Origin of the sequence: Veillonella sp. ICM51a (genome assembly GCF_000524355.1) — a bacterium.
GTDB lineage: Bacteria > Bacillota > Negativicutes > Veillonellales > Veillonellaceae > Veillonella > Veillonella atypica.
In genome coordinates this window covers 213-57,883 of the sequence record NZ_JAPX01000018.1, presented here as the reverse complement: position 1 = coordinate 57,883, position 57,671 = coordinate 213, and the positions used below count along the sequence as shown (strand labels likewise).

General features: G+C 40.2%; 51 protein-coding genes, 1 tRNA gene, 2 other RNA genes and 1 other annotated feature (1 of these 55 only partly in view). All 54 genes read left to right on the top strand.

Annotated features, from left to right (window positions below):
* Window positions 1-693: the 3' portion of a TIGR03960 family B12-binding radical SAM protein gene (locus HMPREF1504_RS02390; protein WP_038123132.1), read on the top strand. 1,191 nt of this gene lie to the left of the window's left edge; 693 of the gene's 1,884 nt are visible here — the last part of the coding sequence; the start codon falls outside the window, past its left edge; it ends in the stop codon at window positions 691-693.
* Complete coding sequence (locus HMPREF1504_RS02385; protein ID WP_005377342.1) at window positions 665-1,360, top strand: TIGR03936 family radical SAM-associated protein; 696 nt, start codon at window positions 665-667, stop codon at window positions 1,358-1,360. Before HMPREF1504_RS02390 ends, HMPREF1504_RS02385 begins: the two co-directional genes overlap by 29 nt.
* A gap of 58 nt (window positions 1,361-1,418) precedes the next feature.
* Window positions 1,419-2,846 (top strand): Rne/Rng family ribonuclease, encoded by a 1,428-nt coding sequence (locus tag HMPREF1504_RS02380; RefSeq protein WP_038123130.1) that lies wholly within the window; start codon window positions 1,419-1,421, stop codon window positions 2,844-2,846.
* 28 nt (window positions 2,847-2,874) lie between these two features.
* On the top strand, window positions 2,875-3,450 hold the full coding sequence (locus HMPREF1504_RS02375) for a manganese efflux pump MntP family protein (RefSeq protein WP_038123127.1): 576 nt from the start codon (window positions 2,875-2,877) through the stop codon (window positions 3,448-3,450).
* 204 nt (window positions 3,451-3,654) lie between these two features.
* The gene (gene rplU / locus HMPREF1504_RS02370) at window positions 3,655-3,966 is read left to right on the top strand and encodes a 50S ribosomal protein L21 (RefSeq protein ID WP_005377353.1); all 312 of its coding nucleotides are present in this window, start codon (window positions 3,655-3,657) and stop codon (window positions 3,964-3,966) included.
* Window positions 3,967-3,968: 2 nt separating this feature from the next.
* Window positions 3,969-4,283 (top strand): ribosomal-processing cysteine protease Prp, encoded by a 315-nt coding sequence (locus HMPREF1504_RS02365; protein ID WP_005377366.1) that lies wholly within the window; start codon window positions 3,969-3,971, stop codon window positions 4,281-4,283.
* Window positions 4,284-4,295: 12 nt separating this feature from the next.
* Window positions 4,296-4,580, top strand: coding sequence for a 50S ribosomal protein L27 (gene rpmA, locus HMPREF1504_RS02360; protein WP_004696430.1), 285 nt, complete (start codon window positions 4,296-4,298; stop codon window positions 4,578-4,580).
* A 253-nt stretch (window positions 4,581-4,833) separates the two neighbouring features.
* Complete coding sequence (gene hydG / locus HMPREF1504_RS02355; protein WP_016475799.1) at window positions 4,834-6,252, top strand: [FeFe] hydrogenase H-cluster radical SAM maturase HydG; 1,419 nt, start codon at window positions 4,834-4,836, stop codon at window positions 6,250-6,252.
* Between the two features lie 282 nt (window positions 6,253-6,534).
* Window positions 6,535-8,529 (top strand): single-stranded-DNA-specific exonuclease RecJ, encoded by a 1,995-nt coding sequence (recJ, locus tag HMPREF1504_RS02350; protein ID WP_038123123.1) that lies wholly within the window; start codon window positions 6,535-6,537, stop codon window positions 8,527-8,529.
* Window positions 8,526-10,766 carry a bifunctional (p)ppGpp synthetase/guanosine-3',5'-bis(diphosphate) 3'-pyrophosphohydrolase gene (locus HMPREF1504_RS02345; RefSeq protein WP_005376171.1) on the top strand — a complete coding sequence of 747 codons (2,241 nt, stop codon included), beginning with the start codon at window positions 8,526-8,528 and terminating at the stop codon, window positions 10,764-10,766. The genes recJ and HMPREF1504_RS02345 overlap by 4 nt, the downstream gene beginning before the upstream one ends.
* The gene (locus HMPREF1504_RS02340; protein WP_038123121.1) at window positions 10,766-11,401 is read left to right on the top strand and encodes an MBL fold metallo-hydrolase; all 636 of its coding nucleotides are present in this window, start codon (window positions 10,766-10,768) and stop codon (window positions 11,399-11,401) included. The genes HMPREF1504_RS02345 and HMPREF1504_RS02340 overlap by 1 nt, the downstream gene beginning before the upstream one ends.
* Before the next feature lie 30 nt (window positions 11,402-11,431).
* Window positions 11,432-11,920 carry a Fur family transcriptional regulator gene (locus HMPREF1504_RS02335; RefSeq protein WP_005380706.1) on the top strand — a complete coding sequence of 163 codons (489 nt, stop codon included), beginning with the start codon at window positions 11,432-11,434 and terminating at the stop codon, window positions 11,918-11,920.
* Window positions 11,913-13,340, top strand: a complete 1,428-nt coding sequence (hemZ, locus tag HMPREF1504_RS02330; protein ID WP_038123120.1) for a coproporphyrinogen dehydrogenase HemZ — start codon at window positions 11,913-11,915, stop codon at window positions 13,338-13,340. Before HMPREF1504_RS02335 ends, hemZ begins: the two co-directional genes overlap by 8 nt.
* Window positions 13,340-14,611, top strand: a complete 1,272-nt coding sequence (gene hisS, locus HMPREF1504_RS02325) for a histidine--tRNA ligase (protein WP_005376362.1) — start codon at window positions 13,340-13,342, stop codon at window positions 14,609-14,611. Before hemZ ends, hisS begins: the two co-directional genes overlap by 1 nt.
* Window positions 14,612-14,618: 7 nt before the next feature.
* Window positions 14,619-16,421, top strand: coding sequence for an aspartate--tRNA ligase (gene aspS / locus HMPREF1504_RS02320; RefSeq protein ID WP_005380601.1), 1,803 nt, complete (start codon window positions 14,619-14,621; stop codon window positions 16,419-16,421).
* A gap of 100 nt (window positions 16,422-16,521) precedes the next feature.
* Window positions 16,522-16,694: non-coding RNA, 6S RNA (gene ssrS, locus HMPREF1504_RS10185), on the top strand.
* Between the two features lie 28 nt (window positions 16,695-16,722).
* Window positions 16,723-18,027 (top strand): replication-associated recombination protein A, encoded by a 1,305-nt coding sequence (locus HMPREF1504_RS02315; RefSeq protein ID WP_051411661.1) that lies wholly within the window; start codon window positions 16,723-16,725, stop codon window positions 18,025-18,027.
* Between the two features lie 77 nt (window positions 18,028-18,104).
* A complete protein-coding gene (locus HMPREF1504_RS02310; protein WP_038123114.1) occupies window positions 18,105-20,798 on the top strand; it encodes a DNA translocase FtsK in 2,694 nt (897 codons plus the stop codon).
* 13 nt (window positions 20,799-20,811) lie between these two features.
* Window positions 20,812-21,264 carry a helix-turn-helix transcriptional regulator gene (locus HMPREF1504_RS02305; protein WP_005376169.1) on the top strand — a complete coding sequence of 151 codons (453 nt, stop codon included), beginning with the start codon at window positions 20,812-20,814 and terminating at the stop codon, window positions 21,262-21,264.
* A 34-nt stretch (window positions 21,265-21,298) separates the two neighbouring features.
* Window positions 21,299-23,227 (top strand): YgiQ family radical SAM protein, encoded by a 1,929-nt coding sequence (locus HMPREF1504_RS02300; protein ID WP_038123112.1) that lies wholly within the window; start codon window positions 21,299-21,301, stop codon window positions 23,225-23,227.
* Window positions 23,224-24,264: an ABC transporter substrate-binding protein gene (locus tag HMPREF1504_RS02295; RefSeq protein ID WP_038123109.1), complete on the top strand. Its 1,041-nt coding sequence runs from the start codon at window positions 23,224-23,226 to the stop codon at window positions 24,262-24,264. The genes HMPREF1504_RS02300 and HMPREF1504_RS02295 overlap by 4 nt, the downstream gene beginning before the upstream one ends.
* A gap of 64 nt (window positions 24,265-24,328) precedes the next feature.
* Entirely contained in the window at window positions 24,329-25,675 is a 1,347-nt protein-coding gene (gene rimO, locus HMPREF1504_RS02290; protein ID WP_038123105.1) for a 30S ribosomal protein S12 methylthiotransferase RimO, read from the top strand.
* Between the two features lie 63 nt (window positions 25,676-25,738).
* The gene (locus HMPREF1504_RS02285; protein ID WP_038123103.1) at window positions 25,739-26,989 is read left to right on the top strand and encodes a competence/damage-inducible protein A; all 1,251 of its coding nucleotides are present in this window, start codon (window positions 25,739-25,741) and stop codon (window positions 26,987-26,989) included.
* Entirely contained in the window at window positions 26,989-28,032 is a 1,044-nt protein-coding gene (gene recA, locus HMPREF1504_RS02280; RefSeq protein WP_005376148.1) for a recombinase RecA, read from the top strand. The genes HMPREF1504_RS02285 and recA overlap by 1 nt, the downstream gene beginning before the upstream one ends.
* A gap of 55 nt (window positions 28,033-28,087) precedes the next feature.
* Entirely contained in the window at window positions 28,088-28,540 is a 453-nt protein-coding gene (locus HMPREF1504_RS02275; protein WP_038123101.1) for a regulatory protein RecX, read from the top strand.
* 127 nt (window positions 28,541-28,667) lie between these two features.
* Window positions 28,668-30,212: a ribonuclease Y gene (gene rny / locus HMPREF1504_RS02270; protein ID WP_255308902.1), complete on the top strand. Its 1,545-nt coding sequence runs from the start codon at window positions 28,668-28,670 to the stop codon at window positions 30,210-30,212.
* Between the two features lie 170 nt (window positions 30,213-30,382).
* Entirely contained in the window at window positions 30,383-32,140 is a 1,758-nt protein-coding gene (dnaG, locus tag HMPREF1504_RS02265; RefSeq protein WP_038123097.1) for a DNA primase, read from the top strand.
* Window positions 32,141-32,161: 21 nt separating this feature from the next.
* Window positions 32,162-33,328 carry an RNA polymerase sigma factor RpoD gene (rpoD, locus tag HMPREF1504_RS02260; RefSeq protein WP_038123095.1) on the top strand — a complete coding sequence of 389 codons (1,167 nt, stop codon included), beginning with the start codon at window positions 32,162-32,164 and terminating at the stop codon, window positions 33,326-33,328.
* A gap of 107 nt (window positions 33,329-33,435) precedes the next feature.
* Entirely contained in the window at window positions 33,436-33,774 is a 339-nt protein-coding gene (gene queD / locus HMPREF1504_RS02255) for a 6-carboxytetrahydropterin synthase QueD (protein WP_038123093.1), read from the top strand.
* Window positions 33,749-34,411, top strand: a complete 663-nt coding sequence (locus HMPREF1504_RS02250) for a radical SAM protein (protein ID WP_038123091.1) — start codon at window positions 33,749-33,751, stop codon at window positions 34,409-34,411. Before queD ends, HMPREF1504_RS02250 begins: the two co-directional genes overlap by 26 nt.
* A 1-nt stretch (window position 34,412) precedes the next feature.
* Window positions 34,413-34,976: a GTP cyclohydrolase I gene (folE, locus tag HMPREF1504_RS02245; RefSeq protein ID WP_038123089.1), complete on the top strand. Its 564-nt coding sequence runs from the start codon at window positions 34,413-34,415 to the stop codon at window positions 34,974-34,976.
* A 293-nt stretch (window positions 34,977-35,269) separates the two neighbouring features.
* Window positions 35,270-35,344, top strand: a tRNA-Ile gene (locus HMPREF1504_RS02240).
* Between the two features lie 119 nt (window positions 35,345-35,463).
* Window positions 35,464-36,201 (top strand): class I SAM-dependent methyltransferase, encoded by a 738-nt coding sequence (locus HMPREF1504_RS02235; RefSeq protein ID WP_038123087.1) that lies wholly within the window; start codon window positions 35,464-35,466, stop codon window positions 36,199-36,201.
* A gap of 21 nt (window positions 36,202-36,222) precedes the next feature.
* Window positions 36,223-37,329 carry a Nif3-like dinuclear metal center hexameric protein gene (locus HMPREF1504_RS02230; RefSeq protein ID WP_038123084.1) on the top strand — a complete coding sequence of 369 codons (1,107 nt, stop codon included), beginning with the start codon at window positions 36,223-36,225 and terminating at the stop codon, window positions 37,327-37,329.
* Window positions 37,330-37,394: 65 nt separating this feature from the next.
* An RNA gene (gene rnpB / locus HMPREF1504_RS10050) (RNase P RNA component class A) lies at window positions 37,395-37,751 on the top strand.
* A gap of 38 nt (window positions 37,752-37,789) precedes the next feature.
* Window positions 37,790-38,128, top strand: coding sequence for a co-chaperone YbbN (locus tag HMPREF1504_RS02225; RefSeq protein ID WP_038123082.1), 339 nt, complete (start codon window positions 37,790-37,792; stop codon window positions 38,126-38,128).
* A gap of 211 nt (window positions 38,129-38,339) precedes the next feature.
* On the top strand, window positions 38,340-39,479 hold the full coding sequence (locus tag HMPREF1504_RS02220; protein ID WP_005376032.1) for a hydrogenase small subunit: 1,140 nt from the start codon (window positions 38,340-38,342) through the stop codon (window positions 39,477-39,479).
* The gene (locus HMPREF1504_RS02215) at window positions 39,479-41,380 is read left to right on the top strand and encodes a nickel-dependent hydrogenase large subunit (RefSeq protein WP_038123080.1); all 1,902 of its coding nucleotides are present in this window, start codon (window positions 39,479-39,481) and stop codon (window positions 41,378-41,380) included. The genes HMPREF1504_RS02220 and HMPREF1504_RS02215 overlap by 1 nt, the downstream gene beginning before the upstream one ends.
* 14 nt (window positions 41,381-41,394) lie before the next feature.
* A complete protein-coding gene (gene cybH, locus HMPREF1504_RS02210; protein ID WP_038123078.1) occupies window positions 41,395-42,201 on the top strand; it encodes a Ni/Fe-hydrogenase, b-type cytochrome subunit in 807 nt (268 codons plus the stop codon).
* Window positions 42,194-42,769 (top strand): HyaD/HybD family hydrogenase maturation endopeptidase, encoded by a 576-nt coding sequence (locus HMPREF1504_RS02205; RefSeq protein WP_038123076.1) that lies wholly within the window; start codon window positions 42,194-42,196, stop codon window positions 42,767-42,769. The genes cybH and HMPREF1504_RS02205 overlap by 8 nt, the downstream gene beginning before the upstream one ends.
* A 58-nt stretch (window positions 42,770-42,827) precedes the next feature.
* On the top strand, window positions 42,828-43,205 hold the full coding sequence (locus HMPREF1504_RS02200; RefSeq protein WP_005376242.1) for a hydrogenase expression/formation C-terminal domain-containing protein: 378 nt from the start codon (window positions 42,828-42,830) through the stop codon (window positions 43,203-43,205).
* A 247-nt stretch (window positions 43,206-43,452) separates the two neighbouring features.
* Window positions 43,453-44,463: a glycosyltransferase family 2 protein gene (locus tag HMPREF1504_RS02195; protein WP_038123074.1), complete on the top strand. Its 1,011-nt coding sequence runs from the start codon at window positions 43,453-43,455 to the stop codon at window positions 44,461-44,463.
* Between the two features lie 83 nt (window positions 44,464-44,546).
* Window positions 44,547-45,341, top strand: a complete 795-nt coding sequence (locus HMPREF1504_RS02190; protein ID WP_016475778.1) for an NlpC/P60 family protein — start codon at window positions 44,547-44,549, stop codon at window positions 45,339-45,341.
* 243 nt (window positions 45,342-45,584) lie between these two features.
* Complete coding sequence (gene alaS, locus HMPREF1504_RS02185; RefSeq protein ID WP_038123073.1) at window positions 45,585-48,203, top strand: alanine--tRNA ligase; 2,619 nt, start codon at window positions 45,585-45,587, stop codon at window positions 48,201-48,203.
* 99 nt (window positions 48,204-48,302) lie between these two features.
* Window positions 48,303-48,563, top strand: a complete 261-nt coding sequence (locus HMPREF1504_RS02180; RefSeq protein ID WP_005376219.1) for an IreB family regulatory phosphoprotein — start codon at window positions 48,303-48,305, stop codon at window positions 48,561-48,563.
* Entirely contained in the window at window positions 48,563-48,985 is a 423-nt protein-coding gene (gene ruvX, locus HMPREF1504_RS02175) for a Holliday junction resolvase RuvX (RefSeq protein WP_005382657.1), read from the top strand. The genes HMPREF1504_RS02180 and ruvX overlap by 1 nt, the downstream gene beginning before the upstream one ends.
* Before the next feature lie 66 nt (window positions 48,986-49,051).
* Complete coding sequence (locus HMPREF1504_RS02170; RefSeq protein ID WP_038123069.1) at window positions 49,052-49,342, top strand: DUF1292 domain-containing protein; 291 nt, start codon at window positions 49,052-49,054, stop codon at window positions 49,340-49,342.
* A 193-nt stretch (window positions 49,343-49,535) separates the two neighbouring features.
* Window positions 49,536-50,948, top strand: coding sequence for an endolytic transglycosylase MltG (gene mltG / locus HMPREF1504_RS02165; protein ID WP_038123067.1), 1,413 nt, complete (start codon window positions 49,536-49,538; stop codon window positions 50,946-50,948).
* Between the two features lie 58 nt (window positions 50,949-51,006).
* Window positions 51,007-51,612, top strand: coding sequence for an O-methyltransferase (locus tag HMPREF1504_RS02160; RefSeq protein ID WP_005382665.1), 606 nt, complete (start codon window positions 51,007-51,009; stop codon window positions 51,610-51,612).
* Complete coding sequence (locus HMPREF1504_RS02155; RefSeq protein ID WP_005382667.1) at window positions 51,612-52,853, top strand: U32 family peptidase; 1,242 nt, start codon at window positions 51,612-51,614, stop codon at window positions 52,851-52,853. Before HMPREF1504_RS02160 ends, HMPREF1504_RS02155 begins: the two co-directional genes overlap by 1 nt.
* A 1-nt stretch (window position 52,854) precedes the next feature.
* Complete coding sequence (locus tag HMPREF1504_RS02150) at window positions 52,855-53,214, top strand: DUF4911 domain-containing protein (protein WP_038123065.1); 360 nt, start codon at window positions 52,855-52,857, stop codon at window positions 53,212-53,214.
* Between the two features lie 46 nt (window positions 53,215-53,260).
* Window positions 53,261-54,253, top strand: coding sequence for a hypothetical protein (locus HMPREF1504_RS02145; protein ID WP_038123064.1), 993 nt, complete (start codon window positions 53,261-53,263; stop codon window positions 54,251-54,253).
* Window positions 54,254-54,501: 248 nt separating this feature from the next.
* Window positions 54,502-54,731 (top strand) — a binding site (T-box leader).
* Between the two features lie 73 nt (window positions 54,732-54,804).
* A complete protein-coding gene (thrS, locus tag HMPREF1504_RS02140; RefSeq protein ID WP_038123063.1) occupies window positions 54,805-56,715 on the top strand; it encodes a threonine--tRNA ligase in 1,911 nt (636 codons plus the stop codon).
* A 227-nt stretch (window positions 56,716-56,942) separates the two neighbouring features.
* A complete protein-coding gene (locus HMPREF1504_RS02135) occupies window positions 56,943-57,464 on the top strand; it encodes a winged helix DNA-binding protein (protein WP_005380696.1) in 522 nt (173 codons plus the stop codon).
* The last annotated feature ends 207 nt before the right edge of the window (window positions 57,465-57,671 follow it).

Here is a 57,671-nt window from a genome sequence, read left to right as displayed (position 1 = left end):
TTTAAATCCGGATGGAACACGGTAAAACTATACTTTATGATGGGATTGCCTACTGAGACTGATGAAGATTTAGCAGGTATTGCTAATTTGGCGTACAAGGTGCTTGATTTGCATCGCGATATTACGGGTAAGCGCAATGGTAGCGTAACCGTTAGTGTATCATTTTTCGTACCAAAAACACATTCTCCATATCAATGGTATGGTCAACAAGATGTGGAAGAAATCCATCGTAAGCAAAAATATTTAAAATCGCTTATTAATAATCGCAATATTTCCTATCATTATCATGATGGATATACCGGTTATATGGAGGCTGTATTTGCCCGTGGCGATCGTAGATTATCCAAGGTATTAGTAGAAGCATGGAAACTTGGTTGTAAATTTGATGGCTGGACTGAGTTCTTTAGCTATGAAACATGGTTACAGGCTTTTGAAAACTGCGGTGTTGATCCTGCGTATTATGCGCGTCGCACCCGTGATTTTGATGAGCCATTGCCATGGGATCATTTGGATTGTACTGTAAGCAAGGCCTTCTTAAAACGCGAATGGGAACAGGCCGTTGCTGAGAAATTAACGCCAGATTGTCGTCGTGGACCATGTAAGGGTTGTAATGTATGCCCTGAATTAGATACGGCTATTGTAGATTATAAGGAGGGTGGCAGAGTTGAAAAAATTACGTTTGGCCTTACATAAAGGCGAAGAATTACGATTCTTGTCGCATCTCGATTTTGCACAAGCCGTGGAGCGCATGATTCGTCGTGCAGAGATTAAGATGGCCTATTCTGAGGGCTTTAATCCGCACATGAAAATCAGTTTTTCTTCTGCCTTGGCATTAGGTGTAACGGCAGAAGCAGAATATATTGATATGGATGTGTTGGAAGATGATAGCTTAGAGTCTATTATGGCGCGATTAAATGCAGTGGCTCCTCGTGGACTTGAGGTTCTCGGTGGCAAGATCATGCCTGATAAGGTTAAGAAAATGATGGCCATCTGCAATTACGCAATCTACGAAGTAACAGGTCCTGTAACGGAACAGAATGTTGACTGGGATAGCTTACTTAAGCCTTTTAATGAGGCTACTGAAATTTCCTATGAAAAGGTTACCCCTAAAAAGACGCGTATTATCGATGTAAAAGAATTCGTAAAAGAACCGATTGTAGCGTCCGTGCACGATGGTATGGTGACACTAACGATGGGGATTGGTATTTATCCACAAGGTACTATAAAACCGAGTGAAGTATGGAATCTTGGCAAGGATCAATATAATTGGCCTATTACTTCTGGTTACGAAATTCACCGTAAAGCGATTATGGTAGAAAATGAAGAAGGTCGTTTTACACCATTAGAAATTAATTATTAAGGCTATGTGTTTGATTTGGCATATACTATAGTTAAACTGAACAGAAGGGAGGGATAGGATGCATAAAATTTTGGTCAATGTTATGCGCGAGGAAATTCGCATGGCTGTCATCGATGAAAAGGAACAGCTTATAGATTTTGTTTTGGAACGCACTGATGAGTCTCACATGGCGAATCATATGTACAAGGGTACTGTTAAAAATGTTTTGAATGGAATGCAAGCTGCTTTCGTTGATATTGGAGGCTCTCAAAATGCCTATTTGAACCTTCAACAAGGTAAGGAACAGAAAATATTGCCACGCCTATCTGTGGGGCAACAAATTCTCGTTCAAGTGGTGAAAGAAGAAATGCTTGGCAAGGGGGCACGCGTTACAGCAGATGTAAGTTTAGCGGGACGATTTATGGTGCTATTGCCCTATTCTGAAGGCATGCATATTTCAAAAAAGATTACCGATGAATCTATTCGTGCTCAATTACAAGAGTTGGCAGCGCCTTATGTAAAAGAAGGTTGTGGATTCATTATCCGTACGGCTGCAGCTAAGGCCAGTGCCGATGAAATCGCTCGTGATATGGACTACTTATGGCGCACATGGCAACATGTGTTAAAGCGATTTAAGGTTGCCAAAAGTGGTACAGATCTTTACAGTGATGCGGACTTTTGGTTTCGCCTCGTGCGAGATTACGCGCATCGCAATGTAGAGGAAATTATCGTCGATTCTGATATGGGCGAATCTCGACTGTTGGATCTTTTAGGACACGGACCTACCTCTCAACAAATCAAAGTAACACGCCACCGAGATAGTACTCCTATCTTTAAAGCGAACCACATTGAACCTCAATTAGAAGATCTTATCTCCCGCGATATTAATCTTCCTTCTGGTGGATCTATTCGCATTGATCATACGGAGGCCCTTACCGTATTTGATGTAAACTCGGCTCACTATACAGGGAAATCGAATAAGCTAGAAGACTTAGCTTTCACAGTTAATAAAGAGGCGGCCAAAGAAATTTGTCGCCAATTGCGCTTGCGCGATATTGGCGGTATTATCATCGTCGATTTTATTGATATGAAGGATAAAGAGCATCAACAAGAGTTATTAAAATTATTGAGTGCTCAGGCTAAACTAGATAAGATGAAAACCGTTGTCTGTGGTATTAGTTCGCTCGGTTTAGTGGAGATGACTCGAAAGCGTGCACGCCAAGGGTTACAAACCTTGATGTTTGATACATGTCCACAATGTGGCGGTACCGGATATATGTTGTCTGGTCGAACTGTATATATGCAGATTGTACGTCGGATTCGGGAACTATTTAAATCTGGTCGCATTAAATCTAATTTAGAAATTGAGGTCCACCCAGAGGTGGCACAATATCTAACCAAATCTGTACTCGATGATTTAGGTGCTTCTATTGGTCGGAGTATTTCAATCGTAGTGAATCCACAAATTAGCCGAGAAGGGTATTCTTTGATGGCTGTAGCAGAATAAGTAAGTCGTATATTGATAGGTGAGTATCGTGTCTGTTTTTGAAATCATTTTAATTAGTATTGGTCTGGCCATGGATGCCTTTGGCGTTTCTATTGGCAAAGGTTTGACTATGCCAGTAGGCGAAAATGGTCGAAAAGTGACCTTAGCCTTTTTATTCGGGCTATTTCAGTTTCTTATGCCCGTTATAGGATGGCTTATTGGTCGTCAGTTTATCGATGTTATCTCTGAATGGGATCATTGGATTATCTTTGGCCTTTTAGGATATCTTGGAATTGCTATGATTCGAGAAGGTCTTAGTGATGACGATGATGAAGATGATGATAAGCAATTCTTAGGCGCTTGGGAAATGATTATGCTCTCTGTGGCAACGAGCCTTGATGCGATGGCTGTAGGTTTAACCTTTGCCTTTTTACCAATCAATGTATGGGAGGCATCGACTATGATTGGTGTTATTACCTTTGGTACCTCTTTGATTGGTGTATATTTAGGTAAATTCATGGGCCAATTCGTAGGAAAATATGCAGACATACTCGGAGGCGGCGTCCTAATTCTTATCGGTACTAAGATACTCTTGCAACACCTTGGGATTATCGGAGAATTTTAAACGTTGTATATATATGAAAGTGTCAGAAACTGAGCGTATATAAGAGGATTTGTATTTGACATAGATGTGTAAATACGATATACTATATCAGTATTAGTTCGGTTTACTGAACTTTGCAATCCGCGTGAAGCAGGTTTAAACGCCCGACCGATGTTCGGGTCGGGATACCGAATTCAGCGAGTTCGATAACAAGGAGGTGTTCTCATGTACGCAATTATTAAAACTGGTGGTAAACAATATCGCGTTGCTGAAGGCGATGTAATTACTATCGAAAAATTGGAAGCAGCTGCTAACGATTCCGTAACATTCGAAGAAGTTTTGACTGTAGTGAATGACGGCGACGTTAAAGTTGGCGCTCCTCTTGTAAACGGTGCAAAAGTTACAGGTACAGTTCTTGAACATGGTAAAGGTAAAAAAGTTTTAGTATTCAAATACAAAGCTAAATCCAACTACCGTCGTCGTCAAGGCCATCGTCAACCGTTCACAAAAGTTCGTATTGAATCTATCCAAGCTTAATTATGGTTTCCATTGGAATCCAGCGGAACAAGGATAACCAAGTCATTGGTTGTCATATGTCCGGTCATGCAGGATATGATGAACATGGCTATGATATAGTGTGTGCAGCAGTATCTGTACTGTCTGCTACAGCTATATTAGGGCTTACCAAAATTGCTAAGCAAAAAGGTGAGTTTTCTAATAGCGAAGGCCAATGTGATATGGTCCTCTCTGGTGAAATAACCCGGAGTGGTCAGGATATATTAAATACTATGCTTCTCGGACTAGAAGAAATTAGTAAACAGTATCCAAAGTTTGTCCAAATACACGAAATATAGGAGGTGAACTTCATGTTTACTTTTGATTTGCAATTGTTCGCACATAAAAAAGGTGTGTCCAGTACTCGTAATGGTCGTGATAGTGAATCTAAACGTCTTGGTGTTAAATGCCATGATGGTTCCATTGTAAAGAGCGGTAACATCATCGTTCGTCAACGTGGTACTCACTTCCACCCTGGTACTAACGTAGGTATCGGTAAAGATGACACTTTATTCGCACTTGTGCCTGGTAAAGTAGCATTTGAACGTGCTGGTCGTTATAACCGTAAAGTTAGCGTATACCCTGTAGAAGCTTAATTTTACAAAGACTATTAATCCCTAGTGGCTTTCCACTAGGGATTTTTTGTATTATTGTTTAGGTGGATTATGGTTTATCGTATACAGTGCATTGGGAAAATGATTATTTGTTATAGTAAATTCCAATGCTTTTTAGTAGGAATAGTGGTATACTTAGTACAGTATCGGTGAAAGATTACTAAAATAGTAATGATATACTTTCACAGACCTAACTAGAGTGGCATGTCCACTGGAAAGATTTGAGGTAAGTACTATGTATGATGTAAAATCTCCTAAGGCGGAGGAATTTATTTCTCATCAAGAAATCCTTGATACTCTTGCCTATGCAGAGGAAAATAAAGAAAATCGCGAATTATTAGACCAAATTTTAGCTAAGGCGGCTACGTTTAAGGGGCTAAATCATAGAGAAGCGGCAGTTCTCTTAGAATGTCCGTTGCCTGAATACAAAGAAAAGCTATTTGCACTAGCTAAAGAAATTAAAAAAGCTATTTATGGTGACCGCATTGTATTGTTTGCGCCGCTATATTTATCTAATTATTGTATCAATGGCTGTGTATATTGCCCATATCACTCTAAGAACCGCGATATTAAACGAAAAAAATTGACTCAAGAACAAATTAAAGAGGAGGTTATCGCTCTAGAAGCGATGGGGCATAAGCGCATTGTTATCGAATCTGGCGAAGATCCTCTTAATAATCCTCTTGATTATATTTTGGAATCTATCAAGACGATTTACAGTATTAAAAATAAAAATGGTGAAATTCGTCGCGTTAATGTAAATATCGCTGCATGTTCCGTTGAAGATTATAAAAAATTGCATGATGTTGGCATTGGTACCTATACATTATTCCAAGAAACATATAATAAGGAAAATTATGAAGCTTTGCATCCAACAGGACCTAAGAGTGATTATGCGTACCATACAGAAGCGATGGACCGCGCTATGGAAGGTGGCATCGATGATGTAGGTATTGGCGTATTGTATGGTCTAGAACATTACAAATATGATTTTGTAGGCCTTTTGATGCACGCCGAGCATTTAGAAGCTGTTCATGGTGTAGGCCCTCATACGATTTCTGTACCTCGTATTTGCCCTGCTGATGACATCGATGTAGATGATTTCAGCAATGCTGTACCGGATGATATCTTTGAAAAAATCGTGGCTCTTATTCGTGTATCTACACCGTATACTGGTATGATTATGTCCACTCGTGAAAGCCAATCTATGCGTGAACGTGGTTTGGCATTAGGCATTTCCCAAATCAGCGGTGGCTCTCGCACTAGTGTAGGCGGCTATAAAGAAGAGGAAAAACCAGAAGATAACTCCGCACAATTCGACCGTAGCGATACGCGCACATTGGATGAAATTGTAGATTGGCTCTTGGGCCTTGGTTATGTACCAAGTTTCTGTACCGCTTGTTATCGTGCAGGACGTACTGGCGACCGCTTTATGGCGCTTGCTAAATCCGGCCAAATCCATAACTGTTGCCAACCTAATGCATTAATGACGTTGAATGAATACATCATGGATTACGGCGATGAAAAGACGAAAAAACATGGTGCCAAGGTTATTGAAGACCAATTGGAAAATATCAAGAATGATTTGGTAAAAGATAAGGCAAAGGCTTACATTGCTCAAATGGAAGATGGAAAACGAGATTTCCGTTTCTAGTTTTTTGCTAATATTTCATGTGTAAAAAATAGTATATAACTATATGAACAAGCACTGCTTATTATGATAATGATAATAAGCAGTGCTGTTTTGTTGAGAAAAACAAGTGAATTTTATATGAAAGATAAAGATAAAACCCTTTATTTATGTGGATGTTTATAGTATAATGTAAGAAATTGATAATGATAATACATATATTAAATTTATTGATATTGATTATAAACTTAACGAAAATATAATGATATTGTATATCTTGTAATATATTTTACCGAGGATGGAATGATGAAAAAGAAACGTTGGCATATTATGCCAAGGAATGTAGAAAAAGAGAATACATTGATCCGTGAACTCGGTGTAAATCCGATTGTAGCAAGATTGATGGTGAATCGGAATATAGATAGCGATGAAGGCCATCGCTTCTTAGAAGGTACACTTAAAGATTTGCTTGATCCCTTTACCTTAAAGGATATGGAAACGGCGGTTGCGCTCATCTTAGAAACCATAGAAGCAAAAAAATCTATAGTCGTCTATGGAGATTATGATGTGGATGGTATTACGGCTACATCGCTGTTATATCGCTTTTTAGTTAAAATGGGGGCTCGTGTAAGTTATTACATACCGGAACGGCAAAGCGAAGGATATGGATTAAATTTAGAGGCATTAGAGCATATTATCTCTGATGGCGCATCTTTAGTGATAACCGTGGACTGTGGTATTAGCTCTTATGATATTGTGGAGGCCGTTTGTGATCGCATCGATATCATTATTACAGACCATCATACGGCACCGCCTCAAATTCCACCTGCCCGTGCCGTTATCAATCACAAACAACCAGATTGTCCTTATAGGGATAAAAATTTATCCGGTGTGGGGGTTGCATTTAAACTATGCCAAGCATTATGGTTGCGTCAATGCGGAGAGTGGTATCTTGATGATTTAGATATCGTTGCACTTGGAACCGTTGCTGACGTCGTTCCGTTGGTTGGAGAAAACCGCATCATCGTTCAGGCTGGACTTAAGAAGATGAACGAGTTGCCTAATTTAGGCATCGATAAACTTATCGATGTGGCCGGCTTACATGATAAAACGATCACCGCAGGCCATATTGGATTTACCTTAGCACCGCGCCTAAATGCGGCAGGCCGCGTTACTCATGCAACGCGTGCCGTTGAGCTACTTGTTACGGACGATGTAGATTTGGCAGAGACCATTGCTCAAGAATTACAAGAAACGAATATGGAACGTCAAGAAATAGAACGCTCTATTCATGAAGAAGCCCGCGCTAATGTAGCTGCTCAAGGTCATCTAGCTGATTATGTAACAGTAGTAGCTGGAGAAAATTGGCATCCCGGTGTTATCGGTATCGTCGCATCGCGATTGGTAGAAGAGTTTTACAAGCCTACACTTGTTATTAGCATTGATAATGGCGTAGGTAAAGGCTCTTGTCGTAGCATTGAAGGGTTTAATATTTATAATGCATTAAAATCCTGTGAAGATATATTGATTCAATTTGGCGGCCATGCCGCAGCGGCTGGATTTAGTATAGATGCTAGCCGTATCGATGAATTGCGTCATCGTTTAACAGAATATTGTAAGGTTCAAGTTTCTCCTGATGAGTATATTCCCGTTGTATCCATTGATGCCACATTGCCTGTTGATGATATTGATGTAGATATCGTAGATCGTGTGTCAGCCTTAGAACCATATGGAATGGGGAATAGCACACCTATATTTGGCGTTATGGATGCAAAGGTGCAGGACATTATGCTGATGGGGCAACTCAAAAATCACTGTAAGGTGATTTTAGCCACCGCCAATGGTAGCGTTGATGCTATCGCTTGGAATCGCCCTGATTTGTTTAGACATATTTTTCAAGGCATGAATGTGAAAGTTGCCTTTACACTTCAAAAAAATGAATGGCAAGGTTTTGTATCTCCACAACTCATGATTCAAGATATAGAACCTATCATAGAAGAACCTATTCAATTAAGTGCTGAAGGTTTACGTGAAATATATACAATTGTACGCCTCGCATTAAAAGGCGGTGCTAATTCTTTATACCATGTGGAACAAGAAATTTTGCGGCGTAAACCCACCAATCAAAATGGTTCATCTGCATTGATGGCCCTTGATGTGTTTAAAGAATTAGGTATTATTAGCGAAGAAACGAACGATAATGGACAAGCGATGATCCGTTGGAATGTCATCAATGGTAAGCTTGATTTGACAACATCCGTTACGTTTATTACATATAGTCCGCAGGAGGTGATACAATGATGACCATAAATGAAGAAGGCAAAGCCTTAGTTGAACAAAAAGGCTTTAATAAAGAAGAGGCCTTAAAAGAGTTTATGGATTATGTGCATTCGTATCTAGGAGATGATGAATGCGACCAAATCATGAAGGCTTTCACCCTTGCAGATAAAGCCCATGAAGGTCAATTTAGAGCCTCTGGTGAACCGTATATCATGCACCCTCTTGCCGTGGCAGAGATTTTGGCGCATTTGCAAATCGATCATATTACATTGATTGCAGCCTTGCTCCACGATGTCGTTGAGGATACGGAGTATACAAAGGAAGATATTGAAAAATTATTTGGCTCTGAAGTAGCGTTCCTCGTTGATGGGGTAACAAAATTAAATCAGTTCCAATATGAAACTAAAGAAGATCGCCAAATGGAAAATTATCGCAAGATGATTTTAGCCATGGCGAAAGACGTGCGCGTTGTCGTTATCAAACTGGGTGACCGGTTGCATAATATGCGTACCTTAAAGCATATGCGTAGCGATAAACAAAAACGCATTGCTAAGGAAACATTGGAGATTTTTGCTCCTTTAGCTCATCGCCTTGGTATTTTCAACGTAAAATGGGAACTGGAGGATTTATCCTTCCGGTACCTAGAACCAGATAAATACTATGATCTCGTTGATCAAATGAAACAAAAGCGTCAAGCCCGTGAAGATATCGTTAACGATACGATGGAACAATTGACGAAGGCTCTTGGTGAGGCCGGTATCAAAGCGGATATCAAGGGACGACCAAAGCATTTTTATAGTATCTATAAAAAGATGAAAAAGGATAATCGCGACTTGTCTCAAATTTATGATTTATTGGCTGTACGCGTTATCGTTGATACTGTACCGGATTGTTATGCCGTTCTAGGTATTGCTCATAGCATTTGGAAACCGTTGCCTTATCGGTTTAAAGATTATATTTCCATGCCGAAATCCAACATGTATCAATCATTGCATACTACGGTTATTGGTACGATGGGGCAACCTGTAGAAATCCAAATTCGTACATGGGAAATGCATCGTGTTTCCGAATATGGCGTAGCTGCCCATTGGCGTTACAAAGAAGGTAATAAGGGCGCTGATAAAGAATTTGACCAAAAGGTTGCATGGCTTCGTCAAGTGTTAGAATGGCAAGATACGTCTAACCCTAAGGAACTTGTTAATGCTTTGAAATTAGATGTATTCTCTGGTGAGGTATTCGTATTTACACCGAAGGGTGATGTGGTTAAGTTGCCTATCGGTTCTGTACCACTCGACTTTGCTTATCGCGTTCATACCGATGTAGGTCATCGTTGTGTAGGGGCAAAGGTTAATGGTAAAATTGTGCCTCTGGATTACACATTGCAAAATGGGGATATCGTCGATATCATTACCTCTAAAACTGGTAAACCAAGCCTTGATTGGCTCAATATTGTAGGCTCTTCTGAAAGTAAGAACAAAATCCGTAATTGGTTCAAACGAGAAAATAAAGAAGAAAATATTGAAAAGGGTCTTGAAGCCCTTGAGCGCGAAGCAAAACGCCTCAATTATAGTTGGAAAGAGCTTTGCTGTGATAATCGCATTCAACAAGTTGTAAAACAGTTGAAGTCCAATACTGAAAATGAACTATATGCCGCTTGTGGCTATGGTGGGATACCGGTAAGTACCGTTCTATTGCGATTGGTTGAACTATACAAAAAATCAAAAGAGCATGAAGATGCTCGTAAAACAACGGAACAAATCATAGAAAAGTTAAAGGTACAAGGGGCCAAAAAAGCTAAGAATGGCACTGGTGTTCTCGTAAAAGGCGAACCTGGTGTTATGGTTCGTATGGCGAAATGTTGTAATCCTGTACCAGGAGACGATATTATTGGTTATATTACAAGAGGTCGTGGTGTTTCTGTACATCGCTCTGATTGTACAAGCCTTGGTCATACACCGGAAGATCTAGAGCGTATGATTGAAGTTTCGTGGGATGAAGCATCGAGTGAATCCTTCCATGTAGGCATCGATATTCAAGCCTATGATAGATCAGGAATCCTCATGGAGGTAATGGCGGTGCTTTCAGAATTGAAAATTACCATTACCAATATGAACGCCAAAGTTCTTGAAAACACGAAAAATGTAATGATCAACATCGTTGTTGAAATTCGAGATATATCGCAACTTGATTTTGTTATGACTAAATTGCGTCGTATCCGTGAAGTGTATACGGTACAACGTAGCAAAGGTGGTGCATAATGGATACATCAAATTTAGTTCTCATGCGTATGCCGTTGGGACCGCTTGGAACCAATTGTTATGTGATAGGCGATAAGGAACAGGGTGAAGCGTTCATTATCGATCCTGCTACGACAGAGGTACTCGATGCTTTAAAAAAACATAATTTAAAGCCGAAAGCAGTTCTCTTAACTCATGGTCATGGGGATCACATCGGTGGCGTACAAGGCATTGTAGATGCTTACGATGTGCCTATCTATATACATCATAATGATGTGAAATACTTAAGTGATCCGGAATTGAATCTAAGCAATTATAGCAATCCTACACCGATTACCGTAAAAGGGCGCATTATAGAGGTTCATGAAGGTGATCACATCACATGTGGTGCTATTGATTTGACAGTATACGAAACACCAGGTCACACACCTGGCGGCGTATGCTACTATATGCCGGGTTTAGTATTTGTTGGGGATACTTTATTTAATCAATCTGTGGGGCGTACTGATTTTGTAGAAGGTGATTATGATGCCCTCATCAACGCGATTAAAACAAAGTTATATACATTGCCAGACAATACAATGGTATATCCTGGACATGGTCCAGAAACACAAATTGGTTATGAAAAACAATATAATCCATTTGTAGGTGCTTAATTAATTTATTTAGTAAAGGGGATAGTAATTATGAATACAACATTAGAAAAATTAAAAGAACGTATTAAAGACAAAAAATACAAATTGACTACACAACGTCAAACGATTTTACAAGCTTTTATCGATGCTGAAGAAAATCACTTGAGCGCAGAAGATGTATATGTATTGGTAAAAGAAGTAGCGCCAGATATCGGACTTGCTACTATCTACCGTACATTGGATTTATTTACAGAACTAGATTTGTTAAAACGTCTTGACTTTGGTGATGGCCGTAATCGTTATGAATTAAATGACGAAGAGTTTGCCCATTTCCATCATCATTTGATCTGTGTAAAATGTGGTAAGGTTTCCGAGTTTGAAGATGATATGCTAGAAACATTGGAATCTATCATTGCAAAGAAATTGAATTTCCGTACCATCGATCATCAATTAAAAGTATATGGTTACTGCAGTGATTGCCAAGCACATATGACGCCAGCAGAACTTGAAAAGCTCGATAAAATGGCACATCATGCTTAATGGATATCATTACACAGGGCCACTACCGCTTGGATCGGTAGTGGCCCACAACTGTGGTGCAGCCGGATTGTTTTCACGCAATGAAGAGGCTGATGTGATTCTGCGTGCTGTCGAACGTGATGATATGTATGTCTTGACCGTGTCTATTCGTGGCGTTGAACATACTTTGACAGGTCCTGTATCTTCTATGGGCCGACGCTCAATAGGCCAGTCCTTACTCGTATTGTTGCGTACAGAACAGGGTTTGCCTGCTCATAATGAGTGGGGCACAATGGTAGGGGTGCGTCCTACTAAATTACTTCATAAATATATAGACCAATATGGTTCATTAGAGGATGCAACTCGTCACATTGGGGACGAGTTTTCTGTGTCTTTGGAAAAATTAGATATTCTCAGTCGTATTGGACAATATCAACGTCCTTTTTTAGAGTCTCACTCTAATAAGGATATAAGCCTCTATTGTGGTATTCCATTTTGTGAAACACGTTGTGTATATTGTTCATTTCCATACGGTTTATATCAAGAGTATCATCGACAATCTGAATTCATAGCAGCCTTATTAGATGATATAGATGATGTACGCCAGATTTGTGAAAGTTACAATTTGCACACGAATACGCTCTATATGGGTGGTGGTACACCCACTATATTGAATAATGAAGATTTTCATCATGTCCTAACTGGATTATCTACATTGATACCTAAAGGGCATGAATTCACGGTTGAAGCGGGAAGACCAGATTCTATAACCACTGAAAAAATACAGTCTATGCAAGCGTGTCATGTGAATCGTATTAGCATTAATCCTCAGACGATGGACGATACCATATTACGTCGCATCGGGCGTGGACACAGCGCACAAGATATCGATGATATGTATCAATATGTTAAAAAACATACAGATTTTGCTGTTAATATGGATTTTATAGCAGGTCTGCCTGGGCAAAATATAAAACATATGGTGCATAACATGGATTATATTTGTCATAATTTGCCTGAAAATGTTACAATTCATACGTTAGCTATCAAACGCGGTAGTCCGCTATATGATTTGAACATGCAACATGATGTACCTGATGAGTCCATAGTAAAACACATGGTACAGTATGCTCAGGAACGATTAGAGCAGGCAGGTTATGTGCCGTATTATCTATATCGTCAACAATATATGAGAGGGCAACTTGAAAATATTGGGTATACATTGCCAGGTCAAGCGTGTGAATATAATATTCAAATCATGGAAGAGCGGCAAACAATTATGTCTATGGGACCAGGTGGATCATCTAAATGGATTAAGGCCCCTGCGTTTAGACAGAAAAAGCAACACATGCCAAAAGATGTGGATGTATATACAGATACATTAAAGGCTTTATTAGCTAAGAGGCATGCATTATGTAAATCATTTTGGGAGGTTGTGTAATGGCTATTAAAAGACCAAGAGGTACACAAGATTTCTTGCCAGAACAAATTGTAAATTGGCATTATATAGAACAGCATATGCGCGAAATTTGTAAAGCTTATGGCTTTAGCGAAATTCGTACACCTGCCTTTGAAGATACAAAGTTATTTTTACGGGGCATTGGGGAAACTACGGACGTAGTATCAAAGGAAATGTATACCTTCTCCACTGGCGATGACAAGGAACAAAGCTATACATTGCGCCCTGAAAATACGGCTTCTGCCGTACGGGCGTACCTTGAAAATAAGGTGTATGGTAAAGAAAATTTAACAAAATGGTTCTATATGGGTTCTATGTTCCGTCACGATAAACCGCAAGCTGGTCGCTATCGTGAATTCCATCAATTTGGTGCAGAAGTACTCGGTTCTCCATCTCCTGTAGTGGATAGCGAAGTTATCTGTATGATTGTACAGTTGTTGAAAGATTTCGGCCTTAAGGATCTCAATGTAGAGGTGAACTCTGTAGGTTGTCCAAACTGTCGTCCTACGTATCGTCAAAAATTGATTGAGTTCTTTGAACCTAAAAAAGATCAACTTTGTGAAGATTGCCAAGAGCGGCTATATAAAAATCCATTGCGCTTATTAGATTGTAAAAATGAAACGTGCAAAGCCTTATCCGTAGGCGCTCCTGAGATTCATGAACATCTATGCGAAGAATGTAATACCCATTTTGAAGAACTTAAAACATTACTTGATGCGGCGAATATTCAATATAATCTAAATCCACGTTTGGTTCGTGGCCTAGATTACTACACAAAAACTGCCTTTGAAGTTCAATATACTCCATTAGGTGCGCAAAGTGCCGTTGCCGGTGGTGGTCGTTATGATGGTCTTGTAGAGGAACTCGATGGTCCTCATACACCAGCTATTGGTTTTGCAATGGGCATGGAACGATTGTTATTGGCTTTAGAAAAACAAAACTTGTTGCCTGAACCGACAATCGAACCAGCAGTATTTGTAGTAGCTCTTGGAGAGGCTGCAAAATTAGAAGCTTTCAAGATTTGTCAAACATTGCGTAGCGCATATATCACTGCGGAAATGGATGGACAAGGTAAAAGTATGAAGGCTCAATTAAAATATGCTAACAAAATTCATGCAAAATATGTTATCATAGTGGGTGATGATGAATTGGCTAAGCAAGAGGCCATCATTCGTTTTATGGAAACAAGTGAACAAGAAACAGTGCCATTAGCATCTGTTTCTGAACGTATATCTTCTTTGGTGAAAGGATGACAGTAGAATGGAAACAATGAAAGGCTTACACCGTACACACGGTTGTGGCACTATTTCTGAAGCAGAAGTAGGTAAAGAGGTTGTATTATGTGGTTGGGTTGAACGTCGTCGTGACCACGGCGGTTTGATCTTCTTGGACTTGCGAGATCGTTCTGGCATCGTTCAAGTTGTAGCATCCCCAGATCATAATGTGGAATCTTTCCACAAGGCTGAAGATGTTCGTAATGAATATGTGCTTTGTGTACGTGGTAAAATTACAAAACGCGATGAAGAAGCAATCAATCCTAACTTGCCTACAGGCGCTTATGAAATGTATTGTGAAGAACTTCGCGTATTGAATTCTGCGAAAACACCTCCATTCTACATTCAAGATAATATCGATGTAGATGAAAACATCCGCTTGAAATATCGTTATCTCGATTTGCGTCGTCCAGAAATGCAACGCAACTTGATTTTGCGTCATAAGGTAACAAAGGCTATGCGCGATTTCTTCGATAGCCGCGATTTCCTTGAAATCGAAACACCTATGCTTACAAAATCTACACCAGAAGGCGCGCGTGACTATTTAGTACCTTCTCGTGTGAATGCAGGTACATTCTATGCATTGCCTCAATCTCCACAAATTTTCAAACAAATTTTGATGGTAGCAGGCTATGAAAAATATTTCCAAATCGTACGTTGCTTCCGCGATGAAGATTTGCGTGCAGACCGTCAACCAGAATTCACACAACTCGACTTGGAAATGAGCTTCGTTGATGAAGAGGACATTTATGCACTATTGGAACAAATGGTTGCAGAAGTGTTCAAAAAGACATTGGGCAAAGAAATTCCATTGCCTATGCCTCGTATTACATGGGATGAAGCGATGGATAAATATGGTTCTGATAAACCAGATCTTCGCTTTGACATGGCTTTCACAGATGTAACTGAACTCGTAAAAGATACTGAATTCAAAGTATTCCGCTCTGTTATCGATAATGGCGGTATCGTAAAAGGTATCGTTGTACCTGGTGATGCTGGTATTCCTCGTCGTGAACTCGATGATTTGGTAGCATATGTAAATCGCTACGGTGCAAAAGGTTTGGCTTGGGCTTGCTTCAATGAAGACGGTTCCATTAAATCTCAAATCATGAAGTTCTTAGGCGAAGATACAATCCGCAATATCGGTGAAAAAATGGGCGCTAAAGGCGGCGACCTTGTATTGATGATTGCTGATAAACCAGCAACTGTTGCTCGTGCACTTGGTGAGTTGCGCCTTGAAATGGCTCGTCGTATGAACATGATTGACGAAGATAAATTGGCTTTCACATGGGTAACAGATTTCCCTATGTTCGAATATAACGAAGATGAAAAACGCTATGTTGCTATGCATCATCCGTTCACAATGCCTCGCCACGAAGATCTTGATAAATTACAATCCGATCCTGGTAGCGTAAAAGCAATTGCTTACGATATGGTATTGAACGGCGTTGAAATCGGTGGCGGTTCCTTGCGTATTTATCAATCTGACGTACAAGAAAAAGTATTTAAAGCCATTGGTTTATCCGAAGAAGAAGCTAAATCTAAATTCGGTTTCATGCTTGATGCATTTAAATACGGTGCGCCACCTCATGCAGGTTGTGCATTTGGTCTTGATCGTCTCGTTATGTTGATGGCTAAACGTCAATCCATCCGCGACGTTATCGCATTCCCTAAAACACAATCCGCTTCTGATATCATGAGCCAAGCGCCATCTGAAGTAGAACCTAAACAATTAAAAGAATTACACATAAAACCAGATGTAGAGGAAGAAGAACAATCCTTGGTATAATCGCAAGTAAGCATATTATAAAAGGACCGCAAGAATTGCTAAAATTTTAAAAGTCAAGTCTTGTAAATGATAAATCTTTCTGCTACTATTTATGTATAAGATATCCCTGCCATGTGCGTGTGATATCGCAGTTTTGAGCCAACACATTTTCTTCGGGAGTCCAGAACTCTCGTCTGAACGTTACGCCCTCACGGGACAACTGCAGGATGAGGAGGACACCCACCTGCTCTTGCAGGATCAAAACGCGGTACATTACGGCATGGTGGGGCTTTTTTGCATGTAAAGAATGAATGGAGGTAGCATGGATAGTTTATTTGATGCATTACCTACGAATAAATATGAACCACTACCGGTGCGAATGAGACCGACAGAACTTGATCATTTGTATGGTCAAGAACAGGCGGTAGGTAAGGGGACATTCCTTCGCGCCATGGTGGAAAAGGATACAATACCATCTATGTTGTTTTACGGGCCTTGTGGAACTGGTAAAACGACATTAGCCGGTATCATTGCTAAGATGAGCAACAGCCATTTTGTCAATTTAAATGCGACAAATGCAGGTATCGGTGAATTGCGAAATATTATAGAAGATGCGCGGAAACGCGTTCGTTCTTTGCAACAACGAACCATTTTATTTCTCGATGAAATACATCGCTTTAATAAGAGTCAACAAGACGTACTGTTACCCTGCGTTGAAGATGGTACGATTATTCTTATTGGGGCAACTACAGAAAATCCATTTTTTGAAGTTAATCGCCCATTATTATCGAGGCTACGACTTATTACATTGGAGGCCTTAACGCCGAAGGCAATTAGTCAAATTTTAAAGCGAGCTCTTACAGATAGTGAAGTAGGCTTAGGGGCTCGTAACTTACAGGTAAAGGATGAGTTGCTTGAGGATATAGGTATCTTCGTCAATGGAGATGGTCGTATGGCACTCAATATTTTGGAGCAAGCTGCGGCCATGGTACACGATGGCGAAGTAATTACTTTAGAAATACTTGAAAAGGTCGTAGGTCGTCGCATTTATACATACGATAAAAAAGGAGATAGTCATTACGACACAATTTCCGCCTTTATTAAAAGTATGCGCGGGTCCGATGTACAGGCTACACTTCACTACTTAGCACGTATGATAGAGGCCGGTGAGGATCCTAATTTTATCGCTCGTCGTATTGTCATTTGTGCCGCCGAAGATGTAGGATTAGCAGATCCACAAGCCTTAATATTGGCTAATGCAGCAGCACAGGCCGCGCATATGGTGGGATTTCCAGAGGCGCGTATCATTTTATCTGAGGCGGCGTGCTATGTGGCGCTAGCGCCTAAGAGTAATTCTGCATATCTAGGTATTGATGCGGCTATTTCAGATGTGCGTCATAAAGACTGTGGGCAAGTGCCGGATCACTTGCGTGATAGCCATTATAGTGGAGCTAGTAAACTAGGACATGGGCTAACTTATAAATATGCTCATAACTATCCGAATGGATATGTTAAGCAACAATATTTACCGGATCCTTTAATACATGCTGAGTATTATACGGGCGTCGATCGTGGGGTAGAGCATAATCTGTTAAAAGATTGGAATGATAGGCGCAAAGATAAATAGAATGGTCAATATATGGTATAATATAATGATGATTTGAAATAGATTTTTATATAAAAGTAAGGGGTTTGTATACGATTATGGCAGAAGAGAAAAAAACTTCTACACGAGGGCGGAAGCCTCGCAAAAAACGAGCTACACCGGCACCAAAAAAAGAAGGATTTTCACTGCGTAATGAAGTGAAAGGCATTATTGTCATAGGTGTTGCCATACTGGCATTGCTAGGCTTTTTTGGCTTTGATTTAGGCATTGTAGGCGAAATATTGACGGGAATATTTCGCTATGGATTTGGCTTTGGGGGCATAATTCCGTGCATTGCTGTACTATGGCTTGGATGGCGTTTATTATACCAAGGTAAATTTATGTCTATTACACGTCGTGGTCTTCTCATAACAGTTTTTTACTTATTAGCCATTACCATGGTTCCACTATGTCGTGTGCCTGTGGGTGATGAATTGGCGACTACAGCGCTGGCAGATCAAGGTGGTGTTGTGGGCGGTTTCTTGGCTTCCTTTATACGAACTATGTTCGGTGAAGTTGGTTCCATTATTGTTGTTGCCGTACTTATGCTTTGCTGTGGTCTCCTTATTACGCGCCTATCCTTGGGAAACGGATTGCGTAAGGCTGCTGATAAAACGCAAGTAGGCCTTGATAAGGCAAAAGAAGTGGCTGTTGAAAAGGTAGCAGTAGCCAAAGAGGTTATCGAAGATTGGAATGAACAGCGTAAAGAAGCAGCACAGCGCAAGGCTTATGACCGCGAAAAGGATACGCGATACACTGATGCAGCTCAGAATGCTGTAGAGACTCTTGAAAATAGAGGCGTTGTAGCTGCTAATGATGATTATGAAGTTGAGCCAATCGATACACATACGCCTTCTTCTTGGAAAGAATTAGCCGAGTTAGAGGCTCGTAATAGAGCGGCAGAACGATTAGTACAAATCTCTGAAGAATCTGGTGATGCTGTCGATAACGGTGAAATTCGTACTAATAGTATGGATGATGAGCCAAAATCAATGCCTGCATGGCTCCATAATCATGATGAAGAACATGCCGATATTGAAGAATTTGATACAGATGATAGTGTTGAGAATGATGCATATGGCACCAATGAATCAGGCCCAGCAGAATACTCTTATCAACCAACAACTATTGGTCCGTTAGAAACCAATCATGCGGCGATTGCAAGTGCTGTACCTGGAAGTGGTGCGGCTGCAAGCTCTGTTAGTGCTGGCGCAGGCATGAGTTCTATGCCATTATCTGTACCGTCTTTGGCAAGTACTGCTGAGGATACAGCACAGGTAGCCGTTTCTAAAGATGGACAGATTCATAGAACTTACGACAAACCATATCACTTCCCAAGCCTTGATATTTTGGCGAAAGGGGAGGTAGGTCAAAATAATAATGACGAGGTCGCGTATAATGCGATGCGCCTTGAAGATGTTTTATCTAGTTTTGGCATTTCTGCTAAGGTAGTTAATGCTACGCAAGGCCCAACGGTAACACGGTATGAAATTGAACCAGCCCAAGGTGTTAAGGTAAGTAGAATCGTAAACTTAACAGATGATATTGCTTTGAATCTAGCGGCTCAACATATACGTATGGAGGCGCCAATTCCAGGAAAATCTGCTATCGGTATTGAGGTACCTAATACGAAAACAGAAGCCGTTCACTTGCGCGATGTGCTAGATTGTAGTGACTTTAAAGAGGCACGTGGCGGCATTCCTGTAGGTCTTGGTAAGGATATCGCTGGTAAACCGGTGATTACAGACTTGGCTAAGATGCCACATCTATTGGTAGCTGGTACAACAGGTTCCGGTAAATCTGTATGTGTGAATACATTGATTTCCAGTATTCTCTTTAGCCGTAAACCAGAAGAGGTTAAGTTATTACTTATCGACCCTAAGATGGTTGAATTATCTGTGTATAATGGCATTCCTCATTTGATGGCACCAGTTGTAACGGATATGAAAAAAGCGGCTGCTGTATTGCGTTGGGCAGTTCGAGAAATGGAAGCTCGTTACAAGGCATTTGCTGCATCCGGTAAGCGCGATATTAAAAGTTATAATGAAGCGCATCCTAAGTCGGCAATGCCGCTTATCGTATTGATTATCGATGAGTTGGCGGACTTGATGATGACTGCTCCTGATGATATTGAAGAATCCATTAGTCGATTGGCGCAGATGGCACGTGCTGCTGGTATTCATATGGTATTAGCTACACAACGTCCATCTGTTAACGTTATTACCGGCTCTATTAAGGCAAACGTGCCAAGCCGTATTTCTTTTGCCGTAGGGTCCCAAATCGATTCTCGTACAATCCTCGATATGGCGGGTGCTGAAAAATTATTAGGCAAAGGTGATATGTTGTTCTCTCCAATTGGGGCTAATAAACCAATTCGTGTACAAGGTGCTTTCATCTCAGATGATGAAGTGGAACATTTGGTAGAGTTTGTAAAACAACAACGAGAACCAGAATACGATGATACGGTAACGGCTGAGGCAGAAAAGGAAATCGCAGCACAAGATAATGATGAACAAGATATTTATCGTGATGAGTTATTAGAACGAGCCGTTAATCTTGTGATGGAATCTGGTCAAGCATCCGTGTCGATGTTGCAACGTAGATTCCGTATCGGTTATACGCGTGCTGCACGCCTTGTAGATACCATGGAGGATCTTAAAATTGTAGGTCCTAATATGGGTAGTAAAGCACGAGAGATTTTAATGAGTCCAGAACAGGTGAAAGCTCGATACTTCTCTGATTCTGAGGAATAGAAAGGGATATACTGTGGCTGAGTTAGGTGAAGAATTACGTCGAGAACGAGTACGTAGAAATCTCACATTTAAAGATATTGAACAAGTACTTCATATTAAAACAACCTATTTAGAAGCCATCGAAGATGGAAACTATGCAGTTATCCCAGGACGTGTATACGCGAAAGGTTTTATTCGCAATTATGGAAATTACCTTGGCCTTGATGGAGATCGCTTAGTGAAGGTGTATCAAAATCAAGTAGGTGAAGTGGATACATTTACAATACGTCCTATTATGCGTCAAAAGAAACAGGAAACCATTAATTCTGTGCAGAGTGAGTACGTTGAGCATCAGATGGCAAAACGTCGTATGTCGCTTGAAACGAGACAGAAAAAGCGACAACGGTCCATTGAACAAGAACGCATTATGCTTGCTATTATTGCCGTATTCATGGTGATATTTTTGATATGGTTGTTTTTATTCTAAGATACATCGTTACAGTTAAAGGAAGGTTATATTGATGGATACATTTTTAGTTACAGAACGCGCAGATATGGAAGCGCGCGGGTGGGCAGAACTCGATTTCGTGCTCATCAGTGGCGATGCGTATGTAGATCATCCATCTTTTGCGCCTGCCGTAATTGGTCGTTATCTAGAATCCAAAGGCTATCGAGTTGGTATTATTGCCCAACCTGATTGGAATGATGTTAATGCTTTTAAAAAATTAGGGAAGCCTCGTCTTGCATCGCTTGTTACTGCAGGCAACTTGGATTCCATGCTCAATAAGTTTACGGCTGCTAAAAAAATCCGTCGTGAAGATGATTACTCACCGGGAGGTGAGGCAGGACATCGCCCCGATAGAGCGACCTTGGTATACTCTAACCGCATGAAAGAAGCCTTTAGAGATGTGCCTCTTATCATTGGTGGCATCGAGGCTTCATTGCGGCGTTTTGGGCATTATGATTATTGGTCTGATACGGTGCGTCGGTCCATTCTTGTAGACTCTAAGGCTGATGTACTTATATATGGCATGGGTGAATTACAGATTCTAGAGTTAGCCGAAGCACTAGATCAAAATCGATTCGAAGAATCATTGCCAAATATACGTGGTATTTGTTATATGTCAAAAGACATACCATCCATTGATTGTGTTGAATGTCCTTCCTTTGAAGAAATCAAGGCAGATAAAATGGCCTTTGCCGATGCTTTTCGCATTCAATATGATGAACAAGATCCATTCTATGGACGACCTATTGTACAAAAACATGGAGATCGCTATGTTGTACAAAATGTACCGGCTTTACCATTAACACAGGAACAAATGGATGCGGCTTATGACTTACCATACACTCGTAAATGGCATCCATCGTATGATGATAAAGGGGGCGTGCCTGCATTAAGCGAGGTGCAGTTTAGCCTCGTTAGTCAACGTGGTTGTTTTGGTAGTTGCTCATTTTGTGCTATTACCAATCATCAAGGCCGTATAATTCAAAATCGCAGCCATCAGTCTTTGATTGATGAAGCTAAGTTGATGATCAATATGGATGGGTTTAAAGGCTACATTCATGATGTAGGTGGTCCAACGGCCAATTTCAGACATTTAGCATGCGATAAACAAGCCGTCTTTGGCGCTTGTAAAGGTCGCACCTGTGCGGCGCCGGAACCTTGTGAAAATTTGAATACTAATCACGATGATTACATTGCATTATTGCGCAAGTTACGAAAGTTAAAGGGCGTAAAAAAGGTCTTCGTCAGATCGGGGTTACGTTATGACTATGTGTTAGCCGACAATAACAAAGCCTTTGTAAAGGAACTTTGTCAATATCATGTGAGTGGTCAGCTAAAGGTTGCGCCTGAACATGTATCAAAGCGTGTAACGACTATGATGGGTAAGGCTGGAAAAGAAGAATTCCTGACCTTTAAAAAATGGTTTGAAGAGGCAAATCGTGAATTAGGGAAAAAACAATATTTAGTTCCTTATTTTATGAGTTCTCATCCAGGATGTACATTAGAGGATGCCATAGAATTAGCTGAATTTTTACGAGATCAGCATATGTACCCTGAACAAGTGCAAGATTTTATTCCTACACCGGGCAGTCTTTCAACGTGCATGTATTATACGGGGATTAATCCTCTTGATGGCAAGCCTGTTTATGTGGCTAAAAAAGGTCGGGACAAGGCTAAGCAACGAGCCTTGATGCAATATAAAAACATTGAAAATTACGACTTGGTAAAAGAGGCCCTTATCGAAGCTAATCGGCGTGATTTAATCGGATTTGGACCTGAGTGCTTAATTCCATCTAGACCAATTGGACAAGGTAAAATGCAAAATCAAGGACGAAACAAAACGGGACAATCGAGAGGCGGTCAATCTCGATATGCTCGAAGTGGTTCTCCTTCACAGGTCAATAAGACTAAGGGAGAACGTAAAAGGAGATTTACGCGATGAAACGATGGATGGCATTTATTGTGTTAATGCTTTTTGTCTTAGGTATGATGGGGTATGGCATATACTTTTATCGAGAGGAACAAATTGAAAAATCAAAAGCGCCTGTACGCGGTGAAATTACGGTTTACACTGACTTACCTAATAACTTAACAACACTATTAGCTGATAAATATTTAGAGGATAAAAACGTAAAAGTTAATATTATGCCACTCACTGAGGAGCAAATGGAACAACGGGTTTCCTCTAAGTTAGCAGATTCATCTGGTGATGTAGTGATTACATCTGAGGATAACCTCGTCATCGGTGCTAGTAAAGATAAGTTTGCTCCTATTGTAAATGAACGCATAGATGAGGTCTTGGATCGCCTAAAGGATTCAAATGGTTACTGGGTCGGCTTATGGTATGATCCTATCGTTTTTGTACAAAATGAATCATTTTACAATAAACTAGGTCAACATATTACGACTTGGGATACCTTGCAAAAGCCTGGGAACTGGCGTGTGGTGATGACAGATTTCGGAGCATCTCAAAATGCGGCTAATCTTTTGTACAATTTGGTGGAATATAAAGGCGAGCCAGATGCTCTTGCAGATTTATTAGCTTTAAAAACACATGTTATACAACATTCTAAGTTCCTTTCCACACCTGTACGGCTAACAGCTCTTGGTGAATCGGATATTGGCATTGGGAATCTTTCTGATGCACAACAGTACATTCGCCATTCTTATCCTGTAAAAATGATTTATCCTAGTGATGGCACATCATTTTATATAACAGGTGCAGCGGTGCAAAAAGATTCTAAGCATAAAAATGAAAGTATAGAGTTTATTACTTGGTTACTATCTAGTGAAACTGCAAAATATATGATGAATAATAATTTTACCTATATATTCGCCAATCCTGAAGTTACCGAACCCGTAGATGCACTAGGGCGTTCCGTAGTGCTATGGCCTGTTAATGGTGGCTATACAGTGGAGGGAAAAGAACTTTTATTGAATCACTGGGTTAGCCAAGTACGTTTTAGAAAAGATCAATAGAAGTGTATTTCTATAAAATACGTATACAATATCGTTACATTCTATAAATAAGAAAGGATTTAGAATGACCAAATCATTGGGATATATTAGCCTAGGTTGTGCTAAAAATTTAGTAGATACAGAGGTTATGCTTGGATTGTTAAAGGATGATGGTTATACCATTACCGATAATTTACATGAGGCTGACTTAATTATCATAAATACATGTACCTTTATAGAGAAAGCTAAGGAAGAATCTATCAATACGATTCTTGAAGCTGCTCAGTATAAAGAAACTGGTCGTTGTAAAGGCTTAATTGTAGCAGGTTGCTTGAGTCAACAATACCAAGATGAGTTGTTTACAGAAATCCCTGAAATTGATGCCCTTATTGGTACTGGTGCATGGGATCAAGTTATGGTAGCTGTTGATGCGATTGAGCATGGCAATCGTAGCTGCATCATGGAAAATATCACTAATATCTATGATGAACGCATGCCTCGCATTCAAACAACGCCTCGCTACAGTGCGTATGTAAAAATTGCAGAAGGTTGTAACAATGGTTGTACATTCTGTATCATTCCTAAGGTGCGTGGTGCATTTAGAAGTCGTTCTATTGATTCTATTAAGGCTGAAGTTGAACGATTAGCTACGTCAGGGGTTAAAGAAATCGTTCTCATTGCACAAGATACGACTAGCTACGGCATTGATTTAAATAATGGTAAACCATTACTTACAGAGCTGTTAAAAGAATTAACTAAGGTTGAGGGAATCGAGTGGATTCGCATGCTCTATTTATATCCAACATTCTTTAGTGATGAATTGCTTGATATTATCGTCAATGAACCGAAGCTTTGTAAATATGTTGATATACCATTACAACATGTAAACAACGATATTCTTAAACAAATGAATCGTCGTGATTCTCGTGAGGATATTGAGCGATTATTAAAGAAAATCCGCAATGCACCAACTCATGTTACATTGCGTACATCGATTATTGTTGGATTCCCTGGTGAAACAGATGAACAGTTCCAAGAACTTTGTGAATTTGTGAAGGATATCAAGTTTGATAACATGGGTGTTTTCACATACTCTCAAGAGGAAGGGACCATTGCAGGGGCTCGTGAAGATCAAGTACCAGAAGAGGTTAAAGAAGAACGCTATCATACATTGATGTCTATACAAGCTGCTATTTCAGAAGAGAATAACCGCGATTTAGAAGGCACTATTGACTATGCCATGATTGAAGAATTAGAAGAAGGCGATAATGATACTGTTCTTGCAAAAGGTCGTTTGAAATCACAAGCTCCAGATGTAGATGGGAACATGTATATCGAAGACTGTGGCGATAAGGTTAAAGCTGGAGATATTGTACAGGTACAAGTAGAGCAAGGTTTTGCTTACGATGTAGTAGCTACTATCGTAGAATAATATTGATTGGTGTATTAGGTAATACCACTATTAACACATCTGAAGTGATGGGAGGTATTTACAATGATTGTAGAATTAATTTCTACAGGTTCTGAATTATTGTTAGGGGATACGGTGAACACCAATGTCTCCTGGTTAGCTCAGGAACTTAATAAATTAGGTTATACCATAGCGTATCAGTCTGTGGTGGGAGACAATCCAGGCCGTATGTCTGAAGTGTTTAAAAAAGCGGCACAACGTGCTGATCTCGTGATTAGTACAGGTGGGTTGGGTCCAACTCAGGGTGATATAACACGGCAAGTTTTGGCATCGTCTTTAAATCGCGGTGTCGTATATAATGATGATGCTATGGCTGAGGTGCGACAGTTTTTCAAACGAGTAGGTCGTGAAATGCCTGATGCGAGTCGTAGAGAGGCTATGTTGCCTGATGACTCTAGTGTTTTAGCTAATCCTGTCGGTGTTGCACCAGGCGTAGTAACCGTAGATGGCGATGTAACCTATATACTATTACCAGGACCTCCAGGTGAAATGAAGGGGATGTTTACACAAAGTGTAGTGCCTTATCTTCATAAGCGTTTTGGTTCACAAGGTGTTGTAACGTCTTATCGTTATGGCGTTTATGATATTCGTGAAATCGATTTAGAAGAACGCGTTATGGATTTGATTAAACAACAATCCAATCCGACCATAGCTTTGTTAATAAAAAAAGGCTACATTGAATTACGTATTACTGCAAAGGCTTCATCTCTCGATGAAGCACATAGATTGTTAAATCCTTGGGATGAAATCATTCGTCGCCGTTTAGGTTCTTTGATTGGCCGTAAGTTAGATATTTCTATGGAGGAAACGCTCGGTAATACGTTAAAAGAATCGTCTGCGACCATTGCTACGGCAGAGTCTTGTACATCTGGTTTAGTTGGTAAACTATTGACAAACGTAAGTGGTAGTAGTGATTACTATATGGGTGGCATTATATCCTATAGCAATGATGTAAAACATCGGGTCTTAGGTGTGCCACAAGATTTACTCGATACATATGGCGCCGTGAGCGAACAAGTAGCCAAAGCGATGGCTGAAGGTGCAAAACGCGTATGTAATACGACATATGCGGTGTCTACAACGGGGATAGCAGGCCCTGGTGGTGGCACACCGGATAAACCAGTGGGCCTCGTTTGGTTTGGCGTAACTGGACCATATGGAACCGTTGCTCACAAAGCTAATCTTATTGGAAATCGAGAAGATATCCGCCAAAGTGCGGCTGAATTAGCATTATATTACATGAATTTGTACATTCAAGAAAAAGGGGATAAATAATGGCTGTTGATGGTAGACAAGCAGCGTTGGATAACGCATTAAAACAAATAGAAAAAGACTTTGGTAAAGGTGCTATCATGCGCCTAGGTGAAGCGGCAGATCGTATGAATGTTGAGGTTATTTCCTCTGGTTCTCTTGCCATTGACCTCGCTGTAGGTGTAGGTGGCTTCCCTCGTGGTCGTGTCATTGAAATTTATGGTCCAGAATCATCTGGTAAAACAACTGTTGCTCTTCACGCTGTAGCTGAAGCACAAAAACAAGGTGGCGTCGCTGCATTTATTGATGCGGAACATGCAATGGACCCAATCTATGCACGTAATCTTGGCGTAGATATTAATAACTTGTTAATTTCCCAACCAGACAATGGTGAACAAGCCTTAGAAATTACAGAGGCGCTTGTACGTAGTGGTGCTGTAGATATCGTTGTAGTTGACTCTGTTGCTGCATTGGTACCTAAAGCAGAAATTGAAGGGGAAATGGGTGATGCTCATGTAGGTCTCCATGCCCGTTTGATGAGTAAAGCATTGCGTAAATTAACAGGTACTATTAATAAGACAAAAACCGTTGTTATCTTTATCAACCAATTGCGTGAAAAGGTAGGCGTAATGTTTGGTAATCCTGAAACAACGACCGGTGGTCGTGCCTTAAAATTCTATTCTTCTGTACGTCTTGATGTGCGTAAGGGCGAATTGATTAAGGCCAATAATGAAAATGTAGGGGCCCGTACAAAGGTTAAGGTTGTTAAGAACAAGGTGGCACCTCCATTTAAAACTGCTGAATTTGATTTGATGTATGGTCAAGGAATTTCCAGAGAAGGTACTCTTATCGATATCGGTACTAATATGGAAATTATCAAAAAATCTGGCGCGTGGTATTCCTATAATGGGGAACGGATGGGACAAGGTAAAGAAGCGGCAAAACAATACCTCTTCGATAATCCTCAAGTAGCTGAAGAAATCGATCGTATCATTCGTGATACATTGGCAGCTGAACCAGAAACATTTGATGTTGTTGGCGAAGATGCTACACCAGAAGAAGATTAATCGATATAGCATATAAAAATGGGCTACTGTGTAGCCCTTTTTCATTGAGGTTATTATGATAGACGATATGTTTACAGAAGAGGAAAAGCAGGCTGCGTTAGATCAAGCCTATCGATTTCTTGCACAGCGCTTTTTAAGCTCTTATGAGCTGCGCCAAAAGATGAAACGAAAACGGATTTCGTCGGATCTCATCGATTACGTAGAAGAGCGATTAATTTACTATGATTACATTAATGATGAGCGTTTAGCGAAACAGGTTGTATCCTATTTGATGAGAGAGCAGAAATATGGTGCATATCTTATAAAGCAAAAAATGAAACAGAGAGGCCTTGATGTGCCTCGTGATATTGAAAATTATGATGAACTGGCAGCCGCTTTTCGAATCGTAGATAAAAAATATGGTGAATCTATAAGCGATATTCCGCGTATAAAAATAATGAATTTCCTAAAAAACAGGGGATTTTCTATGAGCACTATTACTAAGGTTTGCGAGGCCTATCAATCTTGACAGAAAGGGCTTTCAAGCATAAAATTAAAATAGCCTTGTAAATATATAATGTATTATAGGTTATTAATTTAATATGTTAAAAATCAGGAAACAAGGGGCGTAGTGCCCGTATGTGAAGATACAGGAGGTGAGACTGATTTTAGAGTATAGTCTAATTGCAGTAGTAATGGTGCTAATTGGACTAGGTGTAGGCTATTTTTTACGAAAAAATATCGCTGAAGGAAAACTGAATCAAGCTGAGCAAGAGGCTGAGCGCATTGTCGCAAATGGTGAGCGCATGGCCGAGTCTAAAAAGAAAGAAGCTTTATTAGAGGCGAAAGAAGAAATTCATAAGCTCCGTTCTGATGTAGAACGAGAAAATAAAGAGCGTCGTTCTGAATTACAACGTATGGAACGCCGTATTCTTCAAAAAGAAGAATCTTTGGATAAAAAATTAGACAATATTGAGCACAAAGAGGAAGCTTTACATCGTAAAGAAGCTGACTTAGTTCAAAGCAAAGAAAAAATTGATGCTTTGTATGAAAAGCAAATGGCAGAATTAGAACGTATTTCTGGCATGACCTTTGATGAAGCGCGGAACATCTTGTTAACCAATGTAGAACAAGAAATCCGTCATGAAACAGCTATCATGGTAAAAGAAATGGAACAGCAAGCTAAAGACGAAGCTGAGAAAAAGGCTAAGGAAATTATTTCCGGCGCTATTCAACGTTGTGCAGCTGACCATGTCGCAGAAACAACTGTTTCTGTTGTCGCATTGCCAAATGATGAAATGAAGGGACGTATTATTGGTCGTGAAGGTCGTAATATTCGTGCTCTAGAAACATTAACTGGCATTGATTTAATTATCGATGATACACCAGAAGCTGTTATTCTATCAGGCTTTGATCCAATTCGTCGTGAAGTAGCGCGAATTGCATTGGAAAAATTGATTGTCGATGGTCGAATTCATCCAGCTCGTATTGAAGAGATGGTGGCAAAAGCTCGTAAAGAAGTGGACCAAACAATTAAAGAAGCCGGTGAACAAGCAACCTTTGAGGCAGATGTTCATGGCTTACATCCTGAAATTATTAAAATTTTAGGGCGTTTGAAATACCGTACTAGTTACGGTCAAAATGTGTTAAAACATTCTATCGAAGTATCTCATTTAGCAGGTCTTATGGCCGCAGAACTTGGCTGTGATGTGACATTGGCTAAACGAGGTGGTTTAATTCATGATATCGGTAAAGCTCTAGATCGTGAAATCGAAGGTTCCCATGTGGAAATCGGTGTTGATGTAGCCCGTAAGTATCGTGAAAGCGCAGCAGTAATCAACTGTATTGGAGCCCATCATGGTGATGAAGAATTCCAATCCGTAGAGGCTGTTCTCGTAGCAGCAGCAGATGCTATCTCTGCAGCCCGTCCAGGTGCTCGTAGAGAAACCTTAGAAAATTACTTAAAACGATTATCTAAATTGGAAGAAATCGCTGAATCTTTCGAAGGCGTTGAAAAGTGCTTTGCTATTCAAGCCGGTCGAGAAATTCGCGTTGTAGTAAAACCGGATAAGATTGATGAAGCTGAATCTACATTACTTGTTCGGAATATTGTAAAACGCATTGAATCCGAATTAGAATATCCTGGTCAAATCAAGGTAGTTGTTATTCGTGAAACACGCGTTGTTGATTTTGCTAAATAAGCATTATACCAAAAATTGTAGGCTGCAATATTATATTGCAGCCTATCCTTTTTAATTGTAGGCTATTATATTAGAGGATTTTTGAAAGTTTTATCGAATATAGAATTATAGACCCTTTTTTCTATGATTGTATAGTCGATAAAATATAAAAGCTAAAAGGAGGTGTTCTGGTGAGTCGATATTTTGAAAATGAATTAATTGAACAAATTAAAGATGCCAATGATATCGTATCCGTTGTATCAGAACACGTTACATTAAAGAAAAAAGGTAAGAATTATTGGGGTTGTTGTCCATTTCACAATGAGAAGACGCCATCCTTTAGTGTGGCTCCTGATAAGGGGTTTTATTATTGTTTTGGCTGCCATGCATCGGGAAATGCCATCAAGTTTTTGATGGAACTAGAAGGCATCACCTTTGTTGAGGCCTTGGAACGGCTTGCTAATCGAGCTAATATACCATTGCCAGAAGCAAAGCTTTCACCACAGGTGCGAGCTAGAGAGGAACGGCGAAAGAAATTATATGAGGCCTGTGATTTGGCGGCTAATTTCTTTCATAATTGCTTGCTTAAAACATCATATGGTAAGGCCGGATTAGAGTACTTAAAAAAGCGGGGACTCACAGATGAAACCATAGAAAAGTTTAGACTTGGATTTGCCCCTGATGGTTGGGATAGATTGTATAAGGCTTTTAGAGAACGGGGCATTGAAGAATCTATTTTGCTTGAACTTAATTTAATTCGCAAGAATGATAAAGGTCAGGCCTATGATTTTTTCCGTAATCGAGTTATGTTTCCAATCATGGACGGTAAAGGCCGTGTTGTCGGCTTTGGGGGCCGTGTTATGGATGATAGCACGCCGAAGTATTTGAACTCTCCTGAATGCCAAATCTTTGAAAAGGGTAAAATTCTATTTGCTTTTGATAAGGCTTATAAATCGATACGCGAAGAAAAACAAGCCATATTAGTAGAAGGCTATATGGATGTTATTTCTGCTCATAATAAGGGTGTAACCAACGTAGTTGCTTCGTTGGGGACGGCATATACAAAGGATCATGGTCACATCTTGATGCGCCAAGCAGATGAGATTATATTGGCTTACGATATGGATGGCGCTGGCCGCCAGGCTGTTACACGCGCTATTGAATTACTACAGAATACGGATTTTAAGGTTCGCGTGTTGGCTATGCCTGATGGCAAGGATCCTGATGACTATGTGCGAAATCACGGCGGCAAAGCTTTTAAGGAATTAGTAGAAAAGGCTGTTAAGCCGCTCGATTATTTATTAAGTGAATCTCTTATTAAGCACGATACGAATGACGCAGAAGGCAAACAGGCGGTTATGCAAGATATATTCCCTTATATTGCGAATATTCATAGTCAAACGATTCGAGACGATGCATTAAAGGCCTTAGCATTGCCATTATGGCTAGATAACAGTACTATATTCCGCTATTTTAGAAATTATACCCAAAAGGGGAATATTGAATTAGTCGATGAAAAGATTACACAGCCTAAGAAGATTGTCAGTGGTGATGAAGAGTTATTGATGGCTCATGTCATTACAGATTCAAAGGCTTTACAAGAGGTAGTACAATATTTACCGCTTGAGGACTTTCAAAATATTCAATATCGGGGTATAATAGAAAAGATATACACCTTATTTACTCAAACAGGTCAATATCAGCCGGAATCCGTGGAGGACGTATTGACGCCTCAAGAATATGAAATTTTTTCACGGCTTATGATAATTGAGGCAAATGAGGCTGTACCTGTACTTATCCGTAAAATACGGCTACATTCCTTACGGGAACAATATAAAATGCACTCAATTTTGGCCGATCAGTTAAAACGTGCAGGAGATTCGACATTTATTAGCGAATTACATAAATGTCAGGAAATACAAAATCTAATTAGAGAATGGTCTAAATAGTAAGTAATAAAGGAGAGCGCTGTGGCTAAGAAAGTACAAAAAAGTCAAACAGAGGAGATTGTAGCACAACTTCTTGAAAAAGGCCGTAAAAGCGGTGTGTTGACACAATCAGAAATTTCAGATGCTCTTCATGAGCAAAGTGAGTTAACAGCAGAACAATTAGATGATATTTATGTTACTTTCAATAAACTAAATATCGAAGTTGTTCCAGATGTTGAGGACGATGATAAAGACGATGCCCTTGAACCTGATGATGATGCCGATAATGACCGTGATGCTGCGTCTGAAAAAAATATTTCCATTGACCTAAGCGTAGATGCTAGTGTTAATATCGACGATCCAGTTCGTATGTATTTGAAAGAAATTGGTCGTGTTCCATTGCTTTCAGCTGACGAAGAAATCGTATTAGCAAAACAAATTGAAGCAGGGGCAGAGGAAGATGCTACATATAAAGAAATTCAACTTAGCAAAAAGGCTAAGAAGAAATTGGTAGATGCTAACTTGCGCCTTGTTGTAAGTATTGCTAAACGTTATGTTGGCAGAGGCATGTTGTTCTTGGATTTGATTCAAGAAGGTAACTTGGGCCTTATCAAAGCGGTCGATAAATTCGACTATACAAAAGGTTATAAATTCTCCACCTATGCAACATGGTGGATTCGTCAGGCGATTACGCGGGCTATTGCAGACCAAGCGAGAACAATACGTATTCCAGTTCACATGGTTGAAACTATCAATAAATTGATTCGTATTTCCCGACAATTATTGCAAGATAAAGGCAGAGAGCCAACGCCAGAAGAAATTGCAGACGGCATGGGTATCACTGCGGAACGTGTTCGTGAAATTCAAAAAATTGCACAAGAGCCAGTATCCTTGGAAACACCAATTGGTGAAGAAGAAGACTCCCATTTGGGCGATTTTATCGAAGACCAAGATGCGGTGGCACCAGATGATGCGGCTAGCTACATCTTGTTGCAAGAACAAATCGAAGACGTTTTCACATGCTTAACAGACCGTGAACAACAAGTATTGATTTTACGTTTTGGCTTGAAAGATGGCAAACCACGTACCCTTGAAGAAGTAGGTCAACACTTTAACGTAACTCGTGAACGTATTCGTCAAATCGAAGGTAAGGCGTTAACAAAATTACGTAATCGTGGTAAACGCGATAAAATTAAAGATTTCTTATAATATTAGATTACTATTAGGGTTGCTGTACATATACATGTATGGCAGCCCTTTTGTGCTATAATAAAAGTAATGTAATACACTAAGTTTTTAGATATATAGGGGATAACATGTATACTGTTAGCAAACGTTTAGAGGTGAGTGCATCTCATCAATTACAATTAGATTATCCGAGTAAATGTCAGAATTTACATGGGCACAATTGGATCATAACCGTTCATGCGCGTAGCGAAGGATTAGATCATAATGGCATGGTGATTGACTTTACGATCATTAAAGAAAAGATTCATGGCCGTCTTGATCATAAACATATTAATGACGTATTAGGGGGTATTAATCCTACTGCAGAAAATATGGCGAAATGGATTGCCGATGAATTAGGCCCAAAATGTTTTAAGGTAGAGGTTCAAGAGTCAGAAGGAAATGTTGCTATCTATGAACGTGATTGAACTATTTTCCTCCATTGATGGAGAAGGGAAACGGCAAGGATTTTTGACTACCTTTTTGCGCCTCCATGACTGTAATATTCGCTGCTCTTATTGCGATACATTGTATAGTTATGGTCCCGAAAGCACTTTTGAAAGCATGAGTGTTCAGGCTGTAGCTGATGTGATTGAACAATTAGAAAATCATCGCATCACCGTTACCGGTGGAGAACCGCTTTTACAGGAACCGGCCATTATTGAACTTATTGATGAGTTAACAAGACGTAATGCGCGATATGATTTTAATATAGAAACGAATGGTACAATCATACCCAGCTTTCACAGAGATAATGTATGGTTTACCTATGACTACAAGACGCCGTCATCCTTAGCAGAAGATGCCATGAACTTAGATATATTCAAGGTAGCTACACCTGCGGATATCATTAAATTTGTAGTTGGTTCTATGCAAGATTTAGACCGTATGAATGAAATTCTAAAAACATATCCTACAGAAGCGCAGATTTTCGTATCTCCTGTATGGGGCAATATTGAAGGGGCTGCGATCGTTGATTATATGAAAGCTCACAATTGGCAGGACGTTAGATTCCAGCTACAAATTCATAAATTTATTTGGGACCCTGATGCGAAAGGAGTATAACATGGACACAAAACGAATCGAATCATTAGTGTATCAATTACTGGAAGCATTGGGAGAAAATCCAGACCGTGAAGGCCTCGTAGAAACACCAAAACGGGTGGCCCAAATGATGGAAGAAATGTTTGAAGGTATCCAATATACGAATGCAGACATTGCGGATATGTTTGGTAAAACCTTTGACGTCGATACAAACCAAATGGTAATTGTAAAAGATATTACTTGCTTTTCCCATTGTGAACACCACATGGCCTTGATGTATGATATGAACATTAGTATCGGCTATATTCCTCGTGGCCGTGTCATCGGCTTGTCCAAGATGCCACGCATTGCAGAAATGTGTTGCAAACGATTACAACTACAAGAAAAAATCGGTGAAGACATTGCCGAAGTCATCTCCATTGCCACCGGCACCGACGACGTCATCGTCCACATCACCAGCTCCCATAGCTGCGTCAGCGCCCGCGGCGTAAAATCCGCCAACAGTAAAACAACCACCCTCGCCACAAAAGGCGTCTTCGAACAAGAAGACATGATCAACCGATTCCTAACACTCAAAAACGCATAAGACAGTTATCCTGCCTAATCCCGGAGCCCCGTAGATACTGAAAATTCTTAGGTACTCAGTTGTCGTATAGTAACAAAAAGAAGGGTTGTCCAAACCCGGAGCCCCGTAGATACTGAAAATTTCTTGCTTACATAGATGTCGAAGTGTAACGGAAAGGTACCGTCCACAAACGACTTTGGCCCTGTCCCGAAGGGACAGACCCGGCCGGTGGAGGCTTGGGGGCGGTACCTTTTCGTGGCAATACGTATCTTGACGTGAGCAAGAATTTTCAGTATAATTTTATACGCAAGCTTGGGCCTATAGCTCAGGGGTAGAGCAACCGGCTCATAACCGGTCGGTCCCTGGTTCGATCCCAGGTGGGCCCACCAAACTTGTATAAATTGAATCAATGAAACCTGCTCTGACTGGGGCAGGTTTTTTGTTATAATATAGATATGAAGAATAGATAGTATGAAGGTCGGTGGACCTGTTAGTATACGAGGTGGTTATGAAAGCAAGACCTATGATGGATCGTTTAGAGGCGGTCTTTGATATCGTTCCCCATGCAGAATCTATTGCAGATATTGGAACGGATCATGGTTATTTAGCTGTTGAGTTAATTGTGAGAGGCAAGGCCAAACGCGTTATCGCTGGTGATGTTCATAAGGGCCCTTTGGAATCGGCAAAGTCCTATGTTACATCTCGAGGGCTTAGCAATGTGATCGACTGCCGCCTTGGTGATGGCTTGCAAGTTACTAAAAAGGGCGAATTAAACGGCGCCATCTGTTGTGGTATGGGTGGGTTTTTAATGCGCGATATCGTTGAGAACGGTCCAGAACCGCTGGAGTTTTATGTGTTACAACCCCAGAATGGCCAGGCCGAATTACGCCAATATATGGTGGAAAAAGGATACCGTATTGTCAAAGAAATTATCATGAAGGATATGGGTAAAATGTACACTGCATTTGTAGCCGTTCGTTCTGACTGTGTCGATACATATGGTGACAATGCTAGCTATTCGATTCATTCTGATGATGCTCTTTATGATACATTGCCAAAGACCTCTATTCTTTGGTCTGTAGGGGCTTTATTAGCCAAAGAGAAACCTGCATTGTGGAATGAATATGTAGATTTTTTGATATATCAACGACAATGTGCGCTGGATGGCATGACAGTGGAACTTTCACATACGGAGAAATATAAACAATTACAACATGAAATAGATGAATTGGCCAGCCTGCGCTAATTATCGGTTAGGAGTGATACGATGGTGTTAGCAAAACAAATTATAGAATCGATGGAACAATGGGCACCGCCTCATTATGCTGAGTCATGGGATAATGTAGGCCTTATGGTGGGTTCGAAACAACGGGATGTATCCAAAATCATTACGACTCTCGATATTACACCTGAGGTCATAGAATATGCGATAGTTGAACAGGCCCAAATGATCATTAGCCATCATCCATTTATTTTTAAAGGTTTGAAATCATTACATTTAGATAGTCCTCAAGGTAAATTAATCGAGAAACTGATAAAAAATGATATTGTTGTATATAGTGCACATACGAACTTAGATATTACCATTGGCGGGCTCAATGATATGTTGGCGAACCGATTAGGATTGACGAATGTGAGAGGCTTTGTTCCGACCGGTTCTGATATGGTATATAAAATTACCACCTTTGTGCCGACTGATAGTGCCGATGCAGTACGTGAAGCAATGGCTAGTGCTGGCGCTGGTCGTATTGGCAATTACGAATCATGTAGCTTTAGTTTTGCAGGCGAAGGTCGGTTTAGAGGTAATGATGAATCCCATCCGGTCATTGGTGAAGCTGGAACATTGACGGTTGTACCAGAGGTGGCCGTTAATGTTATCGTAGATGGTGCTCATAAACAGGCTGTTATCAATGCTATGAAAGAGGCTCACCCTTATGAAGAGGTGGCATACGAAGTATTTACGTTACATGAACCTAATGTAGGTCGTACGTTGGGTCGTATCGGTGAATTGCCTGAGACTATGGATTTTGAAAGCTTCCGCGAGCACCTCCAAGAATCTTTGCCACATGCTAATCTTAGATTTGGAGGCATTAAAAAAGATTCTATTAAAACGATAGCCCTTTGCTCTGGTGGTGGTGCAGAGTTTATCAAAAATGCAGTTAAGGCTGATGCATATGTAACAGGAGATGTAAAATACCATGATGCACAGCTAGCTAAAGAACTAGGTTTACTCGTCGTAGATGCAGGCCATTTTGGTACAGAAGAGATTGTGGCTGATGGTATCCGCGATTATTTACGAGAACAATCTGACAAAGGTGGCTGGAATATTACTGTACAATCCTTTGAGAACCAAGCAGATTTTTTCTTTGAATAAAAATCTATTTTAATAGTAAATTTCGATATTCTTGCATAGTATATACAGCTATGATAAACTGAATTGAAGCAAGTATGAAAGACGGTTGCGAGTCCATTGGACTCGAGGAAAGTCCGAGCTCCATAGGGCAGGATGCCAGATAACGTCTGGCGAGGGTGACCTTAGGGAAAGTGCCATAGAAAAGGAAACCGCCACGTCAGTGGTAAGGGTGGAAAGGTGAGGTAAGAGCTCACCAGCAGTCTGGTAACAGGCTGGCTCGGTAAACCCCATCCGGAGCAAGACCGAATAGGGAAGGGTTAACGGTGGTCCCGCCTACCTTCCGGGTTGTGTCGCTCGAGCGTGCAGGCGACTGTACGCCTAGAAAGATAATCGTCACTGCGCAAGCGGAACAGAACTCGGCTTAATGATTGCTTGCTTCTTATATAGTTTATAATATGTAACACATAAAGGAGGCCTTTCAATGGCTATTACTGCTATTACAAGCGTAGAACAATTTGATGAATTAGTATTAGGTTCTAAAGAGCTCGTTATTGTAGATTTTTGGGCTGGCTGGTGCGAACCTTGCACAGTTATGCGTCCAGAAGTAGAAGCTGTAGCAGAAAAATTGGACGGCCGTGTTAAATTCTTCAGCGTAGATGCAGAAGATAAGGCTTTGCGTCCTATTCTTTTAAAAGAAGATGTAGAAGGTATTCCTTCCATGGCATTCTTTAAAGAAGGCAAACTATTAGATCGTCTTGCAGGTTACAAAAAAGCTGCTGTATTAGAATCTTTGATCAATGAAGTGCTTAAACAATTCTAATTGATGAGAACACCTAACTGGATAATAGTAGATATTATCTAGCTAGGTGCTTTTTTTATCAATTTTTTTGATATATATACATAATGTCATAGTTTTATGTAATTTAAAATGATATAATGAGTTAATCGAGATAATATATCTCTCAATAGTTATAGTTGATTAGGTAATATACACATATTGCTGCAAAGTTGTTGTAAGGAGGCTGTATTCCATGAAAAATCGTGTGAACAGTTTATGGACTCTCTTCCAAGAGAGACGTCTCAGTCGACGTACATTTATGAAATCTTGCGTGGCGTTGACTGCTATTCTAGGGTTGCCACCTACTATGCTTGATACAGTTGTAAAAGCTGCAGAAACAACAGAATTACCTACTGTAATCTGGCTTCATGGTCACGAATGTACCGGTTGTAGCGAATCCTTTATTCGCTCTTCCTCACCATTTACATCCGATGTAATCTTGAATATGATTTCTTTGGAATATGATGATACATTGGCTGCAGCATCTGGAGAACCTTTAGAGGAACACCTTAAAAAAATCATTGCTGAGAAAAATGGCAAATATATCCTCGCTGTTGAAGGTGGGGTTCCATTGGATGAAAATGGTATCTACTGTACAGTAGGTGGCCGTACATTTAAGGAATCTTTATTAGAAGCTGCTAAAGGCGCTGCTGCAATTATCGAGTATGGTTCTTGTGCATCTTGGGGCGGTATTCAAGCGGCAAAACCAAATCCAACAAATACAGTGTCTGTATCCTCTGTTGTATCTGGTAAACCTATTATTAAAGTTCCTGGCTGTCCTCCAATTCCAGAGGTTATGACTGGTGTAGTTATGCACTACGCATTATTTGGTCAAATTCCTCCTTTGGATTCTCAAGGCCGTCCTAAACAATTTTATGGCAATCGCATTCACGATACTTGCTACCGCCGTGCATTCTTTGACTCCGGTCTATTCGTTGAAGAATTTGACGATGATGCATCCAAAGCTGGTTGGTGCTTATATAAAGTAGGTTGTCGTGGACCTCAAACATATAATTCTTGTGGTAATTTGCGTTGGTGGAATGGTTTGTCCTATCCAATTCAATCCGGTCACGGTTGTATTGGTTGCTCTGAAAAAGGCTTCTGGGATAACGATGTATTCTACAAACGATTACCAGATATTCCATTGGCAAACACCATTACTACAGCTGATACAATCGGCACAGTAGCTGCTGTTGGTGCTACCGCTGCAGTTATCGTACATGGTGCTGCAACTCTTACGCGTAATAAAATTCTTGATATGAAAGAAGAAAAACGCTTGAAAGAACAAGGCTTATGGGATGAAAAGAAACATAATAATGGAGGAGGTCACTAATGAAACGCGTAGTAGTAGATCCGATTTCCCGTATTGAAGGTCATTTACGGGTAGAAATAAAAGTTGATGAAGCCAGTGGTAAGGTAGAGGACGCATTGTCCTCTGGTACTGCTTGGCGTGGAATCGAACTTGTTGCAAAGGACCGCGATCCTCGTGACCTTTGGGCATTTGTGCAACGTATTTGTGGCGTATGTACAACAACACATGCATTGGCAGCGTTACGTGCCGTAGAGGATGCACTTGGTATTTCCATCCCTAAAAATGCAAACTACATTCGTAATATCATGCATAGCTCTTTAGATGTACATGACCATCTCGTGCATTTCTATCATTTACATGCACTTGACTGGGTTAGCCCAGTAGCTGCACTTAGTGCGGATCCAGCTAAAACTGCACAATTACAAAATGACGTATTAGCTACTTATAATGTAAGTGGTCTAGCGCCAGCTGAAACAGCATCTAAAGATTCTGCATATCCTAAGGAATTCCCTAAAGCTACAACTGCTTACTTTACAGCTGTACAACAAAAGGTAAAGAAAATTGTAGAATCTGGCCAATTAGGCATTTTCTCTGCTCAATGGTGGGATCATCCTGATTACCAATTATTGCCACCAGAAGTTCATTTGATGGCTGTATCTCATTACTTGAATATTCTAGACCGTCAACGTGACGTAGTTATTCCTCACGTTGTATTCGGCGGTAAAAACCCTCATCCACACTATATTGTAGGTGGTATGCCATGTGCTATTTCTATGAATGACATGAATGCACCTATCAATACACAGCGTCTTGCTGCTGTAGAACAATCTATTGCATTGGCTAAGGATTTAGTAAGTAATTTCTACTTGCCTGATTTATTAGCTATCGGCAAAATTTACGTTGAAAAAGGCATGGTCGATGGTGGTGGCCTTGCGAAAAAACGCGTTATGTCTTATGGCGATTATCCTGATGATGCGTATACAGGTATTGCTGATGGCGATTACCATAAAAAATGTATCGTTCGCTCTAATGGTGTTGTAGAAAACTTTGCATTAGGTGTAGAAAAAGCTACATTTATTCCATTAGAAGGCAAGGATTTCATGGATCCTCAATACCTCAGTGAAGAGGTTGATCACTCCTGGTTTGCATATCCAGATGGTACTAGCACACTTCATCCACTCGATGGTGTGACAGACCCTAAATTTACAGGTCCTAAATCCGGTACAAAAGAAAAATGGGAATATCTTGATGAAGATAAAAAATATTCTTGGATCAAGTCCCCAACTTTCAAAGGCAAAACAGCAGAAGTGGGTCCACTAGCTAAATATATCGTTGTATATACAAAGGTAAAACAAGGCATTATCACTGATCCAACTTGGGCTGAATCCATGATGGTTCGTCAAATCGATACTGTATCTCAAGTATTGGGTGTGCCTGCTCATGTATGGATGACGACAATGGTTGGCCGTACCGCATGTCGTGGCCTTGATGCACAAGTGGCTTCTAATATTAGCCAATACTTCTTTGATAAACTCGTAGCTAACATCAAAAATGGTGATACTACTGTTGCGGATACATCTAAATTTGAGCCAAATAAATGGCCTAAGGATGCTAAAGGCGTTGGTCTTGTAGATGCACCTCGCGGCGGTTTGGGTCACTGGATTCATATTAAAGATGGTCGTTCTGCAAACTATCAATGTATCGTACCATCTACATGGAATGCATGTCCTAAGACAGCAGCTAACGAACATGGTGCATACGAAGATTCTATGATTGATACACATGTTAAGATTGCGGACAAACCTCTTGAAATCTTGAAAGTTATCCACTCCTTTGACCCATGTCTCGCATGTGCAACCCATTTATACAATAAAAAAGGCGAAAAAATTGTTTCCGTCAATACTGATGCATTGTGTAAATAAAGGGTGGTGGGCTTATGTTAATACATACTGACAAAAAAGCGTATGTCGTATTTAGTTTATGGCTGCGCATATTCCACTGGACAATGGTGCTTTCCGTAACAGCTTTATTCTGGACTGGCCTTTATATTGGTGATCCAGGTTTTGCAGCTATTACAGGCCATCCGGAACCAACTTTCGCTATTGATGGCTGGTTCGCTATGGAGACGATGCGTCGTATCCACTTCATTGCGGGTGTTATTTTGACATTCTCCTTTATATTCCGATTTGCTGGTGCACTTTGGAATCGCGGAGATAGATTGTTGCCTAAATTCCGTCAAAAACGGTATTGGTATGGCCTTCGCGAAACAACATTGCACTATTTGATGATTCCACAAAAGCATGAACATCACTGGTTACGTAACTCCTTGGCGAGAACGGCATATATGATGGTGTACATCATGTTCTTCTTTGAAATCATCACAGGTTTTTCAATGTATGCTATGATTGATCCTAATGGTATTATAGGAACTCTTTTTGCACCGATTATTACGCTATTTGGTGGTGAATATAAAGTTCATATTATCCATCACTATATTGCATGGGGCTTCTTATTCTTTACCATTATTCACGTGTACATGGCATTCCGAGAAGATGTTATGGAAGAATCTGGCGAAGTATCCGCTATGGTTTCCGGCATGAAATATTATGCCCATGATCCTATCGATATTGAAGACCTTAACGGTAAACGCCGTCGTGGTGAACGTATCGATAAACCATCTGGTACTACATATCGTCCAAGCAATCCTGACGATCCACGAGAAAAGGAATTACAAGATGACTAATATATCCACTGAAGAACAATTTGGTGGCATAGAATACGCGGGCTCTGAGAGCCCGCGTATTGATTTACATGCCATTTATGATGATTATGAGAACTCTATTGTCGTTCTAGGGGTAGGTAATATTTTACTTACCGATGAGGGCCTTGGTGTTCATGTTGTAGAGGATTTGAAAGCTAATTATACTTTCACTCCTCAGATAAGCTTGATTGATGGCGGAACGATGGGCATGGAATTATTGACCTATATGCGGGGCATGAAGAAAATCCTCTTGATTGACGCCGTTAATGGTGGCGAAGCACCTGGCACAATCTATGAGTTCCCACATCGCGAATTAGAACAGTATTTTACTGACCATATTTCTGTTCATGAAGTAGGCATGCAAGATATATTGCGCATTCGTGCCATTCAAGAAAATCCATTGGAAGATGCTATTGTTATAGGTGTTGAACCGGAGTCCTTAGACGTAGGATTTGAACCTAGCGCGCCTGTACAAAAGGCATTACCTGAGGTAAAAGAACGCGTTCTACGTGTTCTTCGCGGATGGGGCGTACAAATCGAACCTAAATAAACTGATATGTTTATAGATAAATAAGAATAGATTGATAGGATGAGAAAGGAGGGACACTATGATTGAAAATTACAATAATGTACGTGCCGTTCTAAATGAGTTGCGTCAAGCACTAAAGCAATTACGTGAAACTGGTGCAACCTATTCCATATATATTGAGAAGACAGGCCTTGCTGAAGAAGAGCAAGTAGAGGTGCTAGAAACTTTGGGGCGTGGACATATTACGATTACCTTCAATGAAACAGATCAACCTGTAGAATGGTATGAATCTCAATTTTCTGGCATTTGGGTTGGTACCTATAAAAATGGTCGTGATGACTCAATCCTACATACGGTAGAGGTAGCTCGTTATCCTGAAGTCGTAGGTGCTTTTGATGAAGATATGGTGACAGCAGAAGAAGATCTTACGACATGGATTGATGCTGCGGGGCTATAAAACAAATAGTTTAATGCCTATATATATGATATGCGTAAAAGTGTATAAATATAACGTTTTAATAAATGAATAGCTTATTAATAAGCGTTTGAGATAAGACTATAATATGAAGAGAATGAACCTCAAAATCCTGAAAAGTAGCATAGCTATGGGAATTATGAGGTTCATCTTCTTTATTGTCAACCTTTTAAATTTGCCTATATTGACGATTTAACGCTAAAATATAGAAGTAATCGACGGAGGATATATGTTAGTTTCAATTGTTGTACCTGTATATAATGAAGAAGAAAATATAGCTATTTTTTACAATGCCGTAACAAAAGTTATGACAGGTCTACCATATGAATATGAACTTATCTATGTCGATGATGGATCTACGGACTCGTCTGTTGTCGTTTTGCGCGAGATTGCAAAACTTGATATGCGAGTTAAGGTCGTGTTATTGGCACGGAACTTTGGTCATCAGACTGCGTTGACATGTGGTCTTGATTATGCCAAAGGTGATGCGGTAATCACCATGGATGGTGATATGCAACATCCGCCGGCTTTGATTCCAGAACTGATACGTTTGTGGGAGGCTGGTTACGATGTGGTACGTACCATACGCGACTCTACGGAGGATGCCAGCTGGGCAAAATCCTTCACATCTAAATATTATTATAAACTGATGAATAAAATGGCAGATGTTCCCATCGTAGAAGGGGGATCTGATTTCCGTTTAATGAATCGTAAGTCGCTAGAAACTTTGAAACATTTCCGTGAACACGGACGTTTCTTGCGTGGCATCGTTGGTGCGCTTGGCTATCGCCAAGCAGAACTTCACTTTGTAGCGCCTCCTCGCTTTGCAGGGGTTTCGAAATTCAGTGTGCGCAAAATGATTCGCTTTGCCCTTGATGGGGTAACTGCGTTTTCTCGCGTGCCATTGCGTGCGGCTTTGTATGTAGGTGTCCTATGTGGTGGCTTGAGTTTTCTCTTAATACTACATTTGCTCTACGTGTACTTAACGGGTCAAGCATTAAACGGGTGGACCACCTTGGGCGTGTCCATATTATTTATCGGTGGTATCCAATTAGTCGGCCTTGGCATCATCGGTGAATACGTAGGACGCGTATTCGAAGAGGTAAAACAACGTCCATTATATTGGGTGAAAGCTGCTATAAATTTTGATGGTGAAAATCCAGAAATAGCTTATGAACCATCAAAAGCTGATATATTTATAGCCAATCAAGTACCTGGCCCTGAAGAAGATAAAGACTAGCTGTATTTGTTGGATGCAAATAGAGAGACGGTTAGTATATTTTGAATAAGTAAACTCACTTTGAAGTTTTAGGAAGGAAGAATATGAAGTCAAAATATAGTAAGAGTAAAATTGCGGCATTAACATTAACATTTGTATGTGCTACCACTGCGATGGCAAGCGCTACAACATTACAATATGGTGATAAAGGTAGAAACGTAATCGCTGTACAACAACAATTAATTAAACACGGTTACAATGCAACCGATAAAAATGGTGTGTATGGTAAGGAAACAAAATGGGCTGTACGCCTATTCCAACAAGATCGTGGTTTACCTGTAGATGGTATTATTGGACCAGCAACGTACAATGCATTGATGGGTGCTCCTCGCACAACTAAGGCAGTATTATCCAATAATGCAGCTACAAAAGCAGTGGCAACAAAATCTGCTTTCACAAATCAAAATGCTCAATCTAGACGTCTTGCAGGCCAAAACGTTAAGTTGAATAATTTGAAAAAGGTACAAACGCCAAACAATATTCATGCTATTTTGGCAGAAGCCGATAAATACCGCGGTGTTCCGTATGTATTTGGCGGTACTACACCAAGTGGTTTTGACTGCTCTGGTTATGTTAAATATGTATTTGCAAAACAAGGTATTGCGCTGCCTCGTTTAGCGGATGAACAATACAACGTAGGTGTTGAAGTTTCTCGCGCGAACTTAAAGGCAGGGGATTTAGTGTTCTTTGAAACCTATGAACCAGGTCCATCTCATTCCGGTATTTATATTGGCAATGGTAAATTTATCAGTGCTACATCTAGCCGTGGCGTAGCCGTAGCTGATCTTGATACTGGTTATTGGGGCGAACGCTATATTGGGGCGAAACGCGTTATATAATATATGGTTTCTCCATGTAGAACCATTGGTGAACTATATATGAGCCATAAAAAGGGGCTATACGAATCAATTATGTTCTGTTGATTTGTATAACCTCTTTTTTGTATCTTTTTTTATGGCAACTAGATGGAATAGAGAATGCTAATGAAGGTTAATTATGTCCGAATATATATAGGTTATAATAGATTTTCTATGGTTTTTACGTTATAATTAAGAGTAAATTATTTTAGGAGGAATATACACATGAAAGGTAATGAACTGCGTCAAGCATACTTGCAGTTTTTTGAAAGCAAAGGACATTTAAAATTAGATAGTTTTTCTCTTATCCCAGAAAACGATCCGTCTCTATTATTGATCGGGGCAGGTATGGCGCCATTAAAGCCTTTCTTTACAGGTAAATTGGTACCTCCTTGTCATCGTATTACGACAAGCCAAAAATGTATGCGTACTGGTGACCTTGAAAACGTAGGCCGCACAGCACGTCACCATACATTCTTTGAAATGCTTGGTAACTTCTCCTTTGGAGATTACTTTAAAAAAGATGCTATTCATTGGGCATGGGAATTTTTAACAGAAGTTATTAAACTCGACAAAAACAGATTATATGTCACTGTATATCCAGATGACCAAGAAGCATATGATACATGGCACAACGATTGTGGCGTAGAAGAAAGCCACATTACACGCCTTGAAGATAACTTCTGGGAAATTGGTGAAGGTCCATGTGGTCCAGATAGCGAAATCTTCTTCGACCAAGGCCCTGAACATGGTTGTGATGATCCTAACTGTGCACCTGGTTGTGACTGTGACCGTTACCTTGAAATTTGGAACCTCGTGTTCACTCAATTCAATAAAATGCCAGACGGTTCCTATGAGCCATTGCAACATAAAAACATCGATACTGGCGCCGGTCTTGAACGATTGGCTTCCGTATTGCAACATTGCAAAACAAACTTTGAAACAGATTTGATTTTCCCAATCATAGAAGCGACTGCAAAACGGGCTGGTGTTAAGTATAACGAAGACCCAAATACAGATGTATCCTTGAAGGTTATTGCTGACCATGCTCGTGCTGTAACTGCGTTGATTTCCGATGGTGTATTACCATCCAATGAAGGCCGCGGTTACGTATTGCGTCGTATCTTGCGCCGTGCTGTACGTCATGGCCGTTTGCTTGGTATCGAAGGTTTATTCTTAACACCACTTATCGATGTAGTTGTAGACATTCTTGGCCCTGGTATCAAATCCATTGCTGAAAAACAAGACTTCGTTAAACGTGTCGTTCAAAACGAAGAAGAACGTTTCAACCAAACATTGGAACAAGGTCTTGAGTTATTAAATTCCTTAATCGATACATTGGCTGCTGAAAAAGCAACTGTAGTTCCTGGTACAGAAGTATTCAAACTATATGATACATATGGATTCCCTTGGGAATTAACAGAAGAAATCGCATCCGAACGCGGTTTCACAATCGACCATGAAGGCTTTGACGCTGCCATGAAAGAACAACGTGAACGCGCTCGTGAAGCTCGCGTAAAAGAAGATGCTAAGGTAGCTACACCAGATATTACATTCTTAAAAGACGAAGAACTTGTAGAAAATGAAGCAGAAACGGCATCCTCTGTATTGATGCTTGGTAAAGGCTCTGAACGCTTGCAAACCGCTGTTGATGGCGATGAAATCACTGTTATTGTGCGCACTACACCATTCCATGCTGAAGGGGGCGGTCAATTAGGTGATACTGGCTTTATCGTTGGTCCAATGGGCAAGGTAGAGATTCATAATACAAAACGCTTACCAGAAGGTACTGTATACCATATCGGTACTGTTGTAGAAGGTTCCATCTCCGAAGGCGATGCTGTAACGCTTGAAGTAGATACAGCTCGTCGTGCAGCGATGGCTCGTAATCATACAGCAACTCACTTGTTGCATGCTGCATTAAAACGCGTGCTTGGCGAACATGTTAACCAAGCAGGTTCTTTGGTAACACCAGATTACTTGCGTTTCGACTTCACACATTTCTCTCCTGTAACACAAGAGGAACTTGATCAAATCGAAGCCCTTGTAAATGAAGAAATCCTTAAGGCTACAGATCTTGCTATTGCTGAAATGTCTATGGACGAAGCAAAAGCGAAAGGTGCTATGGCACTCTTTGGCGATAAATATGGCGATGTAGTTCGCGTAGTAGAGGTTCCTGGTTTCTCCGTTGAATTGTGCGGCGGTTCTCATGTAGGCAATACAGCTTTCATCAGTTCCTTCCGCTTAACATCTGAATCCGGTATCGGTTCTGGTGTACGTCGTATCGAAGCGATTACAGGTCGTGCCGCTCTCGATGCAGCAAAACATGATCGTTTGACTATTGAACGCATTGCTAGTGAATTAAAAACTAAACCTGTCCAAGTAGAAGAACGTTTGCACCAAGTATTGGCAGAGGCTAAAGAAAAAGCTAAAGAATTAGACCAAATTCGCAAAGAGGTTTCTGCTGCAGGTGCTGCTGATATCGTAGCTGGTAAGGTTATGATTGGCGATGTAGCATTTGTTGCTGCGTCTGTGAAAGCATCCTCTATTGATGAATTGCGTGATTTCGCTGATATGGGCCTTGATAAATTAGATGGTTCTGGCGTAGTACTCGTAGGTGCCGCTATGGGCGATGACAAGGTAAACTTTGTATGTAAAGTTTCCAAAGATGTTGTCGGTAAAGGCGTAAAAGCTGGTAATATCGTTAAAGCAGCAGCTCAAGTAGCTGGTGGTAATGGCGGTGGCCGTCCAGATATGGCGCAAGCAGGTGGTAAAGAACCAGCTAAATTGATGGATGCATTAAAAGCAGCTGGCGAAGCTGTTAAAGAAGCTCTTAACGCATAATACGTTCTATAGGTATATCTTGCATATGCTATAATAGAAACATACAATACATATATGTGGGCCACGTACGTGGCCCATTCATACAAAGGAGGGATACCCATGAAGGTTTCAGATGAAACTATGTTATTCCGTAAAGTAGACGATGAACCGATGACTGCCGAAGAGGTATTGACTCGCGTTTATAAATCTATTCAAGAAAAAGGATATAATCCTATCAATCAAATCTTAGGTTATCTTATCTCTGGGGATCCAGCGTACATTACAAGCTATAATAATGCACGTAGTGATATTCGCCGTTTAGAACGTGATGATTTAATCGAAGAATTATTAAAAGAATACGCAAAGGCTAAACAACTATAATGAGAATTATGGCATTAGACGTAGGCAGTCGCACCATTGGCATCGCATGTAGTGATGCGCTATTGATGACTGCTCAAGGTATAGAAACGATTCGTCGTACATCCTTAGAAAATGACTTTAACCGATTGCGTGAATTGATTTCAGAATACGAAGTGCATGAACTCGTAGTGGGCATGCCGAAGAATATGAACGGCACCAAGGGGGAGCGCGCTGAAAAAACGGAAGAATTTGTCGAAAAAATGAAGGCTGTCATCGACTTGCCTGTTACATTTTGGGATGAACGTTTATCTACCGTTATGGCCGAACGTCAACTCATTGCAGCTGATGTGAGTCGTAAAAAACGAAAGGGCATCATCGATAAAATGGCTGCTGTCGTTATTTTACAAGGCTATTTAGACAGACTACAATTTAGTAAATCTTAATTTGCATAGATATCTAATGCGAATATCAAACAGGTTCTTATATACATAATAAAGGAGGGAATACCCATGGTTGATCAAAATTACGAAGGTGAAATTTTCTATCTCGAATTTGAAGATGAAGATGGTAACAAACAATATTTTGCAGAAGATGTAATCTTGAATCATGAAGGTCAAGAATACGCTGTACTTGTTCATGTACAAGATGAAGATCATGAAGGTCAAGATGATACATATATGATTTTGGCTCGCATCGAAACAAACGATGAAGGCGAAGAGGAATATGTTCCATTAGATGAAGATGATGAAAACTTCGAAGTATTGGTAAATATGTACGAAGCAATGGGGGAAGAAGAATAATTTCTAAGCCCTCAAAGACTCTAGTATAACGGTTGTTATACTAGGGTCTTTTTTGTAATTGTAACCTCTTGTGTACTAATTGACTCATGGTTATTTGGTTTGTGGATAATATAAAAGAAGAGATACATCGAAAGCCTTTAATATGATATAATAAGATGATATACAATGGTTTGTAATAGAAAGGAACTCATCCATGAGAAAAGCCTTAAAATATGTTTCCGTAGGTGTTCTTAGCCTTGCTATTTTAGGTGGTGGTGCTTTAGGTGCATCCTATTTTGTACCAAATACCTTTAACGATGACGGAGGATCTCAAGTCCTCGTAATAGGCAAGGATGCAACAGGAACAGAAATTGCCGATATGCTCTATGAACATGGACTAATTCGGTCTACACAGGTGTTTAAATTATGGTTAGCTCTTAGTGGAACCGGTTCAAAATTACAATCTGGTCACTACCAAATTCCAAATAAGGTATCGGTCCATGAATTAATTAACTTATTACAAGAGGGTCACGTTGAGTCCATTAAATTAACGATTCCTGAAGGGTATACCGTAGGGGATATCGCTATTGCTCTTGAAAAAGCTCAAATTATGAAAGCTTCCGATTTCTTGGCAGAGGCGAAAACATTCGTCCCATACCCATATATGAAGGGTACTAAACCGACTACATATCCTGTAGAAGGTTTCCTTTTCCCAAGTACTTATGAAGTGCCAGTTGGTGCTACGCCAAAGGATGTCATTTTGATGATGTCTGAGCAAATGAATCGCTATTTAACACCAGCTGTTAAAAAACAAATTCAAGCACAACATATGAGTATTCATGATTTTGTAACCTTAGCATCCATTGTTGAACGTGAATCATTGTATGATGCGGACCGTCCAACTATTGCGGGTGTATTTAAGAAACGCTTAGCACATGGTATTCCATTGCAATCTGATGCAACTATTTCTTATGTTCTTGGTTATGCAAAGGAAAATGTAACGCTTGGAGATACGCAGTTACAAAGTCCTTACAATACATATGTAAGTAAAGGTTTGCCACCAGGACCGATTGCAAACCCTGGTAAAAAGGCATTAGATGCGGTACTTCATTCTGAAGATACAGATTATCTATACTTTGTAGCAGATAAAGATGGTCATAATCATTTCTCCAAAACATATGCTGAGCATTTGGCTGAGGTTGAAAAAATTTATGGTGCTGAACAAGCGAGTGCAGGCTCTTCTAATCAAGGTCAGGCTCCTGCATTAGCCCAAGCTGGTCCTAACTATGATGTGGCGGCTACATCAGAACCAGATTACAACTACAGCTCTGCTGAGGCTGTAGCGGCAGATTCTCAATATGTAGATGTAGAACCAACATATACATATACACCGACAACTGTACCGGCAGCAACTCAAGTAACGCCAGCGCCAGCAGCACCAGCGGCGACTGAACAACCGGCTACAACATCATCGCCTAGCCAAATACCAGAAAGCATGCAACAAGTAGTTCCACAGCAATCAGCACCGGTTCAATCGGCACCTGCAGTGGAAGAACCTCGTGTTATTCGACCTAGCACACAAACTACACCTTCTTCTGGTAATACTCGCGGCGGCGTTGATAGATAATTAGCGTATATGATTACTTTCACAGTCAAATAAATAGTAGGAATTTATAATACATTTTATGGAATTAAATGAGATATTAAATGAGCAGCGTATTTACGCGATGATTAATAATGTACCCATCCTTCGGGAATCTGAGGTGCATTTATTTGAAGAATTGATTGGATTATACCGGCCCACCTCTGTGCTAGAGGTGGGCACCGCCATTGGTTACTCTACATTACTGATGGCACCTCTTATTGAACGAGGCGGAAAAATCACATCTATTGAATTGGATGAGGTTCGCCATGAGATGGCGAAATACTATATAGGTCAATCCGAGTATAAGGATCAAATCACGTTGATTAAAGGTGATGCGAAGGACGTATTAACACAAATTAAAGGTGAATATGATCTCGTATTTCTCGATGGCCCAAAGGGGCAATATCTTAATCAACTAGAGGTCATATTGCCTCATGTGAAAGAAGGTGGCGTCATCCTTGCCGATAATGTTCTCTTTAGAGGCTATGTGCGTGGCGATAAAGAGGCTCCGCATCGATTCAAAACTATTGTTAAGCGATTACAAGCGTATTTAGCATATGTAGAAAATAAAGAATTATTTAACACCACCATTTACCCGATGGGAGATGGCATGAGTGTAAGTGTGTGGAAAGGACACAACAAATAATGGCAGATCATTTTATGGAATTGCTTTGTCCAGCAGGTAATATGGACAAGTTAAAAATGGCCATTCGCTATGGTGCGGATGCCGTTTATTGTGCAGGTAAACGATTTGGTTTGCGTGCTGGTAACTCCAATTTTTCCGACGAAGAATTGAAGGAAGCCGTTCAATTTGTACATGAACATGGCAAAAAAATCCACGTTACATGTAATATCATTCCTCACAACGAGGACTTTGAAGGTCTTGAGGATTATTTGAAATTTCTTGAAAGTATCGGTGTCGATGCGATTATCGTTGCTGATATGGGCATCTTTAGCTTGGCTAAACGCGTAGCACCAGGCCTTGAACTTCATGTAAGTACACAAGCATCCACGACGAACTGGCATACTGTGCAAATGTGGAAAGAACTTGGTGCGGCTCGCGTTGTAGCAGCTCGCGAAGTATCTGTAGCAGATCTTAAAGAAATGAAGGAACATGTAGATATCGAAATCGAATCATTCGTACATGGCTCCATGTGTATTTCTTATTCTGGCCGTTGCCTATTGTCTAACTACATGACCGGTACACGCGATGCTAACCGCGGTCAATGCTCTCAATCTTGCCGTTGGAAATACAGCATTGTAGAATCCAATCGCCCTGGTGAATATTATCCAATCGAAGAAGATGAACATGGTACATATATCTTTAACTCCAAGGATTTATGCCTCATTCATCGCATTCCAGAATTGTATGAAGCAGGCATCGATAGCCTTAAAATTGAAGGTCGCATGAAATCCGTTCACTATTGTGCAACGGTAGCTAAGGTATACCGTACGGCTATCGATACCTATTTGAAGGAACGTGAAAACTGGTACGTTCGTCCAGAATGGATTGCTGAATTAGAAAAAATTTCCCACCGCCCTTATACAGATGGCTTTGCTGATGGCCGTCCTGATGAAAGTGCTCAAAACTACGGCAAATCTACGAATACTCAATCCCATGACTTCATTGGTTTAGTGCTTGGTTATAACGATGAAGAAAAATATGTGGATCTTGAACAACGCAATAATTTCAAGGTAGGGGATAAGGTAGAATTTTGCCAACCTAAGGGTGAACTTGTAGAGGCTGTTATCGAAAAAATGACAGACGAAGATGGTAATCCTATCGATGTAGCACCTCATGCGCAAATGAAGGTTCGTTTGTATATGGATACAAAATTGGAACCATATTCCATGATGCGCCGCGAGTGCAAGGTGAAAGCAGAGTAACATGGTACATGAAAATACTGCTACTATGTCAATGCTTGATGAAATGACACCTGATGAAGTGACACATGATGAGACGATACCGTTACGCGATAATCAAGAACCATTGATGCCGTCTCGTTCACTGTCAGGCTTTCCTGAACCGCCTTCGTATAGCGGCACAGGTGAGGAAGGATATTTGTACTTTCACATAGATCCAAAATATACCAATTATGTCAATCGCATCTTAGAAGGCTATGAATACGTAGGTGTTATGACTAGCCTAGACAAGTCGGGGCGCTGCATGGTGCGGTGTACACCGGATACGCGCAGTCTAGCCAGCGAAATCCTATCGCGTTTGCCAGAGGTTACCTTAGAAATATAGTTCAATAACATCGATTAGAGAATTATCCAAATTTAGGAGAATAATAATGAAATGTAATGTATTAAAACGCGCATTAGTCTTAACAGCACTTGGTGCCTCTATGGCAACAGCTGCTTTTGCAGCGCCAAATAGTCCTGTCATGATTCCACAACCAGGTACCGTTGTTGTGATTAACCATAATCCAGATGTAACATTTGCTGGCAATATTAACTTTGATGTTGAAAGCCAAGAAAACAATAATTTGAAAATTGGTTCTACTGTTGTACCGAATGTATTATATGGTGCCGTATTCAACAAGTCCGGTGCTCCTGATACAATTGTGCCAGCACAAACCTATGTATTTACAGGTGCTAAAGAAGTGCCTGCTGCGTTGACATCTCCTAGCGATGAAGGTAAACCAGGTGCAACTTGGTCTGTGGAAACAATTAAGAAAACTAAATCTGGCGATATTCAAGTGGCTAGCCGTGGTGTACCTGAAAAACCATTGGGCGTACAAATGGAAATCATTAAAGATACTTTCACAATGGGCGCTATCGACAATAGTAAAACCGTACAAGGCCAAAACAGCAAGGGTACATTGTACATGACCGTGCCTAAGGATTTAAAACTCAATCCTAGTAACGACATTCCTGCAGACGTGCGTGAAACAATGCCAGCTATGCTTCGTGGCCGCATGGGCGAATCCATGATGGTTAACCTATTGCCACTAAATGATGAAGAAAAACAACAACTTCGCAATAACCCGCACAATGCGAATGCTATCGTATTCAATCGTGCTATGGGTATGGCGAGCAGCATCGGCAACTCCGCTAAACAAAGCAAAGTATATACATACATGAAAGACCATTACCTCAACATAATTATTGTTGCAAAAGATTACGACGATAATGGTGCTCGTGGTAGCGGCGTCTTGATGGTATCTAAACAAGACAATTCCGATGACGTAATGTTGATCCTATTCAAGGGCCCAGACATTACAAACTCTAAAATTGAAAAAGTAATTGGATCTATGCTATCTGCGCACTTTGAACGTAAATAGATAGTTCTTGGAAATACTACAGGCCTGTAGTAATTTTTAGAAGATGTGTATTCGTATCTTTAGAAATAGAACAGGCCTGTACTAATTTTGGGGAAGATGTGTATGCGTATCTTTAGAAATAGAACAGGCCTGTAGTAATTTTTAGAGAGATGTGTATGCGTATCTTTAGAAATAGAACAGGCCTGTTCTATTTTTTAGGAGGTACTTATATAGTTGAAATTTTTTAGTACCTATGATAAGATATCTTAGTAAAAGTGATGCAAAGGACATGATTCTCATATCCCTGTGTACCAGAGAGAGGCAGATGCTGGAAATGCCTTACACATATATTAGAGTTACCCCCTTTAAACTGATTTGTCGAACCTAAGTAGGCAAATACGGCAGCCACCGTTATCGGGCTTAATGAAGTGAATGAACTGTATCCTTGTGATGCGGTGAATTAACTAGGGTGGAACCGCGAATGATCTTCGTCCCTTGTTTTGTAGGGATAGAGGGTCTTTTTTTATTACCTAAAACCGACTATCCTAGTTCATAAATTGGAGGAAATTAAAATGGCAGATGTAAAAATCATTTTACCTGACGGTAGTGCAAAGGAATACGCTGCTGGCACTACTCTTGGGGAAGCAGTAAAAAAATTGTCTAATAGTTTGGCTAAAAAAGTGTTAGCAGCCAATGTAAATGGAGAATTAACAGATCTTCGTGAAGAACTCGTAGATGGTTCTGAAGTAGCCTTCTTAACATTTGAAGAAGATGGTGGTAAACACACATTACGTCACACAGCTTCTCATGTTATGGCACAAGCAGTTAAACGCTTATGGCCAGAAGCAAAATTAGCTATCGGTCCTGCTATCGATAAAGGTTTCTACTATGATATCGATATGGAACATACATTGACTCCTGAAGATTTGACTAAAATCGAAAAGGAAATGAGCCGTATTGTAAAAGAAAACTTGCCTATTACTAAATCTGTAATGTCTCGTCAAGAAGCTATCGAGTTCTTCAAATCTAAAAACGAAGATTACAAGGTAGAATTGATCGAAGACCTTCCTGAAGATGCTGTGATTTCTTGCTATGCACAAGGCGATTTTGTTGACCTTTGTGCAGGCCCTCATGTAGCATCTACTGGTAAGGTGAAAGCTTTCAAATTACAAAGCATTGCAGGTGCATACTGGCGCGGCGATGAAAAGAACAAAATGTTGCAACGTATTTACGGTACAGCATTTGAAAAGAAAGAAGAACTAGATGCATACCTTCATATGCTTGAAGAAGCGGCTAAACGCGACCACCGTAAACTTGGTAAAGAACTTGGTTTGTTCGTTATCAAAGAAGAAGGTCCTGGCTTCCCATTCTTCTTGCCAAAAGGTATGGCTCTACGCAACGAATTGGAAAACTTCTGGCGCGAAGTACATCATGATTTCGAATATGATGAAATCCGCACACCAATCATCTTGAATAAACATTTGTGGGAAACATCTGGTCACTGGGATCATTACCGTGAAAATATGTATACTACAATCATTGATGACGAAGAATATGCAATTAAACCTATGAACTGCCCAGGCGGTATCTTAGTTTACCAAAACGAAATGCATTCCTACCGTGACTTGCCACTTCGTTATGCAGAACTTGGCCTAGTTCACCGTCATGAATTGTCCGGCGCACTACACGGCTTGTTCCGCGTTCGTGCTTTCACACAAGACGATGCGCACGTATTTATGTTGCCTGAACAAATGCAATCCGAATTGATGAAAGTTATCGAATTGTTCGACCGTATCTATAGCCAATTTGGTTTGAAATATCATGTTGAATTGTCTACTAAACCAGACAATGCAATGGGTGATGATGCAATTTGGGAAGCAGCTACAGAAGCATTGCGTAACGCTATCGAAGCAAAAGGCATTGATTATGTTATCAACCCTGGCGACGGCGCGTTCTATGGTCCTAAACTCGATTATCATATCGAAGATTCCTTGGGCCGTACATGGCAATGTGGTACTATCCAATTGGATATGAACTTGCCTGAACGCTTCAACGTAGAATATATCGGTGAAGATGGTCAAAAACATCGTACTATCATGATTCACCGTGCATGCTTCGGTTCCATGGAACGTTTCATCGGTATCTTGACTGAACACTATGCTGGTGCATTCCCAACTTGGATGGCACCTGTTCAAGTGAAAATATTACCTATCTCCGAAAAACACGTGGAATACGCTAACCAATTGGCAAAACAAATGCGCCATGACTACGTTCGCGTAGAAGTAGACGATCGCAACGAAAAAATTGGTTACAAAATTCGCCAAGCACAAATGGAAAAAGTTCCTTACATGCTCGTTGTTGGCGATAAAGAAATGGAAGACAATTCTGTTAACGTACGTAAACACGGTGGCGACGAATTGGGTACAGTTCCATTTGACGAATTCTTCAATTCCATTAAAATTGAAATTAAAGAACGCAACTAATTATATAATTGTTGATATATCTGATTATTTATCTATCATTTTTTGATGGATTTAACGATATTTGGTCAATAATAATTTAGTATAAAAAATCCTCTTATATACTGGACAGTTATCTTTAGATTTTATAATCTAATAGTAGCAGTTCATATATAAGGGGATTTTTCTTTCATTATAGTAGCGGGAGAAATTATAATGAACATCTTATTATGATTAGGTGGTGACCTTGTGTGGAGAAGTCAAGTTTAGCTTCAATTTTGCAACGTAAAAAGAATAAAAATCTTACGCTTGCTCATCGTCAATTATGGGGGATGATTGACTTGGTTTATAAAGATTTCTATGATAAAGAATCTAAAATCTATGATGCTGGCAATGTAACACGTGAAGAATTTTCTATTATTAAACATGTATATAAAACTAGGCATGTAGTAAATTATACGGAAATCAAAGCCTTGTTAAATAACAAACACCTTAGTCATGTGGGGTGGGTTATAAAAAATCTTGAGAAAAAAGGTTTAGTTACCACTGTAAAACATTGGAGCGACCAACGATCTCGGGATGTTATGCTAACAAAGAAAGGAATTCGTACCTACGAACGCATATCATCAACGCATAATAAGGTAATGGGGGCCTTGTTTTCTCAAATACCTAAAGAACAACGAGAACAAACAACAAGACTATTAATTCATATACATAATAGAATGGCAAAGAAACCTATAGCTAACTTTATTGATTCGGATTATATCCAATAAAAATAAATAGAACAGGCCTGTACTAATTGGGGAAAGGTGTGAATGTGCATCTTTAGAAATAGAACAGGCCTGTACTAATTTTAGGAAGATGTAAATGTGCATCTTTAGAAATAGAACAGGCCTGTACTAATTTGGGGAAGGTGTGAATGTGCGCCTCTAGAAATAGAACAGGCCTGTACTAATTTGAGGAAGGTGTGTATATGCGTC

What these genes read in the sequence shown, in the direction of transcription:
- mltG (WP_038123067.1), top strand. Translation starts at nt 49,536, where the DNA reads ATGAGAAAAGCCTTAAAATATGTTTCCGTAGGTGTTCTTAGCCTTGCT.
- hisS (WP_005376362.1), top strand. Translation starts at nt 13,340, where the DNA reads ATGGCTATTAAAAGACCAAGAGGTACACAAGATTTCTTGCCAGAACAA.
- rimO (WP_038123105.1), top strand. Translation starts at nt 24,329, where the DNA reads ATGACCAAATCATTGGGATATATTAGCCTAGGTTGTGCTAAAAATTTA.
- ruvX (WP_005382657.1), top strand. Translation starts at nt 48,563, where the DNA reads ATGAGAATTATGGCATTAGACGTAGGCAGTCGCACCATTGGCATCGCA.
- HMPREF1504_RS02295 (WP_038123109.1), top strand. Translation starts at nt 23,224, where the DNA reads ATGAAACGATGGATGGCATTTATTGTGTTAATGCTTTTTGTCTTAGGT.
- hemZ (WP_038123120.1), top strand. Translation starts at nt 11,913, where the DNA reads ATGCTTAATGGATATCATTACACAGGGCCACTACCGCTTGGATCGGTA.
- HMPREF1504_RS02195 (WP_038123074.1), top strand. Translation starts at nt 43,453, where the DNA reads ATGTTAGTTTCAATTGTTGTACCTGTATATAATGAAGAAGAAAATATA.
- recJ (WP_038123123.1), top strand. Translation starts at nt 6,535, where the DNA reads ATGAAAAAGAAACGTTGGCATATTATGCCAAGGAATGTAGAAAAAGAG.
- rplU (WP_005377353.1), top strand. Translation starts at nt 3,655, where the DNA reads ATGTACGCAATTATTAAAACTGGTGGTAAACAATATCGCGTTGCTGAA.
- thrS (WP_038123063.1), top strand. Translation starts at nt 54,805, where the DNA reads ATGGCAGATGTAAAAATCATTTTACCTGACGGTAGTGCAAAGGAATAC.
- HMPREF1504_RS02300 (WP_038123112.1), top strand. Translation starts at nt 21,299, where the DNA reads ATGGATACATTTTTAGTTACAGAACGCGCAGATATGGAAGCGCGCGGG.
- HMPREF1504_RS02365 (WP_005377366.1), top strand. Translation starts at nt 3,969, where the DNA reads ATGGTTTCCATTGGAATCCAGCGGAACAAGGATAACCAAGTCATTGGT.
- HMPREF1504_RS02335 (WP_005380706.1), top strand. Translation starts at nt 11,432, where the DNA reads ATGAATACAACATTAGAAAAATTAAAAGAACGTATTAAAGACAAAAAA.
- HMPREF1504_RS02275 (WP_038123101.1), top strand. Translation starts at nt 28,088, where the DNA reads ATGATAGACGATATGTTTACAGAAGAGGAAAAGCAGGCTGCGTTAGAT.
- folE (WP_038123089.1), top strand. Translation starts at nt 34,413, where the DNA reads ATGGACACAAAACGAATCGAATCATTAGTGTATCAATTACTGGAAGCA.
- recA (WP_005376148.1), top strand. Translation starts at nt 26,989, where the DNA reads ATGGCTGTTGATGGTAGACAAGCAGCGTTGGATAACGCATTAAAACAA.
- HMPREF1504_RS02170 (WP_038123069.1), top strand. Translation starts at nt 49,052, where the DNA reads ATGGTTGATCAAAATTACGAAGGTGAAATTTTCTATCTCGAATTTGAA.
- alaS (WP_038123073.1), top strand. Translation starts at nt 45,585, where the DNA reads ATGAAAGGTAATGAACTGCGTCAAGCATACTTGCAGTTTTTTGAAAGC.
- aspS (WP_005380601.1), top strand. Translation starts at nt 14,619, where the DNA reads ATGGAAACAATGAAAGGCTTACACCGTACACACGGTTGTGGCACTATT.
- HMPREF1504_RS02215 (WP_038123080.1), top strand. Translation starts at nt 39,479, where the DNA reads ATGAAACGCGTAGTAGTAGATCCGATTTCCCGTATTGAAGGTCATTTA.
- HMPREF1504_RS02190 (WP_016475778.1), top strand. Translation starts at nt 44,547, where the DNA reads ATGAAGTCAAAATATAGTAAGAGTAAAATTGCGGCATTAACATTAACA.
- HMPREF1504_RS02315 (WP_051411661.1), top strand. Translation starts at nt 16,723, where the DNA reads ATGGATAGTTTATTTGATGCATTACCTACGAATAAATATGAACCACTA.
- HMPREF1504_RS02380 (WP_038123130.1), top strand. Translation starts at nt 1,419, where the DNA reads ATGCATAAAATTTTGGTCAATGTTATGCGCGAGGAAATTCGCATGGCT.
- HMPREF1504_RS02225 (WP_038123082.1), top strand. Translation starts at nt 37,790, where the DNA reads ATGGCTATTACTGCTATTACAAGCGTAGAACAATTTGATGAATTAGTA.
- HMPREF1504_RS02150 (WP_038123065.1), top strand. Translation starts at nt 52,855, where the DNA reads ATGGTACATGAAAATACTGCTACTATGTCAATGCTTGATGAAATGACA.
- HMPREF1504_RS02155 (WP_005382667.1), top strand. Translation starts at nt 51,612, where the DNA reads ATGGCAGATCATTTTATGGAATTGCTTTGTCCAGCAGGTAATATGGAC.
- HMPREF1504_RS02250 (WP_038123091.1), top strand. Translation starts at nt 33,749, where the DNA reads ATGTTGCTATCTATGAACGTGATTGAACTATTTTCCTCCATTGATGGA.
- HMPREF1504_RS02235 (WP_038123087.1), top strand. Translation starts at nt 35,464, where the DNA reads ATGAAAGCAAGACCTATGATGGATCGTTTAGAGGCGGTCTTTGATATC.
- hydG (WP_016475799.1), top strand. Translation starts at nt 4,834, where the DNA reads ATGTATGATGTAAAATCTCCTAAGGCGGAGGAATTTATTTCTCATCAA.
- HMPREF1504_RS02285 (WP_038123103.1), top strand. Translation starts at nt 25,739, where the DNA reads ATGATTGTAGAATTAATTTCTACAGGTTCTGAATTATTGTTAGGGGAT.
- HMPREF1504_RS02160 (WP_005382665.1), top strand. Translation starts at nt 51,007, where the DNA reads ATGGAATTAAATGAGATATTAAATGAGCAGCGTATTTACGCGATGATT.
- HMPREF1504_RS02230 (WP_038123084.1), top strand. Translation starts at nt 36,223, where the DNA reads ATGGTGTTAGCAAAACAAATTATAGAATCGATGGAACAATGGGCACCG.
- rpmA (WP_004696430.1), top strand. Translation starts at nt 4,296, where the DNA reads ATGTTTACTTTTGATTTGCAATTGTTCGCACATAAAAAAGGTGTGTCC.
- HMPREF1504_RS02310 (WP_038123114.1), top strand. Translation starts at nt 18,105, where the DNA reads ATGGCAGAAGAGAAAAAAACTTCTACACGAGGGCGGAAGCCTCGCAAA.
- HMPREF1504_RS02345 (WP_005376171.1), top strand. Translation starts at nt 8,526, where the DNA reads ATGATGACCATAAATGAAGAAGGCAAAGCCTTAGTTGAACAAAAAGGC.
- HMPREF1504_RS02340 (WP_038123121.1), top strand. Translation starts at nt 10,766, where the DNA reads ATGGATACATCAAATTTAGTTCTCATGCGTATGCCGTTGGGACCGCTT.
- HMPREF1504_RS02205 (WP_038123076.1), top strand. Translation starts at nt 42,194, where the DNA reads ATGACTAATATATCCACTGAAGAACAATTTGGTGGCATAGAATACGCG.
- HMPREF1504_RS02145 (WP_038123064.1), top strand. Translation starts at nt 53,261, where the DNA reads ATGAAATGTAATGTATTAAAACGCGCATTAGTCTTAACAGCACTTGGT.
- queD (WP_038123093.1), top strand. Translation starts at nt 33,436, where the DNA reads ATGTATACTGTTAGCAAACGTTTAGAGGTGAGTGCATCTCATCAATTA.
- HMPREF1504_RS02180 (WP_005376219.1), top strand. Translation starts at nt 48,303, where the DNA reads ATGAAGGTTTCAGATGAAACTATGTTATTCCGTAAAGTAGACGATGAA.
- cybH (WP_038123078.1), top strand. Translation starts at nt 41,395, where the DNA reads ATGTTAATACATACTGACAAAAAAGCGTATGTCGTATTTAGTTTATGG.
- HMPREF1504_RS02200 (WP_005376242.1), top strand. Translation starts at nt 42,828, where the DNA reads ATGATTGAAAATTACAATAATGTACGTGCCGTTCTAAATGAGTTGCGT.
- HMPREF1504_RS02220 (WP_005376032.1), top strand. Translation starts at nt 38,340, where the DNA reads ATGAAAAATCGTGTGAACAGTTTATGGACTCTCTTCCAAGAGAGACGT.